The 49,924-nt window shown below is 62.1% G+C and carries 42 protein-coding genes and 2 riboswitches; of the genes, 14 read left to right on the top strand and 28 right to left on the bottom strand.

Going from position 1 to position 49,924, the window contains the following annotated elements:
- The coding region (locus V2B23_RS28040; RefSeq protein ID WP_430953254.1) for a DUF6537 domain-containing protein at positions 1-1,986 on the top strand (1,986 nt) is incomplete at its 5' end.
- A 72-nt stretch (positions 1,987-2,058) separates the two neighbouring features.
- Here V2B23_RS28040 and V2B23_RS28035 read toward each other — a convergent pair.
- On the bottom strand, positions 2,059-2,700 hold the full coding sequence (locus tag V2B23_RS28035) for an LppP/LprE family lipoprotein (protein WP_430953253.1): 642 nt from the start codon (positions 2,698-2,700) through the stop codon (positions 2,059-2,061).
- Positions 2,701-2,849: 149 nt separating this feature from the next.
- Here V2B23_RS28035 and V2B23_RS28030 point away from each other — a divergent pair, with 149 nt between their 5' ends.
- Together V2B23_RS28030 and V2B23_RS28025 are read left to right on the top strand one after the other, a co-directional pair.
- Positions 2,850-3,656 (top strand): MerR family transcriptional regulator, encoded by an 807-nt coding sequence (locus V2B23_RS28030; protein ID WP_430953252.1) that lies wholly within the window; start codon positions 2,850-2,852, stop codon positions 3,654-3,656.
- On the top strand, positions 3,653-4,225 hold the full coding sequence (locus V2B23_RS28025; protein WP_430953251.1) for a hypothetical protein: 573 nt from the start codon (positions 3,653-3,655) through the stop codon (positions 4,223-4,225). Before V2B23_RS28030 ends, V2B23_RS28025 begins: the two co-directional genes overlap by 4 nt.
- Before the next feature lie 11 nt (positions 4,226-4,236).
- On the opposite strand, the gene V2B23_RS28020 is transcribed toward V2B23_RS28025, so the two are convergent.
- Positions 4,237-5,877 (bottom strand): amidohydrolase, encoded by a 1,641-nt coding sequence (locus tag V2B23_RS28020; protein ID WP_430953250.1) that lies wholly within the window; start codon positions 5,875-5,877, stop codon positions 4,237-4,239.
- A 259-nt stretch (positions 5,878-6,136) separates the two neighbouring features.
- On the opposite strand from V2B23_RS28020, the gene V2B23_RS28015 reads away from it, so the two are divergent.
- Both V2B23_RS28015 and V2B23_RS28010 read left to right on the top strand, forming a co-directional pair.
- A complete protein-coding gene (locus V2B23_RS28015; protein WP_430953249.1) occupies positions 6,137-6,766 on the top strand; it encodes a TMEM175 family protein in 630 nt (209 codons plus the stop codon).
- 212 nt (positions 6,767-6,978) lie between these two features.
- Positions 6,979-9,405 carry an ATP-dependent Clp protease ATP-binding subunit gene (locus tag V2B23_RS28010; RefSeq protein WP_430953248.1) on the top strand — a complete coding sequence of 809 codons (2,427 nt, stop codon included), beginning with the start codon at positions 6,979-6,981 and terminating at the stop codon, positions 9,403-9,405.
- Here V2B23_RS28010 and V2B23_RS28005 read toward each other — a convergent pair.
- Both V2B23_RS28005 and V2B23_RS28000 read right to left on the bottom strand, forming a co-directional pair.
- Positions 9,398-11,347 carry an FAD/NAD(P)-binding protein gene (locus V2B23_RS28005; RefSeq protein ID WP_430953247.1) on the bottom strand — a complete coding sequence of 650 codons (1,950 nt, stop codon included), beginning with the start codon at positions 11,345-11,347 and terminating at the stop codon, positions 9,398-9,400. The two genes, V2B23_RS28010 and V2B23_RS28005, sit on opposite strands and share 8 nt — an antisense overlap.
- A 179-nt stretch (positions 11,348-11,526) precedes the next feature.
- Positions 11,527-12,948 (bottom strand): short-chain fatty acyl-CoA regulator family protein, encoded by a 1,422-nt coding sequence (locus V2B23_RS28000; protein WP_430953246.1) that lies wholly within the window; start codon positions 12,946-12,948, stop codon positions 11,527-11,529.
- 167 nt (positions 12,949-13,115) lie between these two features.
- Between V2B23_RS28000 and prpD the strand changes: the two genes are divergently transcribed.
- Genes prpD through V2B23_RS27985 form a run of 3 tightly spaced genes read left to right on the top strand, consistent with a single transcriptional unit; the run spans position 13,116 to position 16,653 of the window.
- Positions 13,116-14,618 carry a 2-methylcitrate dehydratase PrpD gene (prpD, locus tag V2B23_RS27995; RefSeq protein WP_430953245.1) on the top strand — a complete coding sequence of 501 codons (1,503 nt, stop codon included), beginning with the start codon at positions 13,116-13,118 and terminating at the stop codon, positions 14,616-14,618.
- On the top strand, positions 14,618-15,535 hold the full coding sequence (gene prpB, locus V2B23_RS27990) for a methylisocitrate lyase (RefSeq protein WP_430953244.1): 918 nt from the start codon (positions 14,618-14,620) through the stop codon (positions 15,533-15,535). The genes prpD and prpB overlap by 1 nt, the downstream gene beginning before the upstream one ends.
- Positions 15,532-16,653, top strand: coding sequence for a bifunctional 2-methylcitrate synthase/citrate synthase (locus V2B23_RS27985; RefSeq protein ID WP_430953243.1), 1,122 nt, complete (start codon positions 15,532-15,534; stop codon positions 16,651-16,653). Before prpB ends, V2B23_RS27985 begins: the two co-directional genes overlap by 4 nt.
- A gap of 86 nt (positions 16,654-16,739) precedes the next feature.
- Here V2B23_RS27985 and V2B23_RS27980 read toward each other — a convergent pair whose 3' ends face one another.
- The 13 genes from V2B23_RS27980 to V2B23_RS27920 all read right to left on the bottom strand — a co-directional run bounded on the left by V2B23_RS27980 (position 16,740) and on the right by V2B23_RS27920 (position 30,634).
- The gene (locus tag V2B23_RS27980; protein ID WP_430953242.1) at positions 16,740-17,774 is read right to left on the bottom strand and encodes a polysaccharide deacetylase family protein; all 1,035 of its coding nucleotides are present in this window, start codon (positions 17,772-17,774) and stop codon (positions 16,740-16,742) included.
- On the bottom strand, positions 17,761-18,564 hold the full coding sequence (locus V2B23_RS27975) for a class I SAM-dependent methyltransferase (protein ID WP_430953241.1): 804 nt from the start codon (positions 18,562-18,564) through the stop codon (positions 17,761-17,763). The genes V2B23_RS27980 and V2B23_RS27975 overlap by 14 nt, the downstream gene beginning before the upstream one ends.
- Before the next feature lie 219 nt (positions 18,565-18,783).
- The gene (fahA, locus tag V2B23_RS27970) at positions 18,784-19,968 is read right to left on the bottom strand and encodes a fumarylacetoacetase (RefSeq protein WP_430953255.1); all 1,185 of its coding nucleotides are present in this window, start codon (positions 19,966-19,968) and stop codon (positions 18,784-18,786) included.
- A 2-nt stretch (positions 19,969-19,970) separates the two neighbouring features.
- Positions 19,971-20,831, bottom strand: coding sequence for a hypothetical protein (locus V2B23_RS27965; protein ID WP_430953240.1), 861 nt, complete (start codon positions 20,829-20,831; stop codon positions 19,971-19,973).
- Positions 20,828-22,027, bottom strand: a complete 1,200-nt coding sequence (locus V2B23_RS27960) for a homogentisate 1,2-dioxygenase (RefSeq protein ID WP_430953239.1) — start codon at positions 22,025-22,027, stop codon at positions 20,828-20,830. Before V2B23_RS27960 ends, V2B23_RS27965 begins: the two co-directional genes overlap by 4 nt.
- Before the next feature lie 111 nt (positions 22,028-22,138).
- Positions 22,139-22,690: a MarR family winged helix-turn-helix transcriptional regulator gene (locus tag V2B23_RS27955; RefSeq protein WP_430953238.1), complete on the bottom strand. Its 552-nt coding sequence runs from the start codon at positions 22,688-22,690 to the stop codon at positions 22,139-22,141.
- A gap of 125 nt (positions 22,691-22,815) precedes the next feature.
- Entirely contained in the window at positions 22,816-25,080 is a 2,265-nt protein-coding gene (gene metE, locus V2B23_RS27950) for a 5-methyltetrahydropteroyltriglutamate--homocysteine S-methyltransferase (protein WP_430953237.1), read from the bottom strand.
- A 136-nt stretch (positions 25,081-25,216) separates the two neighbouring features.
- Positions 25,217-25,424: riboswitch (cobalamin riboswitch) on the bottom strand.
- Between the two features lie 109 nt (positions 25,425-25,533).
- Positions 25,534-25,968, bottom strand: a complete 435-nt coding sequence (locus V2B23_RS27945) for a helix-turn-helix domain-containing protein (RefSeq protein WP_033234026.1) — start codon at positions 25,966-25,968, stop codon at positions 25,534-25,536.
- Between the two features lie 216 nt (positions 25,969-26,184).
- Positions 26,185-26,793 (bottom strand): response regulator, encoded by a 609-nt coding sequence (locus V2B23_RS27940; RefSeq protein WP_430953236.1) that lies wholly within the window; start codon positions 26,791-26,793, stop codon positions 26,185-26,187.
- The gene (locus V2B23_RS27935) at positions 26,790-27,914 is read right to left on the bottom strand and encodes a sensor histidine kinase (protein WP_430953235.1); all 1,125 of its coding nucleotides are present in this window, start codon (positions 27,912-27,914) and stop codon (positions 26,790-26,792) included. Before V2B23_RS27935 ends, V2B23_RS27940 begins: the two co-directional genes overlap by 4 nt.
- Positions 27,915-28,688: an ABC transporter permease gene (locus V2B23_RS27930; protein WP_430953234.1), complete on the bottom strand. Its 774-nt coding sequence runs from the start codon at positions 28,686-28,688 to the stop codon at positions 27,915-27,917.
- Complete coding sequence (locus tag V2B23_RS27925; protein WP_430953233.1) at positions 28,688-29,626, bottom strand: ABC transporter ATP-binding protein; 939 nt, start codon at positions 29,624-29,626, stop codon at positions 28,688-28,690. The genes V2B23_RS27930 and V2B23_RS27925 overlap by 1 nt, the downstream gene beginning before the upstream one ends.
- A gap of 72 nt (positions 29,627-29,698) precedes the next feature.
- Positions 29,699-30,634 (bottom strand): EamA family transporter, encoded by a 936-nt coding sequence (locus tag V2B23_RS27920; protein WP_430953232.1) that lies wholly within the window; start codon positions 30,632-30,634, stop codon positions 29,699-29,701.
- Between the two features lie 68 nt (positions 30,635-30,702).
- On the opposite strand from V2B23_RS27920, the gene V2B23_RS27915 reads away from it, so the two are divergent.
- The 3 genes from V2B23_RS27915 to V2B23_RS27905 are packed head-to-tail and all read left to right on the top strand — an operon-like array spanning position 30,703 to position 33,528.
- On the top strand, positions 30,703-31,248 hold the full coding sequence (locus V2B23_RS27915) for a CGNR zinc finger domain-containing protein (RefSeq protein ID WP_430953231.1): 546 nt from the start codon (positions 30,703-30,705) through the stop codon (positions 31,246-31,248).
- A 42-nt stretch (positions 31,249-31,290) separates the two neighbouring features.
- Positions 31,291-32,376, top strand: coding sequence for an FAD-dependent monooxygenase (locus tag V2B23_RS27910; RefSeq protein ID WP_430953230.1), 1,086 nt, complete (start codon positions 31,291-31,293; stop codon positions 32,374-32,376).
- 36 nt (positions 32,377-32,412) lie between these two features.
- Positions 32,413-33,528, top strand: a complete 1,116-nt coding sequence (locus tag V2B23_RS27905) for a DNA alkylation repair protein (RefSeq protein ID WP_430953229.1) — start codon at positions 32,413-32,415, stop codon at positions 33,526-33,528.
- On the opposite strand, the gene V2B23_RS27900 is transcribed toward V2B23_RS27905, so the two are convergent.
- The 3 genes from V2B23_RS27900 to V2B23_RS27890 are packed head-to-tail and all read right to left on the bottom strand — an operon-like array spanning position 33,476 to position 36,353.
- On the bottom strand, positions 33,476-34,273 hold the full coding sequence (locus V2B23_RS27900) for an ABC transporter ATP-binding protein (protein ID WP_430953228.1): 798 nt from the start codon (positions 34,271-34,273) through the stop codon (positions 33,476-33,478). The two genes, V2B23_RS27905 and V2B23_RS27900, sit on opposite strands and share 53 nt — an antisense overlap.
- Positions 34,270-35,310, bottom strand: coding sequence for a FecCD family ABC transporter permease (locus tag V2B23_RS27895; RefSeq protein ID WP_430953227.1), 1,041 nt, complete (start codon positions 35,308-35,310; stop codon positions 34,270-34,272). Before V2B23_RS27895 ends, V2B23_RS27900 begins: the two co-directional genes overlap by 4 nt.
- Positions 35,307-36,353: an ABC transporter substrate-binding protein gene (locus V2B23_RS27890; protein ID WP_430953226.1), complete on the bottom strand. Its 1,047-nt coding sequence runs from the start codon at positions 36,351-36,353 to the stop codon at positions 35,307-35,309. Before V2B23_RS27890 ends, V2B23_RS27895 begins: the two co-directional genes overlap by 4 nt.
- 42 nt (positions 36,354-36,395) lie before the next feature.
- Positions 36,396-36,528, bottom strand: a riboswitch (cobalamin riboswitch).
- A 234-nt stretch (positions 36,529-36,762) separates the two neighbouring features.
- On the opposite strand from V2B23_RS27890, the gene V2B23_RS27885 reads away from it, so the two are divergent.
- Entirely contained in the window at positions 36,763-37,851 is a 1,089-nt protein-coding gene (locus V2B23_RS27885) for a 3-deoxy-7-phosphoheptulonate synthase (protein ID WP_430953225.1), read from the top strand.
- A gap of 53 nt (positions 37,852-37,904) precedes the next feature.
- Here V2B23_RS27885 and V2B23_RS27880 read toward each other — a convergent pair whose 3' ends face one another.
- The 8 genes from V2B23_RS27880 to V2B23_RS27845 all read right to left on the bottom strand — a co-directional run bounded on the left by V2B23_RS27880 (position 37,905) and on the right by V2B23_RS27845 (position 47,723).
- Entirely contained in the window at positions 37,905-38,708 is an 804-nt protein-coding gene (locus V2B23_RS27880; RefSeq protein WP_430953224.1) for a sugar phosphate isomerase/epimerase family protein, read from the bottom strand.
- Entirely contained in the window at positions 38,705-40,432 is a 1,728-nt protein-coding gene (locus V2B23_RS27875; RefSeq protein ID WP_430953223.1) for an FAD-dependent oxidoreductase, read from the bottom strand. The genes V2B23_RS27880 and V2B23_RS27875 overlap by 4 nt, the downstream gene beginning before the upstream one ends.
- Positions 40,429-41,523, bottom strand: a complete 1,095-nt coding sequence (locus V2B23_RS27870) for a Gfo/Idh/MocA family protein (protein WP_430953222.1) — start codon at positions 41,521-41,523, stop codon at positions 40,429-40,431. The genes V2B23_RS27875 and V2B23_RS27870 overlap by 4 nt, the downstream gene beginning before the upstream one ends.
- Positions 41,523-42,347 (bottom strand): aldo/keto reductase, encoded by an 825-nt coding sequence (locus V2B23_RS27865; protein ID WP_430953221.1) that lies wholly within the window; start codon positions 42,345-42,347, stop codon positions 41,523-41,525. The genes V2B23_RS27870 and V2B23_RS27865 overlap by 1 nt, the downstream gene beginning before the upstream one ends.
- Positions 42,344-44,296, bottom strand: coding sequence for an FAD-dependent oxidoreductase (locus V2B23_RS27860; RefSeq protein WP_430953220.1), 1,953 nt, complete (start codon positions 44,294-44,296; stop codon positions 42,344-42,346). The genes V2B23_RS27865 and V2B23_RS27860 overlap by 4 nt, the downstream gene beginning before the upstream one ends.
- Positions 44,297-44,340: 44 nt before the next feature.
- The gene (locus tag V2B23_RS27855; RefSeq protein WP_430953219.1) at positions 44,341-45,222 is read right to left on the bottom strand and encodes a shikimate dehydrogenase; all 882 of its coding nucleotides are present in this window, start codon (positions 45,220-45,222) and stop codon (positions 44,341-44,343) included.
- A gap of 67 nt (positions 45,223-45,289) precedes the next feature.
- A complete protein-coding gene (locus tag V2B23_RS27850) occupies positions 45,290-46,666 on the bottom strand; it encodes an MFS transporter (protein WP_430953218.1) in 1,377 nt (458 codons plus the stop codon).
- Positions 46,667-46,820: 154 nt separating this feature from the next.
- A complete protein-coding gene (locus V2B23_RS27845) occupies positions 46,821-47,723 on the bottom strand; it encodes a LysR family transcriptional regulator (RefSeq protein ID WP_430953217.1) in 903 nt (300 codons plus the stop codon).
- A gap of 149 nt (positions 47,724-47,872) precedes the next feature.
- Between V2B23_RS27845 and V2B23_RS27840 the strand changes: the two genes are divergently transcribed.
- Together V2B23_RS27840 and V2B23_RS27835 are read left to right on the top strand one after the other, a co-directional pair.
- Positions 47,873-48,565 (top strand): SDR family NAD(P)-dependent oxidoreductase, encoded by a 693-nt coding sequence (locus tag V2B23_RS27840; protein ID WP_430953216.1) that lies wholly within the window; start codon positions 47,873-47,875, stop codon positions 48,563-48,565.
- A 43-nt stretch (positions 48,566-48,608) separates the two neighbouring features.
- Positions 48,609-49,460, top strand: coding sequence for a hypothetical protein (locus V2B23_RS27835; RefSeq protein WP_430953215.1), 852 nt, complete (start codon positions 48,609-48,611; stop codon positions 49,458-49,460).
- Positions 49,461-49,924 lie beyond the last annotated feature (464 nt).

Genomic DNA, 49,924 nt, shown 5'->3' with positions numbered 1-49,924 from the left:
GACGTGCCTCACCTGTTCCAGAACATCGGCGACGGCACCTTCTTCCACTCCGGTCAATTGGCTGTCCAGGCGTGCATCGCTGCAGGCGTGAACATCACCTACAAGTTGCTCTACAACGAGGTAGTGGCGATGACCGGTGCGCAGGACGCGGAAGGTGCCCTCTCCGTTGCTCAACTCAGCCACAAGCTGACCACCGAGGGTGTCAAGCAGATCATCATCTGTGCGGACGATCCGGGCCGGCACAGCAAGCGTGCCCTGGCCAAGGGCACCAAACTCTGGCACCGCGATCGTCTCGACGAGGCTCAGAAGGAGCTTCGCGAGATCAAGGGCGTCACGGTCCTGATCTACGACCAGCACTGTGCGGCCGACGCGAGACGTCAGCGCAAGCGCGGCACCCTGCCCACCCGCAACACGCGCGTCGTCATCAACGAGGCGGTGTGCGAAGGCTGCGGTGACTGCGGTGTGAAGTCGAACTGCCTGTCGGTTCAGCCGGTGGACACCGAGTACGGTCGCAAGACGAAGATCGACCAGACGTCCTGCAACACCGACTACACCTGTATGGACGGCGATTGCCCGTCGTTCGTGACCGTCGAACTGGTACCGGGTAAGAAGGCTCCCAAGGCTGCTCGTCCCGTCCCGCCGGTGGTCGCAGATCCTGATCTCGGACCGCTCACCACAACCCAGAACGTCTTCCTCGCGGGCATCGGCGGCACCGGCATCGTCACCGTCAACCAGGTGCTGGCAACAGCGGCACTGCGCGCCGGCCTCGAGGTGGAGAGTCTGGACCAGATCGGCCTCAGCCAGAAGGCCGGACCCGTTGTCTCACATCTGCGTTTCAGTTCCGGCGCGCTCGAGCCGTCCAACCGCCTCACCCCGGGCAGTGCGGATTGCATCGTTGCCTTCGACCTGCTGACCGCGACCGACAACAAGAACCTCGACTACGGCAACCACGAGTCGACCATCTCCATCGCATCGACGTCGCAGACGCCGACCGGAGACATGGTCTACGACAAGGAAGTTCGCTACCCCGAGGAGTCCTCCCTCCTGGCTCGCCTGGACAAGGTCTCGCGGACGCTGCGTTCGTTCGACGCACTTGCCGCGGCGCAGGAGCTGTTCGGTAACACGGCAGCAGCCAACTTCCTGCTGATCGGTGCGGCATACCAAAGCGGGGGACTTCGTCTGCCGGCTGAGGCCATCGAAGAGGCGATCGGCATCAACGGTGTTGCCGTGGAAGCAAATATCGCCGCATTCCGCTGGGGCCGCGCGGCAATTGCCGACACGATTGCGTTCGAGGAAGTCACGACGCCTGCCAAGTCCGTCCGCACACCGGTCGTCGCACCGGCACACATGTTCGCCGGGACAACCTTGGCTGGTGAGACCCTGCGACTGGTGGAACTGCGTGCTGCGCAGTTGATCGAGTTCCAGTCCGTCAAGGTCGCTGCGCGCTACATCGATCAGGTTCAGGCGGTCTGGACCGCCGAGCGGGCCGCAACCGAGCGCACCGACTTCAGTGAAGCGGTCGCCCGTGGCCTGTTCAAGTTCACCGCGTACAAGGACGAGTACGAAGTTGCTCGCATGCTGGTCGATCCCGCCTTCATCGACGAGGTCAAGTCCCAGGTGCCTGCGGGTGAGAACCTGACGTACAAGCTGCACCCGCCGATTCTCAAGGTGATGGGTCGTAAGAAGAAGATCGGGTTCGGGCCGAAGGCGCATGTGGCGCTGAAGGTTTTGGCCAAGGGCAAGAAGCTTCGCGGCACCAAGCTCGATCCGTTCGGTTACATGCACGTCCGCAAGGTCGAGCGTGAACTGCTCGAACAGTACGAGACCATCGTCGCGGATCTGTCCCGCGCCTTGGGCACCGACGGTTACGACCGCGCCGTCGACATCGCGGCACTCCCGGACATGGTTCGTGGTTACGAGGACGTCAAGCTCGGCAACGTCGAACTGTACAAGGCACGCCTGCGTGAGTTGGGTGTCAACGGCTAACTCGGTACGAGGGATGACTGTGCCCCAGCGACCACGTGTCGCTGGGGCACAGTTGTATTGAAGGTCGATAGTTCAGGAGGGTGGGAACTGTCCGTCGGCAACCACAGCGCTTCCGTTCCAGGTGAAGTTCACGACGCTCGGTCCGCCCTGTGGACAGCAGAACGCATCGTCGTCCAAGAGCCAACGGTATTGGACGGACACCGAATCCTCGTTGCTGTCGATGACATGTGTGTACGAGTACGGCTTACCGGTAGCCGTGCCCAGGTAGCTCCCGTCGCGGAAAAACAAGACGTGCGACTGGTACGTCGCATCCCCGATACCGTCGCCGTCGACCGAAACCCAGAGCAGGTCAGGGCAATTACCGATCTGCTCTTCGCTCGCGGATCTCGGTATCCAACTGCCCCCGTTGACGTCGGTACCCAGCGTGCCGATCGCATCGGCGACGAGTGCGGAGCCGACATCCAAACAGGGGCCCGAGGCGGGTACTGCTGTCGTTGTCGTTGTCGTTGTCGCCGGCGTGGATGTGGTTGTGCTGGTGTCTGATTGTGACGGGAGGGAACTCGTCACGGTCGCCGCGACATCATTTGTCGTCGTGGGAGCTGCCGAGGGTGTACTCGATACCGCTCCAGGCGTGCTTTCGGTCGACCCGCAGGCAGCGACCGTCACCAGTGCGGTAGCCGCGATGACGGCTGAAATCGGAGTTCTCCTGCGCATGCGTCCTCCCGAGAGTGTGGATTCAGGTGTTCGAGCCCCTCCCTCGTTCTGTCGCCGCGCTACGCGCTTGCGTTATCGAACTGCCGGTAACGATCAGCTCTCGAGTTTCCCCTTGACCTTCACGCTACGTCATGGTTGACACTGGGTTCATGCGTATAGGACAGCTAGCGGAGGCTGCTCAGACCACACCGAGGACTGTGCGGCACTACCATCGGCTCGGGTTGCTCGCGGAACCCGTCCGGCGGGCAAACGGATATCGCGAGTACACGATGGATGACGTCGTACGGTTGGTCCGTATTCGCTGGTTAGCCGAGCGGGGTGTCCCGTTGGGTTCGATAGCGGCGTTGTTCTCCGCAGACACCTCGGAAGAAGGTGTGAGCGATTCCGTTGCCGATCTCCGAGCGTTGATCGGAGCAGTGGAGGTCGAACAGGCAAAACTGGCGCGTCGGCACGTCGGATTGACGTCGATGCTCGCGGACGCCGAGAGTGGACGCACCGTTTCTGCCTTGCCTGTGGAAGTTGCGTCGGCCTTGACCGAGGCCGTCGATTCCGCGTCGTCGCCGGGAGTGCAGCGAGCGCTCGAGCGTGAACGAGATCTCCTCGAGGTGCTGGCAATGACGGGAAGCGCTCCCGAACAGTTTTTACGCTCGTACGCGTCGGTGATCGCGGATGGCAAGAAGCGTTCCCACTACCTCGCGTCGCTCTCGGAATGGTCGAGTATCGAAGGGAAGGAGCCGGTTTCGATCGAGCGCGCAATCGAGCAGCTCGCATGCAGCATCCTGGCTCAATTCGACGAACAGGCAATTGCGGACCTGAGATCCCAGTCCGCCGGTGTCGGACTGGGCATGCCCGTCTCTCTCGACGATGTTGTTCCGGACCCGGCGCAACGTGAGGTAGTACTGCGGGTTCAGCGCGCGCTCGTGGCGCGAATGGCTGGCGAGGGTGAGGGGCGATGACAGTCACGGGCACAAACCTGTGGGCACTGTGGCTCTGGATTCGAGGCCGTGACGCAGTCGTGGAGAAGGGTGCCGTCGTCGTTCGATCCAGCGGTGGATCGTTGGTTCTTCCTGTCGCTTTCGGCATTGCCACCGTCATCGAAATGGCTGTGCTGCACCTCCTTGTGCCCTGGACGTGGCTCCGTGTGGTTCTCGCAGTGGCGTCCGTGTGGTCGTTGGTGGCGCTGTTCGGCTACCTGGCTCTGCATCGGGTTAACCCACACTTCGCGACGGACACACGGTTTGTGGTGCGGCAATCCGGAACAGTCATCGCTTCGATCCAGCGAGGGTTCGTCGCGTCGGCGGCGTGCGTGCGCCGATTCGATACAACAACACCGGAGATAGAAGGCGGCCGGTTGACCTTGCCGAATCTCGACGGAACCAACGTCGATGTGGTTCTGCGACAACCGATCCACGTCGAACTGCCCGCGCTGATCCCACGATACCGGCAGAGCGGATTCGTCGACAGGATCAGCCTGTACGTCGACGAACCCGCTGATCTGGTGGGACTGTTGTCGAAGGTGCCGTGAATGTCGTTGGACTACTGCGGGTTTTGTGCGGAGTTGACGTAGCGAACTGACCCGGCGACAACAGTCATCGCGATCTCGGTGGTGAGAAGTGAGTGGACACCTTCTGTGAACGGATCGTGTTTCAGTACGACAAAATCGGCAGCTTTTCCCCGAACCAGTTGTCCGGTCAGGTTTTCCCACCGACACGAGTAGGCCGCGTCCCGAGTGGCGTGTGCCAGAGCTTCTGCGAGAGGAAGTGCGTACTGCGGGAGATTGGGTGGCAGCGACGGATCGATGGCCGACATACGGGTAGTGGCGATGAACATGTTCGGCAGCGGTGGGTGAGGCGCAGTCGGCGCGTCCGATCCCAGCGCGAGAACCGCACCGGCCTCGGTGAATTCGGGCCACGGATAGGCGCGATTCACGCGATAGTCGCCGAGCATCGCCCGCCAGTTTTCTTGAATAGCGGGATCCGCGTGAACTGGTTGCATCGAGGCGATTATTCCCAGGCGGGTGAGCCTTTCGACGTTGTCTCGGGTGATCGACTCCAGATGTTCCATTCGGTGCCGGCGGGGAATGTCTCCATTGGTTGCGATCGCGTATTCGAGTGCCGTCAACCCGATCTCGGACGCCTCGTCGCCGATGGCATGCATGGCTATCTGCAAGCCTGCGGCGTCGGCGGCGGTGACGACGGGGATCAATGACTCCAGATCCCAGATGGGTTCGGCGTTGGTCCCGTCCGAATACGGCTCTTTCATTGCAGCAGTACAGCTGTCGATCACTCCGTCGATGATGATCTTGATGCCCGCGACGGCGAGCCACGGACCTTGGACGCGATTGTGCAACTCGATGACCTCGTGGACCTGCCTGACGTTGTCGGCGTCGTTGTCCTCACGCGTCATCAGCCAATGTGCAGCGACCCGCAATGGCAGTGTTCCGTTCCCCGCATCCAATGCTCTTTCCAGTGAAGCTAATTCGTCCGGGCCGAGCGCCATGTCCACTGCGCCGGTCACGCCGTCTTCGAGATAGCGTCGGAACGCGAGCGCCAGGGCGGTGTCCCTGTCCTCGTCGGTTGCGAGTTCAGCCAGCTTCGGCCACACATAGAGCATCACGGCGGTCTCGTACAGCATTCCGGTTGCTTCTCCGGTGCTCGGGTCTCGATCGATGCGACCACCGATCGGGTCGGGCGTGCCGGCATCGATGCCAAGTTCTCGTAGCGCCGCGCTGTTCACCCAGACCGAATGCAGATCGTTGGCGTCGAGGTACACGGGACGATCAGGCACAACGGCGTCGATCATCTCACGCGTCGGGTGCTGCCCACCGAGTGCCGAGAACAGCCAACTGCGTCCAAGCAGACGTGGGGCGTCGGGGTTCGCTTCCGAGAATGTGCGGATGCTGGTCTGAATGTCGGCAACACTGGTGGCGTCGAGTAAATCGAGCTTCTGCAGTGAGAAACCCATCATGATCAAGTGGGTATGCGCGTCGACAAACCCTGGAAGTACCACGGCGCCTTGGAGATCGACCACGTCGGCGTCGGGGGCAAGGATTTCCGCGAACTCGGACTCTCCCGAGAAAATGAGCTGCTGATCCTTGACGACCAGCGATTCGGCCCACCCGACTTCGGCTGCAGTGAAAATCTTCCCGTTGCGGTAGTGAGTGATCCGCTCATTCATGACTTTTCGTGATCCTTACGCGATGACGGTGGTTGTGATAGCGGCGCTGTGGTGACGATACGCACCCTCGGTGCGCGCGGACAGTCGAGATACCAAGGCGAGGGGGGACCAGCAGAAGGGAGTTGATGGAGGCGATTCGTCGAGTATGGGGAGTGGCGCGTCGACCACTAGGTCTAGCGAATTTGATTCGTTAAATGTCCGTTTCACGCGAAGCTGGCGTCGCCGATCTGTTTCTTGTTGTGAGGCATATGCTTCCGCAATGGCTGAGATTGCCGAACGAACCCGCTACTTCGAGCGCTACGTCACTTTCATCGACGCGATCGTCGCCATCGCGATCACGTTGCTCGTTCTGCCGTTGGTCGAACTGACCAGCGACCACCACGGCACAACCTCTGAGTTGCTGCACGAGAACGCTGCGCAGTTCTACTCCTTCGCGCTGAGCTTTCTGGTGATCTTCCGGTTGTGGTGGTCGCAGCATCGGTTGCTTCGTTTTGTGATCGACGCAGACAAGGTGGTTGTGCGCGGGTTGGCACTGTGGGTGCTGACCATCGTGTTCTTGCCCTTCCCGACGGCGTTGGTTGCCGCGCCGTCGCAGGATCTGGGAACCAGGGCTCTCTATATCGGGACGATGGCCGCCAGTGCTGCGTGCCTGGCAGTGGTCGCGTGGGGTCTGGTCCGCAAGCCGTCGTTGAGTGAAGAGGGTGCAAAACCCGATCTCGCGGCCGAGGTCGTCACTTTCCTGATACTCGTGGTGGCACTACTCGTCAGTGTGCTCGTGCCGGCGACTTCGTACTTCCCGCTGTTTCTTCTCTTGCTCTCGTCGCCGATCGAGAAACTGTGGAAACGAGAAACTCCGCTTAGGCTTCGGCGTCATGGAAGCAGAGCTTGACCATCTCGTTTGAGGCGTGCCGCGCGCCGAATCTGCGCACGCGCGGACGATCGAGCGCGCGTCCGCACAATCGCCCTGCGGCGTCGCCTGTCCAGCGGGAATCTCGAATCCACTTCCGATGTTGAAACAAATCCACGCCTTCGGGAATTGATTCGCCTCCGAGCACGTTACTTGAGTCAAGAACGCTCAACTTACTATTAGGAGGCTTCGGAATGCCAGCATTCTTCGGGCCCGAGGGTCCCGGTCGCATCGACCTTTCCCGGCTCATGAGCAGGGCCACCCAGCAACTTATGGCTGAGGCTGCTCGCGCAGCGTCTGCTCGCGGTGATTCGGATCTCGATGCACTGCACGTTCTCCGCGTCATGGCGGAGCAGGACCCGGTCCGCACGCTCATGCAGCGCGCCGGGGCCGACCCGAAAGCCGTGGTCGAGGCAATCGACCAGCGGCTGCCACAAGGCCGTGAGCAGGGCGGCTTCACTGCGCCCGTGCTCAGCAGCGCCGTAAAAACTGCACTACTCGAGGCGCATCAGTTGGCTCGGGCATTGGGATCGACGTACATCGACCCCGAACACCTCTTCATCGCGTTGGCCGGCGACATGGATCACGTTCCCGGTCGTCTGCTCGCTTCCGCCGGTGTGACGCCGGAGAAGTTGCAGAACGCCGTTCGGAATCCGAATGCACCTGCCGAGGAGAGTGACTCCGACACTCCGATGCTCGACAAGTTCGGGGTGGACCTCACCGATCGCGCCCGAAACGGCGGCGTCGATCCGGTGATCGGCCGCGCCGACGAGATCGAACAGACCATCGAGATTCTCTCCCGTCGCACCAAGAACAACCCTGTTCTGGTGGGTGAAGCCGGTGTCGGCAAGACCGCCATCGTGGAGGGTCTGGCTCAGCGCATCGTCGACGGTGAAGTGCCGGACTCGTTGGTGGGCAAGAGAATTGTCCAGCTCGAACTGTCCAGCATGGTCTCGGGTACTCGGTACCGCGGTGACTTCGAGGAACGCCTCACCAAGGTCATCGACGAGATCACGGCCAACAAGGACGAGCTGATCGTGTTCATCGACGAGATGCACACCATCGCAGGTGCCGGCGGCGGCGCCGAGGGTGCGATGGATGCCGGAAACATCCTCAAGCCCAAGCTCGCTCGCGGTGAACTGCACATCGTCGGTGCCACCACACTCGACGAATACCGCAAGCACATCGAGAAAGATCCCGCTCTCGAGCGTCGCTTCCAGCCTGTTCAGGTGGGGGAGCCGTCGATCGAGGATGCTATCGCGATCTTGAGTGGCTTGCGCAGTCGCTACGAGGATCACCACAAGGTGCACTACACCGACGAGGCGATCACCGCTGCGGTGGAACTGTCGGCTCGCTACATCGGCGATAGGTTCCTGCCGGACAAGGCAATCGACTTGATCGACCAGGCCGGCGCCCGGCTCCGTCTGAAGACGACCACCGTGGACACCGCTGCCTTGACGCAACGTCTCGAACAGCTCGAGAGCGACAAGGAGAAAGCAGTCGCCGACGAGTTGTACGAGAAGGCGTCGCAGCTGCGTGACGAGATCAACAATGTCACACAGCGTCTCGAAAAGGCGGGGACCCAGGCTCCCGTTGCGGAGGAAACACCGGACGTGACTGCGGAGCAGATTGCCGAAGTTGTCGCTCGCGCAACGGGTATCCCGGCCAGCCAGATGACTCAGGCAGAGAAGGATCGCCTGCGTCGGCTGGAAGAGGAACTGCACAGCCGGGTGGTCGGTCAGGACGATGCTGTGCGCGCAATCGCACGCGCAGTGCGTCGCAGCCGTACCGGTATGAGCGACCCGAATCGACCCGTCGGGAGCTTCCTGTTCCTCGGACCCACCGGTGTCGGTAAGACAGAGCTGGCAAAAGCTTTGGCTGCCACACTCTTCGGTGACGAGAACAAGATGCTGCGCTTCGACATGAGTGAATTCGGCGAGAGGCACACGGTCAGCAGGTTGGTCGGTGCACCTCCCGGATACGTCGGCTACGGCGAGGCCGGACAGCTCACGGAACAGGTGCGTCGTAACCCGTACTCGGTGATCCTGCTCGACGAGATCGAGAAGGCACACCCGGACGTGTTCAACACCTTGCTCCAAGTGCTCGACGACGGACGACTGACCGACGGCCAGGGTCGCACGGTGGACTTCAAGAACACCGTCGTGATCATGACCAGCAACCTCGGCTCGGACATCATCTCGAGCAAGTCCGGTGGACTCGGCTTCATCACCGGTGACGCAGAGTCGGCGGAGAAGCCGCTGCGTGATCGTGTGATGGCTCGGCTGCGCGAGTCGATGCGGCCTGAGTTCCTCAACCGTATCGACGAGATCGTGATCTTCCGCAAGCTCGACACCGAGCAATTGCACCGGATCACGGACCTGCTGCTCGAGGACAGCCGTAAGCGGTTGCAGTCCAAGGGCATCGAGATCGAGTTCACAGCTGACGCGGTGGACTGGATTGCCGAGCACGGTCACCAACCCGAGTTCGGAGCCCGGCCGCTCCGCCGCTCCATCCAGCGGGTTGTCGACGACAAGATCGCCGACATGCTGCTCGACGATCTCCTCGAAGAGGGTGGCAGCATCACCGTCGCGGTTGACGAGGGTGAGTTGGTGTTCAGCTAGGGGTTTCGCCCCTGTGCGCCTTTCCGGTAGTGGACGCTACCGGAAAGGCGCACAGTCGTGTAGCCCCAAGAATCTCCGCCGCCAGCGCGTCGTTGTGCCGGAAGAACCCCGCATTGGTGCGCGGTCGGGGGAAGGCCGCAGACCAGTTGTGGCCGGCAACCCAAGGTCCGACTGCAAAACGACGGGGATGAACTGTGTTGTCGGCGTGGCAGATTCGCGACGTCCCGTCCACGGCCAGCTTTGCTGCGCTGTCAACGGTGGCCCGTAGTTCAACCGCCTCGCCGCGCCGGTGCAGGGAACGCAGCAGTGCGTCGCCGCTTGCACTGATGGAGGCAACGGGCAAGCGCGCTTCGATGAGGGTGCGCGTAGCGACGATGTCGGTATGGGATGCGCTGCGCGCGACAAACAATCCGTCTCCGGTCGACGGATCTATCTCGGTGGAGAAAACGGTATCGGGGCCCAGGAACTGCACTATGCCTGCTTCATTGAGTGCCAGCAGTTGCTCGAGTCGCTCCGGCGGCGGACCACTGGCAATGAAGCTGAAGAAGGAATGCAACCAGCCCTCTACATCTTTGGCGACCGATTCCGCCGGAATTCGGCCACGGCGCAACAACTCTCCGACGGTCATGTACGACGACAGCAGTGCCGAGAAGACAGCGGCATCGGCGCTGAAATACGGATCCGATCTGCGCGAAATATCGGCCCTGACGTACTCACTGATCCGTTTCTGAACTGCGTCCAATCCGTCGTAACGTTCGCCGCCGAGTGGACGGTTGAGCCGCTCCAGATCGATTCGGTCTTCCGCTTTCGGCACGGCGTTCTCGATCAATTCGTCCAGACGCGGCGATCCCCAACTCAGCGAGGCAAATTCGTTGTCGAATTCTTCCCACGTGCCCACAGTCCGTTCCGGATGTGCAGCAAACAGTTCGTAATAGTGCGCGCCCGCCAGTTCCTTCGAGGCCAGCGGCCAGATATCTTCGTGGAAGTTCAGCGGGCCGTCGCCAGGCACCAGATCCGCGGTGAAGAACCTCGGTAGCGGCGGTCGAGCGTCTTCAATCGAGTACGAAATCTTGGAGTGGTAGGGAACTCCTCGACGCGATCCCGCGTACAGAAGTGGTTCTCGACCTGACGGCGAGTACACAAGGTTGCCGTTGTCGGCCCGTTCGAACACACCACCGCGACTCTCTGCGAGTAGCACCATCCAGTCGATGAACGCCAGTCCCAGGCCCGCGATCAATACCGGCTCACCTTCGGCAATGATGCCGGCGTCGAGGTCTGCAGTGTATCCGGGGCCGACGTAGGTCAATCCGTGTTCGGCGGAGAAGTCGCTCAGGTGAATCTCACGCGGGGCGGCCAACGCGTCCGGGTGTCCCTGGGCCAGCAGGACACTCGTTGCCTCGATCACGCGACCGTTGTCGAGTCGGACGATTTGCGTACCGTCCGCGTCATCGATCTCGATCACTGACCGACGATGTATCCGAACGTCGACGTGTAGCGGTGCAGAATCGACAGCCGATTGGAATACCCAATGCAGATAACGGCTTTGCAAGGATCTCGACGCAAACGACGCCGGTGTGACGGTCGGAATCTCGTCTGCGATTTCGGGGAAGGCGCAGAGCTCATCCGCATTCTGGGCGACCCATTCGGCCAGAGTTGGCCCCGGCACGATCGGACCGTCGACGATTGTGGTGCTGTCGGTGAACATCGTAACGTCAGCGGTAGTGGAGTTCATCCACAGAAGAGGGGCCTGGCTGCCACGCCAGATGCGTCCGGCGCCAGCTGGATACGGGTCGACCACATGAATTTCTAGTGGCGTCGGGTCTGAGTTCACCGCTTCCTGCGCGAGGATGCGTTCGAGTACGCCGGTGCCACGAGGACCGCCGCCCACGATCACGATGACTGCAGCATCCCCCACTGACGTATGGGGTCGGTCGGCGTCCACAAATCCTCCATCGGACCTGGCAGAAAGCACCCACACCTCAGGCAGAGGGGGTTGCTGCGACGTCAGGGAGCCAGGACTCTCGATCGCTCGAAGATGGTGAGCCTTAGTCTTATCCGTCGAGGGTTGTGTGGCAAGGAATTCCGGATATCGGATCAGCGTGAATCAAACTGTTGTGACGATCATTCCTGCGGATAAGGTAGATGGCTACTGCTGTTCTGACTCACCGATACGGGCCGACCCAGCTGAGGGAACGCGCGTTGAGCGCACGACGGTCGGTCACACACCTTGCATCCTGCTCCGATCGGGACGATCGTGGCCGGATCGTCTGTCTGTATGCCGCGCGAATAGACCATGCGCTCCGCGTAGGTGATGTCGCAGCCGAGTCCGATGGCAAAATTTCGTTCGGGGGCAAGGTACCCCAACCCGCCGCTGTGTGTCGTGCGCGCAATCCACAGATACGTTCGCCCGTCCGGCATCTTTGCGACCTGAGTCAGGATGCGGCCAGGGCTGGCGAATGCTTCGTGCACTACCCACAGGGGGCAACTACCGCCTACCCGTGAGAAGTGAAATGCGGTGGCTGACTGACGCTTCGATATGTTTCCGGCGCGGTCGGTGCGTACGAAGAAGAACGGGATGCCGCGCTGCCCGTGTCGCTGCAGGGTGGACAGGCGGTGGCAGATGGTCTCGAAACCGACCTCGAACTTCAGGCTCAGAAGCTCGATATCGTAGCGCAGGGTCTCCGCGGAACTCAGGAATACGCTGTAGGGGAGCAGTAGTGCACCGGCAAAGTAGTGGGCCAATCCGATGCGCGCGAGAGCGGCGGACTCCGCGGTCAACGACTCATCCTCTGCTGCAATGGAATCAATGAGTTCTGCCTGGGTGAAGAAGGCCAACTGCATTGCGATCTGGAATGCGCGTTGCCCCGCGGAGAGTCGGCGGGCCAGGGTGAGAAGTGATTTTTCGCCGTCGTAGAACCGTTTGGGCTCCAACTTGTCCGGCTCGTCAGTGCGGATGCGGACTGTGACGCCATGTTGATCGCGCAATAGTCGAGCCAACTGAAGATCGAGTGCTCCGACGGTCAATTTGTTGTCGACAAAGAGCTTTTCCGCGGCGTCGTCGAGGGCTGCGATGTGATTGCGGCGATCGTAGAAGAAGTCGCGAACCTCTTCATACGGCATGGGCATCAGAGCGGTTTCGGGAACTGCATCACCGGATAATTGCGTCGAGAATTGATCGAGTTGCTCGGTAGCGGCATGTAATCGCCTGTGCAGCATCACCAATGTGCGTCCGACGGCCGGCATCCGGGCTACCAACTCGTCCACTTCGGCCAGGGATACCTCACCGGATTCCGATGTCTCGGCGAGAGCTTCGTGGACATCGGCAACCAGACGCGCATCGGAGTCCGACGCGAAGAACTGGACATCGAGGTCGAATTCGGAATTGAGTTTCAACAGAACCGGGACGGTCAGCGGGCGTTGATCGTTCTCGAGTTGATTGACGTAACTCGGGGAGAGTTCGAGCACCTTGGCGAGTGCGGACTGTGACAGGTTGCGTTCGTCGCGGAGGCGTCGTAGACGGGCACCCGCATACATCTTTTTCATCGAATCTCCTCGGTACTAATGAAAGATCACACTACCGAGGCGAAGTTCGCAACGTTCGCAACTTTGCAAGGTCGCTGTTGCACAAATAGGCATATGTAAGCACTTTTGCGGGGTCCTCCGCGCTGCGTAGCGTGCAAATAGATACCGAAACACGTGGAAAGAGGATCATGAAGACGCATCTCGTACGCACTCGCCGCTCGGCCGAAGAGTTCCCCAAGGACGAGCATCTGGCGTGGAAGATCGCGGAAGTTGCGACAGATTCCGTCGAGGTTGCCGATGCGAGCGCCGACATGATCGTCAACAGGATCATCGACAACGCGGCGGTTGCCGCCGCCTCCCTGGTGCGCCGTCCCGTAGTGAACGCGCGTGCCCAAGCGCAGTCGCATCCATACAGCCCCGGTGCGACTGTGTTCGGTGTTGCTGGCACCTTCTCGCCGGAATGGGCGGCGTGGGCCAACGGCGTCGCGGTTCGTGAACTCGACTTCCACGACACCTTCCTCGCAGCCGAGTACTCGCACCCCGGTGACAATATTCCGCCGATCCTCGCAGTCGCCCAGCACACCGGACGGGACGGCAAGGACCTGATCCGCGGACTCGCAACGGGATACGAAATCCAGATCGACCTGGTTAAGGCGATCTGCCTGCACGAGCACAAGATCGACCACGTTGCTCACCTCGGTCCCTCGGCCGCCGCCGGAATCGGAACCCTGCTCGGACTCGACACCGAGACGGTCTACCAAGCGATCGGCCAGGCACTGCACCTCACGACGGCCACCCGTCAGTCCCGCAAAGGTGAGATCTCCAGCTGGAAGGCATACGCTCCAGCGCTGGCCGGAAAGGTTGCCGTCGAAGCCGTTGACCGTGCGATGCGCGGGGAAGGCGCACCTTCTCCGATCTGGGAAGGCGAAGACGGCGTCATAGCGTGGATGCTCGGCGGACCCGAGAAGGAATACCATGTTCCGCTGCCGGGTACCGGTGAGTCGAAGCGCGCGATCCTCGATTCCTACACCAAGGAGCATTCCGCGGAGTACCAGAGCCAAGCTCCGATCGACCTCGCGCGTCGGATGCGTTCGCGTGTAGGTGATTTGGATCAGATCGCGTCGGTCGTACTGCATACCAGTCATCACACGCACGTCGTGATCGGCACGGGCTCCGGTGATCCGCAGAAGTTCGATCCCACTGCTTCGCGCGAGACCCTCGACCACTCCGTGATGTACATCTTCGCTGTGGCCTTGCAGGACGGTACGTGGCATCACGAGCATTCCTATGCTCCCGAGCGCGCGCAGCGCCCGGACACGATCGAGTTGTGGAACAAGATCTCCACGCGTGAAGATCCCGAATGGACCCGTCGTTACCACTCGATCGATCCGGACGAGAAGGCATTTGGTGCCCGCGCCGAGATCACTCTCGAGAGCGGTGAGGTCATCATCGACGAACTCGCCGTGGCCGACGCACATCCGTTGGGCGCGCGTCCCTTCGCTCGCGATCAGTACATCGCGAAGTTCCGCACCCTCGCCGAGGGCGTCATAGAGCCGGGTGAGCAGGACCGCTTCCTCGACGCTGCGCAGCGCACTGCAGAGCTGAAGGCGGGTGAGCTGAATCAGCTCACCTTCACGGTCTCCGACGACGTACTCGCTCGGGCACCCAAGGTCACCAAGGGGATCTTCTGATGACGGGCCTTGTCGCAGCCTCGACGTCCGCCGCGGATAAGCGCATCGCTTTCCGGGCAGGCTTGACGTCAGGCAAGATACAGCGACTACCTGGTGCCATCAATCCGTTGACGGCCAAGCTCATTCAGGAAATCGGGTTCGAAGGTGTCTACGTTTCCGGCGGAGCATATTCTGCCGGGTTGGCGCTTCCCGATATCGGACTGACCACGCTCACCGAGGTGGCCGGCCACAGCAGGCAGATTGCCCGCGTTACCGACCTTCCGACGCTTGTCGACGCGGACACCGGATTCGGTGAACCCATGAGTGCTGCCCGCACGGTCACGATCTTCGAGGACGACGGCATTGCCGGTCTGCATCTCGAAGATCAGATCAACCCCAAGAGGTGCGGCCATCTCGACGGCAAGGCAATCGTGCCCACCGAAGACATGGTGCGCCGTGTTCGCGCCGCAGTCTCGGCGCGGCGCGATTCCAACTTCGTGATCTGCGCACGCACCGACGCCGCGGGGATCGACGGCATCGATGCCGCGATCGAGCGAGCCAAGGCGTATGCCGATGCGGGTGCCGATCTGATCTTCACGGAGGCCCTCGCTACCGAGACCGACTTCGAGAAATTTCGTGCGGCAGTAGATGTTCCGTTGCTCGCCAACATGACCGAGTTCGGAAAGTCGAATCTCATCTCGGCAAAGACGTTGGAAGCGATCGGTTTCAATGCCGTCATCTACCCGGTGACCACCCTCCGTCTGGCGATGTTCGCCATCGAGAAGGGGCTACGCGAGATTCACGCGAAAGGCACACAAGAGGGACTGCTCGGTGAGATGCAGCACCGCAGCCGTCTCTACGAAATTCTCGAGTACGAACGTTACAACGAATTCGACAGTGGCATTTTCAATTTCAGCGTGGAGGGGAGTAGGACGTGACCGAACAGATTCCGACGATCTACAAGGGTTTGGCTGGAGTTGTTGTTGATACGACGGCTATCTCCAAGGTAGTGCCCGAGACGAATTCGTTGACGTATCGCGGCTATGCGGTGCAGGATCTTGCCGCCAACTGCAGCTTCGAAGAAGTTGCGTACCTACTCTGGTACGGCGAACTGCCGACTCCCGAGCAGCTCGAATTGCTGTGTCTGCGTGAGCGTGCAGCCCGCCGCGCCGATCGGTCGCTGCTGTCACTGCTGACGAAAATGCCGGACAACTGTCATCCGATGGACGTGGTTCGCACTGCCATCAGCTATTTGGGCGCCGAAGACCCGGCCGAGGACGACAACTCGGCACCGGAGAATCTGGCCAAGGCGCTGCGCATGACAGCGGTTCTGCCGACCATCGTGGCTGCTGACTTCCGCCGGCGTCGTGGCCAGGATCCCATAGCGCCGCAGTCAGAATTGGGTTTTGCCGGGAACTTCCTCAACATGTGCTTCGGCGCGGTACCGGACGAGGCAATCGTCAAGGCTTTCGAAGTATCCCTGATTCTGTACGCAGAGCACAGCTTTAACGCGTCGACGTTTGCGGCTCGCGTCGTGACCTCGACGCTGTCCGACATCTACAGCGCTGTCACGGCCGCCATCGGTGCTCTCAAGGGCTCGTTGCACGGCGGTGCAAACGAAGCCGTCATGCACGACATGCTCGAGATCGACGATCCCGATCGTGCGGAGGCATGGATGTCGGCCAAGTTAGCCGCCAAGGACAAGGTGATGGGCTTCGGACACCGTGTCTACAAGAACGGTGACTCGCGGGTTCCGACCATGAAGGACGCCCTCATCGAGGTCGCTGCGGTCACCGATGGCGAAAAGTGGGTGCAGATGTACGACATCCTCGAGAAGACGATGGTCAGCGCCACCGGAATCAAGCCGAATCTCGACTTCCCCACGGGTCCCGCTTATTACCTCATGGGCTTCGACGTCGAGATGTTCACTCCCATCTTCGTGATGAGTCGAATCACCGGGTGGACGGCACACATCATCGAACAAGGCCAGTCCAATGCGCTGATCAGGCCGCTGAGCCAGTACTCCGGCGTGCCGCAGCGAACGGTCGTGGCCTGACACCTTCAAGACTGCGTCGGCGAGGTTCGGTTCTGGCATCACCGTCTCCTGGCCTCGTCGACGCTTTTTCACGCTCGATCGTGTAATCAGAGACGCTGCCCCCGGAGAAGTCCGTAGTCTTCGCGGAGCCAACGGGTGAACCGGTCGCCATCCATCTCGGTGGCCTGTACCCGCGGTAGGACGCGGGGGTCGTCGCTGTCGATGGCCGGCATCGGCACGCTCGTGCAGGCGACGTCGACTCCGAGTTCGCGCACCGCATCCCGGGCAGTGTCGTCGAAACGCCCGTACGGGTAAGAGAATCGAGTGACCGGACGGCCGGACAGCTCCTCGATCTTGCGGTGCCCCGCGCTGATTTGCGTGTGCTGCCGCTCGGCGGGAAGGTCCGTCAGCGAGACGTGGTCGAGTGTGTGACTGCCGAGGGTGATCAGCGGGTGATCGGCAAGTTGCGCGAACTGTTCCGCGTCGAGCGCCACTCGCGCCGTGGGCGTCGTCGCCGCCCGGCCTCCCCAGGCCAGCAAGTAATCAATCGCGTCGTCCTGCTCGGCCGGCTCCAGCACGACGATCACGTCCCAGAGCGCACGAAACAACGCCTGGCGCGAGGTTGTGATCTCGCCGCTGTCGGCGCGCCATCGTGCATTCGTCTCGCTGTCGCCGGGTCGCTCGTTCAGAGTGAAGTCCCGCCGGCCTTGTCCGAACGGAAAATCCAGCCGATCCGGTAGTGGTTCACTGCTCGGCACTGCGCGTTGCAAACCGTCCCACCAGAATTCGCGGGTACGACCGACGGCGTTTCCGATGACGAAGATGGTTGCCGGAATCTCGTAGCGTTCCAGTACCGGCAGTGCGGCGACAAGGTTGTCGACGTAGCCGTCGTCGAACGTCACGGCCAACTGTGAACCGGTGCGCGTGTAGGCATCGCGGCCGGCGAAGTCCACGAGGTCGACGGCGGCACGCGCCTGGGCGAGTACCGCCATCTGGTCGTCGAATGCGTTCGGGGAGACACAGATTGCCCAGGGATCGTAGGTCTCCTCGCTGATGCAGTGGTACATCAGGATGCCGCCGCGACGCCGTTGTTTCCGGGCGCGTAGCCGGAGCATCCGGGCGAGGGCGTCACGCCTCGACATCGTCGCCCTTGCGTGCTGCGACCGTCACGATGACGGGGTACTCGGGGTCGAAGACGTTCAGTTCCTGCCTCTTCAGCTCGCGGTCGGCCATGCCGTGCAAGAACGCGGTAGCCGACAGCACATTGCCGAACGCGCGCACGTCGACGCTCTCGCGCGGGAAGGGGCCGTCGAACAGTCGATTCACGGCCAATTCGGTGAATGACCAGTACCAGGTCGAGTTCCACACCGGGTCGGCAATCTGACTGATGCCTGGCACGGTGCACAGCACCACGCCGCCGGGCTTGAGGATGCGGTGGAGCGTCGCCACCGCGGCTTTCGTATCGAAGATCATCTGCAGCGTCTGCGTCAGGATGATGCAGTCGTAGGTGTTGCTCGGCACGTTCGGCGCGTCGGTGAGATCGGCAACGTAGGTCGCGTCTTCCACGTCTGCGACGTGCAGCATGTCCGAGCGGGTGACACCCTGGCCGAATCCCTGGGTGTAGGTTCGCTCGCCGATCTCCAGTACGGATCCGGTGATCAGGCGGCTGTGCGAGTCGAGGAAGTTCTCGATGTAGTAGCGGTCGATCGGGCGCCCACGCTCGAAACCGTATTCACGGCAGATCGGCTCGATCCGTCGGAGGTCGCCGAAACGCACCTTGCCGACACGCGGCTTCTGCCGCCGATCATTGATCACTCGGAGCACACGGCGGTAGTTGTCCTCGCCCAGAACCGTGCGGGCAAGTGAAGTCCTACTGCGCTGCAGAAGCGTCATCGTCAATCCGTTCTCGGTGTCGGCCAACGGAGTCGGCACAGCCGGCGCAGTCGTCCGCGACCTGGGAACCAGCTGTGTACTCCCTGTGAGTTAGGCGAACCTTACCTAAGGTGGATGTGTCCGCTTTCAGGGGGTCCACCGGAATCTCCAACGGACGAAGGAACACCTCGGCGCGACCGGAACGACGACGCCGCACAGGAGTCCCACTGAAGTAGCGGGACCACCTGTGCGGCGTCGAGACGAGCTATGTGGTTGTGCTTATCGATCTGCCTGCGTGGCCGGGAGGATGCGCGCGCTGACCTCGCCGAATCCGATGCGCGAACCGCCGGTTCCTGGTGCGGTGGCCGAGATGGAGATGACGTCGCCGTCTTCGAGGAAGGTACGAGTCTCGTTGCCGACAGCGACGGGTTCTTTTCCACCCCAGGTCAGTTCGATGAAGGCGCCGCGCTGGTTCTTCTCGGGGCCGGAGATGGTTCCGGACGCAAAGAGATCGCCGGTGCTCGCGACTGCACCGTTGATGGTGGTGTGGGCCAGCATCTGTGCGGGCGACCAGTACATCTGCGCGTACGGCGGACGGGAGACGACATGTCCGTTCCACTCGACAGCGAGATCGATGTCGAGTCCCCACTTTTCCTCGCCGCGCAGGTAGGAGAGGGGCTCGGGATCCTGGACAGGAGTGTCGATGCGGGCAGCTTCGAGAGCGAGAAGCGGGACGACCCACGGGGAGATGGACGTGGCAAAGCTCTTGCCCAGGTTGGGGCCAAGCGGAACGTACTCCCACGCCTGAATGTCACGGGCAGACCAGTCGTTCACGACAACAGCGCCGAAGACGTGGTTGGCAAACTCGTCCGGCGTGATGGAATCGCCCATCGTCGACGGCGTTCCGACGATGAAGCCCATCTCGGCCTCGATGTCGAGGCGACGCGACGGTCCGAAGTCCGGGTTCGCCTGGTCAGGGCTCTTGCGCTGGCCGCAGGGACGAATGATGTCGGTACCGGATACGACGACGGTGCTCGAACGCCCGTGGTAGCCGACAGGAAGGTGCTTCCAGTTGGGCATCAGGGGAGCGGAATCGGGGCGGAAGAGACGACCGAGGTTGGTGGCGTGATTCTCCGACGCGTAGAAGTCGACGTAGTCGGCCACAGTGATCGGCAGGTGCATCTCGACGGAGTCGATGGAAAAGACTGCGTCGGAGGGGATTTCCCCGGCAACAAGTTCGGTGATCTGGTTGCGCACGGAAACCCAGCGATCGCGGCCCTGCGCCATGAATGCGTTCAACGTCGGTTCCGCGAAGACGGAATCGCCGAGTGCCACTGCAAGATCGATGACGGAGTCGCCCACTCGCACGCCGACGCGCGGAGCGCCGCCTGCGGGGGAGAACACGCCGTACGGCAGGTTGTCGAGACCGAAGAGCGAGTCGGTGGGAATGTTGATGGTCGTCATGGTCATGCGAGTGTTCCTTCTGTTTTCTCGGACCGGTCGATCAGTCCCAGGTCTTCGAGTTCGGTCAAGGGGTCCGAGATGCTGCAGGTGCCGAACGAGAGGAAGCGTCGACGCACATCCTGGCCATCCAGTTCGGAAACGCTGTGTGCGATAGCGGCTCCATCCCGTTCTGCCAGTGCGGCAACAACATCGGACCGATCTCCGCCGGCAGACGCGGCGCCCACTGCCGACACGATGTTGAGAAAGCCATGCTGCTCGAAGCCCGTGTCTGGGTCGGTATTGCGAACAGCGTGATGTAGCCCGGCAGTCGCTTTGAACGGAATTTCCTCGCGGACAACCGAAATGATGGCGTCGGCGAGCTCGTTCTCGTCCGGATATGCCTCAGCCTGAACTCCGCCGGTGCGGAACTTGGCGCTGTAGCCGGCCTTTGCGAGTGCGGCAATGTAGCTGTCGCGTCGGTCGTCGCGGGGAACCTCGACAAAAATGTCGAGGTAGGGATACGCGGCGTGAATGCGTGCCAGTTCGTCGAAAGCATGATCGGCCGCTACGCCGGCCGGTGTTCCGACCTCCACCGCTACGACGTCGACGCCGGGGATGGCCAAGGCCTTTGCCACTGCGGCCGCGACGGCGTCCGGGCCGGCAGGAACCGTGAGACTCAGTGCCAGAGGATGATCGGTAGAAACGTGAGCGGAGAGTTCGTCCAATCGCGGCGCGGGGAAGACGAACGGGCCGACCAATGCTGAGTAGCCGGCTTCGAGGTACGACTGGTGCGATGGAACTGCTTCGGCGAGAGGAGCATTGCCGGGTGGGAACAGGGCGGCGTCGTCGCACAGACCGCGCAGCAGTGGGGAGATGACCGTCATTGCGCAGGACCCCGTCCTGCCCAACTCCAGGCGTAGTTGTCATCTTCGCAGGCCAACGCGCCTTCGCCGAGTTCGAGCGGCCGGAACGTGTCGACCATGACGGCGAGTTCGTCGAAGAACTCTGCACCGATGCTGCGTTCGTACGCTCCCGGCTGCGGGCCGTGTGCGTGTCCGCCGGGGTGAACCGAGATGGAACCCTGGCCGATGCCGGAGCCCTTGCGTGCTTCGTAGTCGCCGCCGCAGTAGAACATGATCTCGTCGGAGTCGACGTTGGAGTGGTAGTACGGCACGGGGATCGACAGCGGGTGGTAGTCGACCTTGCGTGGCACGAAGTTACAGATCACGAAGTTGTTGCCCTCGAACGCCTGATGCGCCGGCGGCGGCTGGTGAACGCGACCGGTAATGGGCTCGTAGTCGGAGATGTTGAAAGTGTAGGGGTACAGGCAACCGTCCCAGCCGACCACGTCGAAGGGATGCGTCGGGTAGACCATGCGGGTTCCGGCGATGCCGGCCGACGTCCGGTGCTTGACCAAGACCTCCACGTCGGTGCCTTCGGCGATCAGGGGCGCGCTGGGGCCGTGCAGGTCGCGCTCGCAGAACGGTGCGTTCTCGAGCAACTGGCCGAAGCGTGAGAGGTAACGCTTGGGCGGAACGATGTGACTGTTCGCTTCGATCGCGTATGCACGGAGCGGCTTGTCTCCCTTGGGGATCCAGCGATGCGTCGTGGACATTGGGATGAGGACGTAGTCGCCTTCGCGTGCTTCGAGTGCGCCGAAGACCGTTTCCACGGTGGCTTCACCGGACTCGATGTACACCATCTCGTCGCCGATTGCGTTGCGGTACAGGGGAGATGCCGCGCCGGCAATGACGTAGGACAGGCGGACGTCGGCATTGCCGAGGATCAGGCGTCGTCCGGTCACCACGTCGGTTTCGGCCCAGATGTTTTCCGGGAACAAGTCGTGCAACTTCAAATGGCGCGGTTTGAGAGGGTGATTGGGTGTGGTGCTCTGGTCGCGCAGTTCCCAGACCGTGGCGTCGACGATCGCCGACGGAATTTCGCGGTGGTAGAGGAGCGACGAGTCGGAGGAGAAGCCTTCTTCGCCCATCAACTCCTCGTAGTAGAGGTTGCCTGCTTCGTCACGGTGCTGAGTGTGACGCTTCGGGGGGACATTGCCGAGTTGTCGGTAAAACGCCATGTCCGGCCTCCTTCTGTGCTGTTTCCGTCTGACTCACCTTGACCAGATAGTAAACACATTAACTAAAATGAAGTGACAGGTGCAACCCTTCGAGAGGAACGGGTTGTGTTGCTAGTTCCGTCCGCGCACGTCGAACTGGCTACGATTGGTGATCAGTTTGTCCAGGAGCATCACAAGAATCCGCTGTTCAGCTTCGCTGAGGACGCTGACCCACGCGTGTTCGCGTTCGTTCTGTTCGCGAAACGCCTCGACCATTGCGTCTCTGCCCGTATCGGTGAGGTAGAGCTGCACCGAACGGCCGTCGTTCTCGGTAGGGCGGCGATCGATCAGGCCGTCTGCAAGCAGCGATTTGGACAGGTTCGATACGGCCGCCCGACTCATTCCAGTGAGCTCGGCAGCGGCTTTCGGCTCGATCGGCCCAGCCAGCCAGGTGACGAACATCAGGCGGAAGGATGACCACGACCAGCCGCGTGGCCGGTGTATCGACGACTCGAGGTCGTACGTGACCACGTTGGATGCGCGGTTGAGTGTCAGGAGAACCTCGGTGGCGAGGTGGTGGCGAAAGCCGTGCTCGTCGGACAGTCTTTTGTTCGCCAACTCGATGAACGACCAAAAGTTGAGCTCTCCGGCCGTTCCCTGAGTTTCTTCTGCTGCGGCTTCCATGGCGTCACTCTAGCGTGATTAAAGGCCACCTTTGTATATGAATGTACTAAAAAAGGGGCCTACGGCCCTTGTGCGCCTTTCCGGCAGTGCGAACTACCAGAAAGGCGCACAGGGGGCGGAGCCCCCTAAAGTTCCGCCCGTACCACCTTTGCCGCCTCGACGAGGTTGCGCAGCGACGCTTCAACCTCGACCAGACCTCGTGTCTTCAAGCCGCAGTCAGGGTTGACCCACAGCCGTTCCACCGGGACGGCCTCGAGTGCTTCGCGCAGCGAACCGGCAATCTCGTCGACGCTCGGGACCCGCGGAGAGTGAATGTCGTACACACCGGGGCCGACACCCAGATCGAAGCCCACGGCGCTGAGGTCACCCAGAACCTCCATGTGCGAACGGGCCGCTTCGATCGAGGTGACATCGGCATCGAGTCCCGCGATCGCGCCGATCACGGCCCCGAACTCCGAGTAGCAGAGATGCGTATGGATCGCCGTGGAATCCGCGACCCCCGACGTTGCCAGCCGGAACGACCCGACCGACCAGTCCAGGTAGGCCGGCTGATCAGCGGCACGCAGCGGGAGCAATTCACGAAGTGCGGGCTCGTCCACCTGGATGATGCCGATGCCCGCAGCCTGCAGGTCGACGGTCTCGTCCCGAATCGCCAACGCAACCTGATTGGCGGAGTCGGCGAGAGGTTGATCGTCACGCACGAACGACCACGCCAGAATCGTGACCGGTCCCGTGAGCATCCCCTTGACCGGCTTGTCGGTCAAGGACTGCGCGTAGGTGATCCAGTCGACGGTCATCGGTTTCGGACGGGAGACGTCGCCGTAGAGGATCGGCGGACGGACACAGCGCGTGCCGTACGACTGAACCCAACCGTTCGCGGTCGCGAAGAAGCCGTCGAGTTGTTCGGCGAAGTACTGCACCATGTCATTGCGCTCGGGTTCGCCGTGCACGAGCACGTCCAGGTCCAATTTCTCCTGGAGTGCAACCACATCCGCGATCTCGCCGCGCATGCGCGAGATGTATTCAGGCTCGTCGATCTCGCCGTTGCGCAATGCCGCACGCGCCACCCGGATCTTGGATGTCTGCGGGTACGAACCGATAGTGGTGGTCGGAAGTGGAGGAAGCGGCAGCAATTCGGCTTGAGCCTTGCGACGCTCCGCCGCCGGGGCGCGGTTGGTCGCCGAATTCAGCACGGCTTCAAGACGTCCACGCACGCCGGCGTCGTTGAGTCGCTTGTCGTCCTTGCGAGTCGACGCGGCGGCGCGGGCGAGGCCGAATTCGTCCTCGACGGATTCGCGCCCCAGAGTAAGCGCGGTGGCAAGCGTGGTCACTTCCCGCACCTTTTCGGCGCCGAATGCAAGCCAGGAGCGCAGGGCTTTGTCCAGATCCGGTTCCTGGGAGAGTGAGTACGGAACGTGCAGGAGCGAGCATGACGTGGAGACGGCAAGGGTATCGACGCTGCCGAGCAGAGCGCCCAGCGTGGACAGCGCCGAATCCAGGTCCGTTCGCCAGATATTTCGGCCGTCGACAACTCCGGCGACAACGAGCTTGCGGGCGAGGTCTGGGACGGACCCAATCGAATCACGTCCTGCGACAAGGTCGATCGCAAAACCTTCGACTGCGGTGGACGCGAGGGCGGGAAGCGCATCGCCCAACGAGCCGAAGTACGACGCCAGCAGGATTGCCGGTCGATTCGACAGCGACGAAAGCTGTTCGTAGAGCGACCGGGCGGCTTCGATCTCTTCGTCGGTGCGGTCGCCGACGAGCGCCGGTTCGTCAATCTGCACCCACGCGGCCCCGGCGTCGGCGAGCTTGCCGAGAAGGTCCGCGTACAGCGGAACCAGTTCATCGATCCGGGTCAGAAGCGGTTCTTCGGTTCCGACAGCCTTCGAGAGGAGAAGGAACGTGACGGGGCCGATGACAACCGGGCGAGCGGGTATGCCGTCTGCGAGCGCTTCCGCCAGTTCGCCGAGCACTTTCGAGGCGTCGAGCGAGAACGTCGTGGACGGTGAAATCTCGGGGACGAGATAGTGGTAATTGGTATCGAACCACTTGGTCATCTCGAGTGGGGCGATGGTGTCGGTGCCGCGTGCGGCCGCAAAATAGCGGTCCAACGGATCGGCGACGGATGCGACCCTCTCGGGCAGCGCGCCGAGAAGCACTGCCGTGTCGAGCATCTGGTCATAGAAGGAAAAGGTGTTGACCGGGATGGAGTCGATTCCCTGGTCACGGAGGTCGGCCAAGCCCTGCCGACGCAGGTCACGGGCTACTCGCGCCAAGGCGTCGGCGTCGATGCGCCCCGCCCAGTAGCTTTCGATTGCCCGTTTGAGTTCGCGATGAGGACCGATACGCGGAGAGCCCAGCACGGTCGCGGTGAATGTTGTTGTCACGGAGTTTCTCCAGATTGCCAATGCACTGATGGCCACTGCCGGCAGACGGGTACACCTCATGAGGCCGCAATCAAACATGCGACCACGTCTCGAGATCTACGCGCCCATTCCACGAGGCGGTGGACCGTCGGGCACGGCGTGCCCGACACAGTCGGCAGGTCTTCGGACTCGCGGGCGCTCGATCGTGGTGATCGAACCTACTGGCCATCGCTTCCCAGGCAAAAGCCCAGTGCATGTAGACGGCGGTCGTTCCTGCTTACCGCTGCGGGACAGTCCCGGATTTTCACCGGGTTCCCTCTCACTCCGTCTGCCTGAGCTGACGGAGCTTCGACGCCAGGAACGGTCTTCGGGGCTCCTCATGACCGCGCCGGGCGAACCAGCTGCGTTGCCCAGCATAGGGCTATGTGCGTGGGAGCAGGAAAAGCAGTGCCCGTATGACTTGTGTCGACGGGTCTAGGCGCGCCACGAGTACGAGTTGGAGTCGGGAGGTACCCGGGGAAGATTCTCGGACGATCGGAGATTTTCGGCCATTTCGACAAGAAGGGCCTGTGAGGCTGGGGACAGGTCGACTACCCGAGACGTGAGATTGCGTAGGCGATCGTTGTGAAGCTGTGCGAGCAGAATGTGGTCGGAATCGCCGCTTGCGAGAAAGGGCACTTCTTGGTCGGGGTTGAAAAAATAGTCCGGAGTCACTTCGAAGAATCGGGCGAGGGCGGAGACAACTTCGGGTGAAGGGTTGGTGCGGACGCCCGTGCGGAGTTGCGACAAGTAGGGAGTAGAGATGCGACAACCGTCTTCGGTCATGCTGCGCACAACCATGGCGTTGGTGACGTGATTAGGGGCGGACTCGAACAGCGCATTCAATCGTTGGCTGAATCTTTGCGCCATGAGCCTTCCCCCTGTGTTGTCCGCTCAACCATCTGATAACTGGTAGGTAACCAAAGGTGGGTCGGTACTCCGCTATTCGGTTCCGCAACGCATTGTCGCGGAACCAGGTAACAGGATACGTGAATATTTGGGTTAGAACTGCAGGCGGGAGAGTGATTAACAATAATTGCGACGGAATTGCCGGATACGGGACTCTATGTGGGGACCCTGCTCTTCTTATAACCAACCGTTGGCTTCGGCGATTCGAGCAGATTCTCCACGCGTCGCACCTCCGGTCTTCCCCATCGCGGACGACAGGTGATTGCGAACGGTGCCAGCTGACAGGAATAGCTCGGCGGCGATAGCTGCAACGGGCGCGCCGGCCTTCGCGGCGCGCAGTACTTCCGTTTCACGATCGGTCAGTGGAGATTCGCCGCTGACGAGGCTGTCTGCCGCCAGCGTCGGATCTACGACGCGCAACCCCGCATGGACGCGTCGTACCGCGTCGGCGAGTTGCCGCGCCGGGGTGTCCTTGACGACAAAACCGGTGGCTCCCGCGTGCATCGCCTTGCGAAGAAATCCCGGCCGCCCGAAGGTCGTCACGATCAGCACCCGTGTTTGTGGGAGCGCTTCCAGCAACGCCGACGTGGCTGCAATCCCGTCCAGTCCCGGCATCTCCACGTCCAGCAGTGCAACATCGGGGCGGTGTTCCATCGCTGCCGCAACAACCTCGTCGCCTCGGCCGACTTCTGCGACCACGGTCAGATCGGTTTCGAGATCGAGGAGTGCGGCCAGGGCGCCGCGAACCAATGCCTGGTCGTCGGCAAGTAGTAGCCGGATGCTCACGTGTTCTCCTGTTCGTGGACCTTTAGTGAAAAGCCCTGGTGCGCGGCGGCGTTGATGATCACGCGGGCTCCCACCGCTGCGGCGCGTTCACGCAGTCCGGTCAACCCGTTGCCGATCGTCGTATTCTCGCCGGAGATCCCGTCGTCGAAAATTTCGACGCTCTTCTCGTCGATGGTGATGGTGCATTGTGTTGCGGCGCTGTGGCGTACGACGTTGGTGACGCCTTCACGAACGGTCCAGGCAAACAATTCCCGCAAGTGTCGCGGCACCATTTCGGTACTGTTCGGGGAATGATCTTCGATGCCTGCAGCACGCAGAGCCTCTCGGGCGCGGGCGATCTCGACGGGGAGTGAGATGGTTCGAAACCCGTTCACTGCGGAGCGCACATCCGCCAAAGCATCGCGGGACAGTCGTTCGAGATCGTCGAGTTCACTGCGAGCGCGCTCGATGTCGACGTCCAACAATCGGTTGGCCAGTTCGGCTTTGACGGTGATGACGGTGAGCGAGTGCCCGAGGATGTCATGGAGATCGCGTGCCATTCGTGCGCGTTCCTCCATGACAGCACGCTGTTCCTGTTCTTCTCGTTCGTGGACCATCGAAATATTGCGTCTGATGAGGGACATGACGCCCCACGTGGCAAACGCGGCGGCGCACACTCCGAGCGACAGGCCCGAATAGTTTCCCCATCCGGCGCTGACACTGACGATTTCCACCGAAGCGGCAATGGCCAAGGTGAGAATGCCGCCGGCCACGGTCGGCAGCATTGTCACAGCCGTGACGGCGAGGTACGGCGCAGTTGCGAGACCGGTCGGCCCGACGCTGATGATGATCACAGCGGCGAGTGCAGTCAGGCCGGCCAACGTGACTACCGCGCGGCGAACTGTCGGTTCTCCGCTGAGAGTGAGACGGCGCTGCTGTACCCGGGCAAAGGTGTAGAGGTAGAGAGCGCCGAAGGTGAGCGTCGCAAGAATCCCTACCCAGCCCCGTAGTTCGCCGCGAAGGTTCCATCCTTCGATGAGTGGACCACCGAGAAAAACCATCCACACGGCGGCAAACAGGATGCCGAAACGATTCCGTCGCGGCGCCGCGACGGAATCGATTGGTCGAGTGGTCTTCGGCAACTACACACGCTCCGTATCTTGTTGGAACCGCCAGATCGCTCCGGCGGCGAAGATGGCGAACCACACCAGAATATTGACGATCCACGTCCAGTGGACGCTATTGCCGGTCAGCGGCGCGTGAGCCAGTGCGTTGATGCCGAACATCGGAGTGAGTTGAGCAATGGTCGCCCACACCGAACCATTCTGGAGCGGAACGAAGAGGCCGCCGCCGAATGCAAGCAGTGCGAGCCCGGGACCGAGCAGTTGCATGACGTTCTCGCTCGGCAGCAGGTATCCCATGAACAAGCCGAAGGCCGCGAAGATCGACGATCCGAGCCAAGCGATCAATGCCGTTGTGAACCACAATGATCCGTCCATCTGAGCGGACGTGAACGAGCCGACAACATAGACAACGAGGATCGATGCCAGACCGAGCAGCATGGCCATGATCAGTTTGACGGCAATGTACGCGACCGGAGTCAACGGCGTCAGTCGAAGTTGCCTGCTCCACCCGGATGCTCGCTCGATCGACACCATCGCGCCGCCACTGGTGGTAGCGAGCATCGCGCCGTACAACGCCATGCTGATCATGATGTACGCCGCGACATTGCCGTGCCCGATGTCGTGAGCGTCGTCGCTTTGCCCCAACCCGAAGACCAGGTAGAAGACCACCGGCATGACAAGTGTGAAGAGCATCGTGCGCCGATTACGGGTCAGGCGGCGCAGTTCCAAACGCAGCAAGGTCGTGTTGAACCCGCCCAGTGGTACGACGGTTCGTTCTGTTGCAGTGGTCATCACTTCTGTCCTTCGGAGTTGTTCGACGTGAGTGCGATGAAGGCGTCTTCGAGTCCGCGCGAGACGATTTCGAGATCGCGGGCCGCTGTGTTGTTCAGGAGGAACTGCGCGACGGCATCGGTGTTGCTGGAGTGCACCGTCAGTGCCTCGCCACGCAGTTCGACGGCATCCGAGTGCGGTATCGCGCGTAGAAGTTCGTCGGTCAGGCCAGGAACCCTTGCGTGCAGGGTTCGTCCGGACGCCATGGCTTTGACCTCGGTAGTGGTTCCGTCGGCGACGATAGTGCCTTGCCGGACCAGAATGATGCGGTCGGCGTAGACATCGGCTTCTTCGAGGTAGTGCGTGGCAAACAGAACGGTGCGCCCTCGATCCGCGTCGGCTCGGATGGCCGACCAGAAGTCGCGGCGCCCTTCGACATCCATGCCGGTGGTCGGTTCGTCGAGGATGAGAAGCCGTGGGTCCGAGAGGAGAGCCATCGCAAATCTCAGTCGCTGCTGCTGCCCGCCGGAGCACTTGCTGACGAGTCGACCGGCAATGTCGAGGATTCCGGCGCGGCGCAGGACTTCGTCGACGGGGCGAGGGTGCGCGTACAGACTTGCCGTCAGTTGCACCGTCTCGGCAACTGTCAGTTCCCTGAGTAGTCCGCCGGTCTGCATGACCGCCGAGACAAGTCCGCGGGCTATCGCGGCGCGCGGCGCCATCCCGAAGACGCTCACGTCACCCGACGTCGGCTTCGACAGGCCGAGAATCATGTCGATCGTTGTTGTCTTGCCGGCGCCGTTCGGGCCGAGAAACGCCACGATTTCACCGGGCCGGATGCTCAGGTCGATGCCGTTGACTGCTCCCACGTCGCCGAAGCGCTTGTGAAGTCCGGTCAATCGAATGGCGTCGCGTGCTCGGCCGTCAACGGGTGGATGCAGTGCCTGTGCTGAGGTCATACCTGGAATCTGCCGGTATTCGGCAGGGGAACCCTCGTCGATCCGTCATTCTTCGGCCATGACATTTGTCATCTATTCGACAGTCACAGATTCGACCGCCACCGGTTTTGGTGTCGTTTGACCGAGGCGCGCAAGTACCAGACCGGCGATGATCGTAGCGCCGCCAATGCCTTGAATGACGGTGATGGATTCGCCGACAAGGATCCAGGCTGCGATCACCGCGCACAGCACCTCGGTGAGGGCCACGAGAGACCCGATTGTGGGTCCCAGCAACGTGATCGCGGCGATGCCGGTGAGATAGGCGATGACGGTACTGACGACGACCAGAATCACTATCGGCAGCCACACTCCCACAGAATGATCTGCCACGACGGCGTTCGACGACGAGAATGCAAGGGGGAGTGCATCGATCAGTCCGAGTAGTCCGATAAGCACCGCGCTGACAGTCAGCCCGGAGGCTGCGAGCACAACAGGATGCAGATCGCCGTCGGCGCGTTCGGAAATAACAAAATACACTGCGAGGCAGGCAGCTGCGGCCAGTCCCCAGGCGATGCCGACGGCACTGATCTCTGCCGAACCGAAGACGTCGATGACCACGGCCGCGCCCACCAGGGCGATCGCTGCTCCCAGAAGTGTCTGCACGCTCGGCCGCGCGCCCTTGGTGATCCACACCCATCCGATGACGATGATGGGGGCCAGGTACTCGAGAAGAAGCGCCACGCCCACCGAAAGATGTTGCACTGCATTGAAGAAGCACAACTGAACCCCGGAGATCGCGAATACTCCGTACAGCAGTACGGTCCGCGTGTGAGCCGTCACTTGCCGCATGCGACGCCACTGGGTTCCCAGTGCAATCACCATCATCACGAGTGCGCCGCCGGCAACGCGTGCGAACACTGCGCCTCCCGGGGACCAGCCGGATTCGATGAGAGATTTGGCGAAGGGGCCGGAGACGCCGAAGGTCGCAGCGGACAGTAAGGCCAGGATCAAGCCGTTGCGAGAGTTCACGTCGTCACCCGTCAGGAGTAAAAGCGATTACGATGATGACACTAAGTTGACAATGCTCAGGAGTCAAAGTGAATTTTGCTGATGACACGGAATCGGCGCTCGTCTTCGCTGCGTCGTTGGTGAACACTGCGCGGGGAGGTGGTGAACTTCTGCCTGATCAGGAAGAACTGACTCGATTTCTCGATGCGGACAAGTGGACCGGGCGACGCGACGGCACGCAGGCCGAACTCGATGCGGTGCGGACGCTACGTCCACGCCTGCGACAGTTCTGGGAAGTGACCGAAGTAGACGACGCCGTCGTGGTGGTGAACACGCTACTGGCTGAATCGGGAGCGCAGCCGAGACTCACCAGGCACGACGATCTCGGGTGGCATCTACACGTCACGGCAGACGACGCGCCCCTCGTCAACCGGATGGCGGCGGAAGCGGCGATGGGTGTGCTCGATTTGATCCGAACAGGGGAGTTCTCGCGTTTGCAGTGGTGTATCGCTCCCGATTGTGACGCGGTGTTCGTGGATCTGTCGCGTAACCGCTCGAAGCGGTACTGCGACACCGGAAACTGTGGAAACCGGGCTAATGTCGCGGCGTATCGCGCGCGAAAATCCGTCGGCTGATACGTCGGACAACTGTGGCAATCGAATCGAAGGGGATCGACGATGCGAACAGCGGGAATCATCGGCGGCGGTATCGGGGGCCTGGCAACGGCGGTAGCGCTTGCCAATGCGGGCTGGTCGGTCACGGTGTTCGAGCAAGCGCCGGTTCTCACCGAGGTAGGTGCCGGAATCACTTTGTGGCCGAACGCACTTGCCGCACTCGATGACCTCGGAGTAGGCGATGAGATCCGGAACAGAGCCGCCCCAGGATGGGTGGGCGGGATACGCAATCGCGAGGGTAGATGGTTGATGCGGACCAATGAGGAGAGATTCCGCGCGTTGCACGGAAATTTTGTTGCCATGCACCGCGCCGATCTGGTCGATGTCCTACGCGCAGCACTTCCGGATTCGGTGACGGTGCGACTCGGCTCCACAGTCACCGGGATCGATGAGGATGGCGCGATTCAATGTGGTGATCGCACCGAAGATTTCGATCTGGTCGTCGGCGCCGACGGAATCGACAGCCTCACGCGACGAACGATGTTTCCGGATTATCCAGTGCCGCAGTCTCTGGGGATTCGCGCGTGGAGGTGGATCGTCGACGACATGGGAACTGTCGATGTAGGTGGGATCCTCGGCGCAGGAGGAGAATTCGGCATCGTTCCGCTGGGGAACGGTCGGTTGTACGTTTTTGCTGCCGCCCGGCTGTCCACGGGCACACCGGATCCGTCGTTGGACGATTTTCTGAACTGGCCGTCTCCCATCCCCGAACTCATCGCTGCAGTTGCGCCGGAGCAGATTCTTCGCCATGACATCAGGGATCTTCCAGCGTTACCGTCTTTTGTTCGAGAACGCGTTGTGCTCGTGGGTGATGCCGCGCACGCGATGGGGCCGCATCTCGGTCAAGGCGCATGTCAGGCTCTCGAGGATGCTGTCGCGCTCGGCGCTCATGCTCATGACGTGGCGACTTACGACTACCTGCGCACCAAGAGAACGCATCGCCTTCAACAGCGCTCGCGCCGATCCGCTCGAATAATTCTCACTCGCGGCGCCAGCGCTACGTTCGTTCGAGATCTCGTACTACGAGTGCTTCCTGCCGAGTTGTTTCTTCGCGGTCTGGGATCGAACTTCAGCACTCGACACATGTAGAACATCACTGTCGGACCCCGGTTGTACCCTTCGCGCATGCCCACAGCTGATGAACTGCTCGGAGCCTCCGTAGTCGCTGATCTCGCCCTGTGCCTCGAACAAGCGTCCGGATGCACACGCTTGGTCGCTGTTCGCGACAGCGCATCCGGGTTCGACGGACTCAGTCTCGGTGAGCGCACACGTGTGGTGCGAGACGCGATGATGTCAGACCTGCCCGAGGAATTTCCTCGCTTTGCCGAGATAATCCGTCTGGCGCTGCGCGACGAGACTTTCGCGGGCTGGATGATCTGGCCGGTCACCGAAGCTGTTGCGGTGACCGCCACACGCAGTGGTCGAAATACTGATTTCGACGATGGTATGGCGCTACTCGCCGAACTGACTTCGCGCCTGACGAGCGAATTTGCGATCCGGACATTTCTCGACGCGAATCCCGGGCGAGCGCTGGAGATCGCTCTCGAATGGACCGATCACCAGGACGAGCATGTTCGACGCCTCGCCAGTGAGGGCACCCGAATGCGTCTGCCTTGGGGTAGACGGGTGAAAGCGTTGACGGAGCACCCGGAGTCGACGGTCTCGATTCTCGACGCGCTGTACCGCGACGAGTCGGAATACGTGCGGAGATCGGTCTCCAATCATCTCAACGACCTCAGTCGCGCGGACGCTGCATTGGCGGTGTCGATCGCCAAGCGTTGGCTCGGTGATCCCGATGCGGCTACGCCCAAAGTGGTTCGCCATGCTCTGCGCAGCCTGGTGAAAGCCGGCGACGTCGATGCGTTGGCCCTACTGGGCTTTGCGGCACCCACGGATATCGTGATCTCGGACTTTGTGATCGATCGCGAGGCTGTCGATCTGGGTGGGGACATCGCATTCGGTTTTGCGGTGAGCAACAACGGCGGTGAGTCCGTGACTGTGGCAATCGACTACATAGTCCATCACGTCAAGGCCAACGGACTCACCAGTCCGAAGGTGTTCAAGCTGACCACGCGCTCTCTCGAGCCCGGGGCCAGCGCGAAGGTAGCCAAGCGGCATTCCTTCAAACCGATCAGTACGCGGCGGTATTACGCGGGCACACATTCCGTCGAGCTACAGATCAACGGGGTTACACAGGGTCTGAAATCTTTTCAGCTCCAAGTCGCTGCGGACGATAGCTGACCGAGGGATAGCCGTCTTCGGGGTCGATAGTGACTTTCGCCCGGACCCGGTAGACCTGTTCGACCAGGTCCTCGGTCAGCACTTCGGTCGGTGTACCCGACGCAACCACCCGTCCGCGTTCGAGCACGACAAGGCGGTTGCAGAACATGGCCGCCACGTTGAGGTCGTGCAGGGCAATGTAACTGGTCACCGGCAGCGTCGACACCAGCGACAAGATGTCGAGTTGGTGTGAGATGTCGAGGTGGTTGGTCGGCTCGTCGAGCAGCAGCACGTCCGGTTGCTGAGCCAGCGCGCGGGCGATCTGCGCGCGTTGACGTTCACCACCGGACAGCGTGTGCCACAAGCGTCGTCGCATCGACGTCATGCCGGTATCGGCGAGTGCCTGATCTATTGCATCGTCGTCAGCCTCTTCCCCGGAACCGAACAGCGTGCGGTGCGGAATGCGGCCGAGTCGGACAACGTCGAGCACACTGATATCGACCTCGGTGTGGGCGTGCTGATCGACTACTGCGATCTTCCGGGCGACGGTGCGTCGGCGAACGCTGCTGATACTGGTGCCACCCAGCGTGACATCGCCCGAATCAGGAGATGTGACTCCAGCCAGGATGCTGATGAGTGAGGACTTCCCGGACCCGTTGGGGCCGAGGATCCCGATGGTGTCACCCGGTTGTGCAGCGACGCTTACCCGGTCGAGGATCAGGTTCTTTCCGCGATGCCACACTATGTCGTGCGCTGCGAGGCTCATGCGCTTCTCCTCATTCGGAACAGGATGACCGCAAACGCGGGAACGCCGATGAGGGCCGTCACAACGCCGACCGGAATTTCCTGGGGAGCAAACGCCGTACGTGCGATGGCATCCACCCACACCATGAAAATCGCACCGATCAATGCCGTGGCGGGGAGTAACCGGCTGTGTCTCGAACCGACTAGAAACCGTGCGGCATGCGGAAGTACCAGTCCCACAAAACCTATCGCCCCGGCAGCGCTGACCAGTGCGGCCGTAATCAGTGCGGTGATGGTGAGAAGGAGCAGTCGAACGCGCTGGACAGGGATCCCGAGCGTCGCGGCGGCGTTGTTGCCGAAGGTGAAGGCGTCCAACGCCGGAGCCTGGGCGAGACACACAAGGATTCCGACGGCTACCACTGCGCCACACAGAACTACGTCCGTCCAGCCGGCACCGGCCAACGAACCGAGAAGCCAGAACAGGACACCACGAGTCTGCTCGGCGTCGGCGGACGAAATGACGATGAACGACGTGAGCGCCGAGAACAGTTGTGTACCGGCAACACCTGCCAGGACCACCCGGGACGTGCCACCGCCGGCTCCCGCCGCAAGCAGCATCACCAGGCCGAACGAGACGACTGCACCGGCAAATGCACCGGCGGACAGCGAGATAACGCCGCCGCCGATGCCGAGCACCGCGATCATCACCGCGCCGGTCGATGCCCCGGACGAAATTCCGAGAACAAAAGGATCGGCCAGTGGATTACGGAGCAGTGACTGCATGATGACGCCGCACAGCGCGAGCCCGGCACCGCAGACCGCAGCCAACAGTGTTCGGGGAAGCCGTAATTCCCAGACTATGCCGTCCTTGATCCGGCTGACACCGGACGACCCGACACCCCAATGTTCGAACACCACGGCGTATACGTCGCGAACCGACAGATTGGCCGGGCCGATCGTGATCGCCAGCGCAATCGAGAACCCGAGAACCACCAGACCGATCAGGAACAGCACTCCCAGAGTCGATCGCGATTCGAGACGCGCAGTGCGCGTGCTCAATTGGCCAAGCCCCAGTCACGCAGGGCGGTGGCGGTCTTCTCGACGCCGTCGATCGTGCGGATGGAAGGGTTGAGATCGGCGCCGTTAACGACGATGTACTTCTTGTCCTGCACAGCTTGCAGACGTGAGGTGACCGGGTTGGATTCGAGGAAGGCGATCTTGCTGGCCAGTGCGCCGCCGTCGATGCTGCGTCGGCTCAGGTCCGCGAGCACCAAGGCCGTTGGGTTGTGATCGAGAATGGTTTCCCAGCTGACCTGTGGCCATTCGTCCGTCGTGTCGGCAAAGATGTTCTCCGCTCCAACAGATTCCGTGATAATTCCGGACGAGCCGCAGCAGCCCGCCATGTACGGCGTCATGGTGTCGGCAAACCAGAATGCGAGGGAGACTCCGGACGCGTCGACGGAATCGGACGCTGCCGCGAATCGATCCTGTAGTTCGGCGACAAACTGCTCGCCTCGATCCCGCACGTCGAAAATTGCTGCCAGTTCCCGGATTTCCTGGTAGACGGTCTCGATCTTCAACGGTTCGGTGCGAGCGCCGTCCGCATTCGATGCCGAGGAGACTTTGCCGTCGCAGCCGTTGTCGGTGGGAGAGAGGTACGTCGGCACGCCGAGCGCGGCGAACTGATCTCGGCTCGCGACGCCGCCCTCGGCGATCGTGGAGGCAAACGACGCCGACACAAAATCGGGTTCCGTGTCGAGGACAACCTCGAAGGACGGTTTGTTGTCGGCAAGGCGCGGGACTCGATTGTTGTCGGCTGCGAGGTTCTCGCGGACGGGATCGGTCCACGTAGCGGTCCCGACCATGCGGTCTGCGAGTCCGAGGGACAGCAGGATCTCCGTGGAGCCTTGGTTGAGGGAGACCGCACGCGTCGGCGGTGCGTCGATAGTGACCTGTTGGCCACAGTTGTCGATGGTCAGGGGGTAGTTGGACGAGGTGGCGTCACTCGCGGTGACGGAGTCGCCGGAGGCGGCGCAGCCGGCCAGACCCAAAGCGAGAGCCGACGTGGCAACAACTGCTGATGTGAAGCGCATGAAACGCATGAAGAGGGAACTCCTTGCTCAGGGCTCGATCGCGGAGCCGAGAATTCGCCGTGCTCGATCAGCGAGTATCCGGACTTCGATCCCTCGAGAAGGTTCGTCACCGTTGCGCGTCAGCCCTGGACTTGCACCAGGTTCCCTCGCCGATCGTGGCCGCACGAACGGCCACGTCAACCATAACGAGCCGCTGGTTTCTCCCCGCAAACACAGGGGTGGAATTGACCTCGTCGGCACTCGAGGTATCGTGGCCGTCATGCAGCGCGTCTATTTCTGGTTTAGCAGGCCGGCCCCGGGTGGGCCTGCCGGCGTAACCACGCGCTGACAACCTCCACCCAAGAGCCGGACTACAGACCGGCTCGCTGGAGTTCATTTCACCTCTGGGGTCGGCCTGAGAACAGGAAACCGAAACCCCATGACTGTCACCATCGACACCACAGCCACACCGGACAGCCTTGACGATCAGCGCACTGTAAGTATCAGTCCGCTCGTATCGCCTGCGACTGTCCGTGCTCAGCACGCACCAGACGAGGTCGCGGCCGCAACCGTGCGCACCGGTCGGGCCGACACCATCAACATCCTCAATGGCGAGGACGATCGTTTGATCGTCGTTGTCGGTCCGTGCTCCGTGCACGATCCGGAAGCCGCGATGGACTACGCTCGCCGGTTGGCCGCCAAGGCCGAAGAACTACGGGACGACCTGCACATCGTCATGCGTGTCTACTTCGAAAAGCCGCGCACCACGCTCGGGTGGAAGGGACTGCTCAACGATCCGCACCTCGACGGCACCTACGACGTGAACACCGGTCTTGGTATCGGCCGCAAGCTACTGCTCGACGTGTCCAGCCTCGGTCTGCCCGTCGGTTGTGAATTCCTCGACCCGATCATGCCGCAGTACATTGCGGACCTGGTCAGCTACGGCGCGATCGGTGCCCGCACCGCCGCGAGCCAGGTGCACCGCCAGCTGTGCAGCGCACTGTCCATGCCCGTCGGAATCAAGAACTCCACCGAAGGCGACGTACAGGTAGCCGTCGACGGTACCCGCGCTGCCGCTGCGAGCCACGTGTTCCCCGGAACCGACCTCGACGGTCAGGCTGCCTTGATCCGTACCGCCGGCAACCCCGACTGCCACGTCATCCTTCGCGGTGGCAGCGACGGACCGAACTACGACGCCGAGACCGTCGCGGATACCCTTGCCCGCCTGCGTAAGTCGAACTTGCCCGAGCGCGTGGTCATCGACGCGAGCCACGGCAACAGCAGCAAGGATCACGAGCGTCAGGTGATCGTCCTCGACGACATCGCAGCTCGTCTCGCCGCCGGTGAGCAGGGAATTGCCGGCGTCATGCTGGAAAGCTTCATCGAGGCCGGTCGTCAGGACCTGACCTTGGGCAAGGCGGACGAACTCACCTACGGCCAGTCCATCACCGACGCGTGCATCGACTGGTCCACCACGGCAGCGCAGTTGGACCGTCTGGCGCAGGCCGTTGCCAGCCGCAGGGGCTGACACCCCCGTGCGCCTTTCTGGTAGTGGGCGCTACCAGAAAGGCGCACAGGCGTTTACGCCAGAACTTCCCGTGTGGCCGTGACCAGACGTTCCAGCCAAGCGTCCGTGCCGATGGTCTGACGCAGCGGTTCGTTGGGCAATTCGATGCTGACCGGCAGACCGGCAGGCAGGGTCGACCAGATTTCGGCCAGCGCGATACCTCCGGTACCGGGCACTAGACGCTCTTCGCGGGCGTGTCGGATCAGTTCTGCGTCATCGATGGGAGCGGGAGTCGAACCGTCGCACATCTGGGCGTAGTGCAGCCACTCGCGCGGGATGGACGCTAGATCCTCCAGCGTTGTTGCCGAGCGGTCGGTGTGGAGTGCGTCGACGAGAACGCTCCGAGCCGGACCGTCTGCTGCCGAGACGATCTCGATGGCAGCACGTGCATCTGGCACTGCGGTCCACGGCATGAACTCGAGGGAAGCGACGATGCCGTAGTTCGCGCACAGTTCCGCGAGGCGGGCATAGGAATCCGTGAGACGAGCGCGGTCGCGGTCGTCGCCGCCCACCAGAACGGCCTTGGCTCCGAGCTGTGCGCCTGCTTCGAGAAGCGGAACGTAGTCGGCGGGGTCGAAGTCGGCTGCAAGGCGGATGATTTCGAGGTCGAATACATCGACCGGCGAATCACCCAGTCGACGCACCAGCTCGTCCAACCCCTGCTTGTCCTCGTGCAGAGGATAGGCCGTCGTACCTGGTGCCGCGGGCATCAGACGGATACCGATGGTGTCGAAGCCGTGCTTTTCGGCCAAGTCGACGTGCTGCATCGGGGCGGTGTCCAGCACCGTGAGGGCTGCAAGTCCGAGTGAGAGTGTCATGCGTGCGCTCCAACTGTCTTGGCGTCGGCCAGTTCCCGGCCGGCCAGGTAACCGAAAGTCATGGCCGGGCCGAGATTGATGCCGCCGGACGGGTAATGCCCACCCATGACGCTGGCCTGATCGACGCCCACCGCGAGCAATCCCTCGATGGGTCGGTCATTGTCGTCGAGAACATGGGACGCGGAGTCGGTGACAAGTCCGGCAAAGGTACCGAAACTGCCCGGAACAACCTTCACCGCGTAGTACGGACCCTTCTGCAGGGGCGCGAGCGACGGGTTCGGCCAGGGATTGGCGGTATCGCCGGAACCTCGGTTGAACGGTGTTGTACCGCGACCGAATTCGGGGTCGTCACCGGCCACAGCCCCGATATTGAAAGCTGCGACGGTTTTCTCCAACTGCACCGGATCGACGCCGATCTTCTCTGCCAGTTCGCGAACGGTGCGACCACGGGTGAGGTATCCCGAGCGCAGGTACGGCTGGATCGGGATCGGCAGGGGCTTGGCCATGCCCAGCGGGAGGTAGCGCACATACTGCTGATCGGCGATCAACCACGAACACACTTCTTCGCCCTCAGGAACCTGGTCGACCATCGCGAGTGTGTAGTCGTGGTAGCCGAGTGCCTCGTTGACAAAACGCTTGCCGTTCGCGAGAACTCCGATGACACCGGGCTTTCCGCGGTCGAGGATGTGCGGGAACACCGCTTCCTTGCCGTTGCGGTAGCGAACGATGGAGACGGGGCAGTACGCGACGGGGGAGGCGAGTGTGCGGTCGAGGCGGCCACCCACGGATTCGCCGAGGGTGATGCCGTCGCCGGTGGTTGTCTTGGGGGTGAGCGACCAGTGCTCGTTTCCGGTGGGTGTCCGCGGGAACAGTTCCCTGCGGCGGTCGATGTCCTGGGCGAAGCCGCCGGTGGCCAGTACGACGCCGCGCCTGGCAGTTACCGAGTACGCGCCATCGGGGCCTTCGAGGCGGACACCGACGACGCGGCCGTCATCATCGGTCTGTAGCGATGTTGCCGACGTCTTCACCCGAATCTCGACGCCCAGATCGAGCGCTGAGCGCAGCATCATGCCGACCAGTGCAGTGCCGTTGACGAGCTGCTGACCACGACGCTTGGTGGCGAGATCGAACATGTGCTTTGTCACGCGAACACCACAGTGCACAAAAGCTTTCGGTGATCGGGTCGAATGCAGGAATGCCTGCAGGTCGGGTCCGGCCATGATGCCCATGCCGAGGAATGACGTCTCGTACAACTGTCGACGCAGTAGCGCCGCGACGTCGGGGCCGAGCTTTCGCAAGCTCACCGGTTTCGGTCCGACGGAGCGGTGACCGGTGCCGGCTCCCGGTGTGTCGCCGTGGATGTCGGCGATCTTGGCCCCGGGAACAAACTTCAGCGCGGTCTTTCGTTCGAAGAACTCGACCATCTCCGGCGCACCGTCCAGGAGTGCATCCACCTTGGCGGCGTCGAAGTTGTCGCCGAGGCGGTTCTCCAGATATGTCCGCGGCGCCGAGCGATCTTCGACAACACCGTCGGCGATGGCAAACATGTTGCGCGGGGTCCACATCCACCCTCCCGACCATGCCGTTGCGCCGCCGCAGGTGTCGGCCTTCTCGACCACGAGTACGGACGCGCCGCCATCTGCTGCGGCAATTGCTGTGGAAAGCCCGCCTGCGCCGGAGCCTACGACGATCACGTCGTAGGTGAGGGAGGTACTGCTACTCATTGCTGCTCCTTGGCAGTTGTTGCGAGGGTAGGTGTCGACGTCAGTTCGACAACCTTGCCCGTTCGTGACGATTCGTAGATTGCGGCGATGATGGCAAGCGACGCGCGGGCGTCGCGTCCGGTGACGGCGGGTTCGCGCCCGGTCAGGACGGCGTCGGCGAAATCTTGCACCTGCAAGGTATGGAAGTCGGTGAGTGCCGCATTGACCGCTCCCACATCGAGATTGGCGTCGATGTCGGCGGAGTACGGCGACTGGAACTCCACTTCGCCCGGCACGGTCCAGATTTCGTTGACACCCTCGTGTCCTTCGGGAAATTCGAGGACGCTGGCGATGGCACCGGTGCGTCCGATCACCGTAACGCGGTTGCCCAGGTTGTGATTGGCGCCCGTCGTCGCAGTGACGGTGGCGGTGCCGCCAGAGGCAAAGGAAATTACGGCCGACGCGCTGTCCTCGGTCTCGATGTGCTCACCGTGTGTGTGGGTGCGGATGAAGCCGCTGACCGAGACGGCCTCGCCCATGAACCAGGCCAGCATGTCGATCTGGTGCACGGCCTGCGTCATGAGCACGCCGCCGCCGTCGGTGTCCCAGCGTCCGCGCCACGCGTCGGCCGAGTAGTAACTCGACGGGCGGTGCAGGATCACCGACGCCTCGCCGAGCGTGGGCAGTCCGATCCGGCCGTCGTCGATGGCGTCCCGGATCCGACGCGCGGCCGGCCAGAATCGGCGTTGGAAGAGCACCCCGAACGTGATACCGGCGCGGTCGGCGGCTTCGATCATGCGGTCGGCGGCAGCAACATCGACCGCGATGGGCTTCTCGCACAAAACATGTACACCCGCTTCGGCAGCGGCCACGACTACCTCTTCATGTACCGGGTGCGGCGTGCAAACGGTGCAGGCGTCGAGTCCGAGGGCAAGAAGTTGCTCCACTGAACTCACGGCTGCGGGAATGCCGTGCGCGGCCGCGAACTCCTGGGCGCGTCCGAGATCGGGGTCGCAGCAGCCGATTACCTCGACGCCCGGCACTTGTTGCAGGGCGCGGGCATGGTTGCCGGCGATCTTGCCGCAGCCGACGATTCCGACTTTCAACGTCATCAGAAATGTTCCTCTGCTTCGACGTCCCGTGCCGCAGACTCGCCGCGGTCGAGACTGTTCAGTGCTTCGATGTCCTCGGCTGTGAGAGTCACATCAAGTGCGGCCAGGTTCTCGGCCTGGCGCGTCGGATTCGCGGACCGCGCGACCGGAACCACGCCCTGCGCGGCATGCCACGCGAGGACCACCTGAGCTGGGGTGCAACCGGTTCGACCGGCGATCTCCCCGACTACGGCGTTGTCGAGTACATCGCCCCGGCCGAGGGGGCTCCACGACTGGGTGAAGATGCCAAGCTCGTCGTTGGCACGGCGAACCGGGATTCGAGCGAGCGACGGGTCCATCTGAATCTGGTTTACTGCCGGTGCCTCACCGGTCTCGGCGACGAGTCGGCGCAGGTGGTGCTCCAGGAAGTTCGACACACCCACGTAGCGAACCAGTCCGGCGTCGCGGCAGGCCAACATCGCCTCGAACGATGCGACGTAACGATCGATCCGCGGTAGCGGCCAGTGGATCAGGAAAAGATCGACTTGATCGAGTCCCAGCCTTTCCAGGCTCTGCTCGAGGGCTCCACGGACGTCTCCGGAAACCTGGTCGTTTCCACGAAGTTTGGTGGTGACAAACAGTTCTTCTCGCTGGAGACCAGACTCCGCCAGTGCAACGCCGACGGCGTCTTCATTGCCGTAGATCGCGGCGGTGTCGATGAGTCGGTACCCGGCCTCGATGCCGGAGAGAACCGACTTCGTGGCGTCGGCACCGACGAGTGGCCAGGTTCCGAGTCCGATGGGCGGCAATGCGGTTGCCACCGGTGCGGCTGTCTGTGCGCTCATGCGTGAACCTCCTGACGGGCCGCAGCGGCGGCAGTGATGGTGACGGCGACGTCGGCTGCGGTCACGAGTGCGGCATGGATGGACCCGCCGTCTCCGCTCGCGTCGCCGACGGTATGGACCCCGAGTCGTGGTGCCAGTGAACGTAGTTCGGACAGAAGCTCCGAGCGCGGCTCGACGCCCTGAGAGATCAGTAGTTCGCCGGGGGCGTCGACCTCGGTCAGTACACCGCCTGTAGAGATCGTGACCCGATCAGCGTCGACCTTGGTGACAATCGAGCTCAGGTAAGATTTGAGGTTCTCACTTGCGGCCAGGCGCGGCAGCAGCACGATCTTGCCGCGTCGGCCGACGTCATGCGCGATGGTTTCCTGCGGGCCGATCATCACGACCTGTGTGCCCTTCTGGAGCAGATCGTCGGCGACGGCCGCAGCCTCGCGGTCGGCGCCGAAAATGGTGATTGCTTCGGGGGCAGGATCTCCGGAGACGAGGAACTCGCGGACATCACGGACGGTTCGGGTTTGCGCGCCGGGGAGGTCAGTCACGGGACCGTGCCCACCGGCAGCAAGGACGATCGCGTCGAAGTCACCGTCTGCGAGCAAAGCTGCGTCAGCTCTGGTCGAGGTGTGGCACTGCACCCCGAGTTCGGCCAGTTCCGCGAGGTACCAGTCGACGATCCGCCCGTATTCGGGATACTCGTGCAGCTTCGATGCCAGAGCGAAGTCGCCACCGAGGCTGGGGCGTTCGTCGTACAGGTCGACGCGATGACCGGCAAGTGCGAGGTCGCGGGCAGCGGCCATTCCGGAGGGACCGGCACCGATGACGGCGACCCGCACGGTGGCATCAGCCGGCTTTGTGGGCTGATCCAGTTCACGTCCGACCCACGGGTTGACGGAGCACGGAATGGGGCCCGCCGCCAGGCTGTCGATGCAATAGTTGCAGGCGATACACGGGCGGTAGCGACCACCGTCGATAGCGCGATTCGGAAAGTCCGGATCAGCGTGCAATGTGCGCGCCATGCTGACGAAGTTCGCCTGACCGGATTCGATGATCTGCGCGGCGATCTCCGGCGACGTGATGCGTCCGGCTACACCCACCGGGATGTCGAAGTCGCGCTGGTACTGCTCGGAGTACGGCGCGAGGAGTCCACGGGACCATTCACCGGGCTGGATGATCCATTGTCCCGCTTCGTAGTTGCCGGCCGAGACGTCGAGGAAATCGAGTCGGTCGGTATCGATGGCGTCGATGCGAGCGCGGGTTGTCTCGGCGTCGAGTCCACCGTCGATACCCTCGAAAGCTGAGAATCGAAGTCCCAGAGTGATTCCCGGAGCATGCTCGTGTACCGCAGCGATGACCCTGTTGAGAAAGAGGGTCGGCTCCGCCCACTCGTCGTCGCGGTGATTGTAAGCAGGGGAGAGGAACTGGTGGATCAAGTACCCGTGGCCGCCGTGCAGGGAGATGACGTCGACGCCGGCCTTTTGGCAGCGCGCCGCGGCTTCACCGAAGCATTCGATGATGTGCTCGATGTCGTCGCCGTCGAGTTGTTCTGGCATCTCGCCGCCGACAACCAAACACGGAATCGGTGTCGGGGCAACGGGAACAAATCCGCTGACCGACCCCTGCGCCGTGCGTCCACCGTGGTTGAGTTCGACTCCGACGAGGGCGCCGTGCGCGTGGATTGCGTCGACCATCTTCTTGATACCGGGAATCCGTTCGTCGACGTCGACGCCCATCTGCCGGATGCGACCCTTGCCGTCGGCGCGCACGTAGCTGGCCTCGGTGAAGATCAGCGCCGCACCACCTTCGGCGCGGCGGGCGAGGTACGCGATGTATTCGTCTGTCATCGTGCCGTCGACTTCGCAGTAGTTGCGTTCCATCGGAGCGGATACAAACCGGTTCCGCAGGCGGACGCTGCCCATGTCGAGTGGTTCGGCGAACGGTTGGGTTGCGTTCATCAGTGCTCCTGGAGCATTTTGCGAGAGTGTGGATTCGATTGTGCTCATGCGCCGGCCATCTCGGAGAGCATGTCGCTCAGATGGCTCCGCATCCGATCCGTGTCGGCGTCGACACCGGTCAGGAGCGTGAAGGTATCGGAGGCTTGAGCCACCAGCATCTGGCCACCGTCGAGCACTTGGCATCCGAGAGCGAGTGCAGCGTCGAGTAATTCGGTGCGCATCGGCCGGTAGACGATGTCGGCAACCCACAAGCCGGAGTGGAGTGCAGCGGGATCGAACGGAGTTCCGGGATGGCCGACCATACCGATCGGCGACGCATTGACGACACCGTCGCTTGTCGCCAGGTTGTCGGCGATCTCACCAATTGCCAAAGCCGTTGTGCGTGTGGTGGGGAAAGCCGAGGCAACGCGTGAACACACGTCGGCGGCGCGTTCGGGATCGACGTCCGCGATGCGGAGGTCCGTCGTACCTGCTGCTGCGAGTGCGTAGGCCACTGCCGAACCCGCTCCGCCGGCGCCCGCGAGGACAACTCGATCGAGTGTGGCGTCAGGTAGTCCGCGTTGAAGTGCGGTGAGGAAGCCACTGTGATCGGTGTTGTGGCCGATCAGACGGCCGTTGTCGACCACAACTGTGTTGACGGCGCCGAGCAGTCGGGCGTTGTCGGACAGCTCGTCGAGGGCGTCCACGACAATTTGCTTGCACGGGTGCGTGATGTTCAGCCCGGTGAAACCACCGGTGACGGCGGCGCGCACCAGTTCGCCGGTCTTCTCGACCGAGACATTCCTTGCCTCGAGGTCGATCAGTTCGTAGCTGTAGGCGGCGAGACCGAGTGCTGCGGCTTCGTGAGAGTGCAGCGCCGGCGAGAGTGAAGTGGTGATTCCCGCACCGACAAGGCCGATCCGGTGACGGGTGGATTCGGTAGGCATGACATTTCTCCTGCATAAGTGGGGACGGCCCCTCGCAGCGCGAAGTCAGCGCGAGGGGCCGGTCCGGTCAAGCGTTGTTGCTGGTGAGCTCTGGGTCTTGTTTCGTGAGCGTCGTCGATTTCGGTTCGCCGAGTTCGGCAGTGGGCGTCCGGTAAGTTTCCGGGCCGCACAGTGCCGCGATAGCCGAGACGACGGCAAAGCCGAGGCACATCCACGCGACCGGCATCCAGTTGCTCTTGTCGCCTGCGGAAATCGCCTGAGCGATGGCCGGTGTGAAGCCGGCAACGAGAAGTCCGAGCATGAGGCTCACGGCCATACCGGTGTAGCGAACCTTGGCGGGGAACTGCTCCGGGAAGTACGCCGGGTAGGTGCCGTTCGGCATGGCGTAGAAGATGCCGATCATGACGATTCCCGAAGCGAAAACCATGGGAACGCTTTGAGTTCCGATCGAGTGGAAGAATACGAAGACCATCAGGCCGGCGCCGATCGCACCGAAGACGAAGATGGGCTTGCGGCCGTAGCGATCGGACAGAATGCCGAACAGCGGCTGGGTAAGTACCGCAACGAAGTTGGCGGTGGCAATTGCCCAGAGCATCGTCGAGCGTTCGAAGCCGGACTCGACGGCGTAGGCCAGAGCGAAGACGTTGACGATGGTGTTGATCATCGCGAACGTCGAACTCATGCTGATGCGAATAACGGTGCGCCAGTGCGAACGGAACATTTCGACGACGGGAATTCCGGCCGTGTTGTCCTGCTCCTTGAGCTCTTCGAATACCTCGGGCTCGTCGAGTGCGCGTCGCAACCACAGTGCAACGACGGTCACGATGATGCTGAGCCAGAAGGGAACCCGCCAGCCCCACGAGTAGAGGTCTTCGTCGGGCAGGCTTGCGACCGGGATGAAGACCAGGCTCGAGATGACGATGCCGAACATGATGCCGCTCATCGTGAACGACGTGAAGAACGAACGGCGATGATCCGGTGAGTGTTCGAGCGTCAGCGCCGACGAGCCGGGCGATTCCCCACCGGCAGACAGGCCTTGGAGTAGGCGAAGCAAGACGAGGATGATCGGCGCTGCGATGCCGATCTGCTCGTACGTAGGCAGGCAGCCGACGATGACGGTCGCAACACCCATGAGGAGCAGGCACGCGAGAAGCGCGTTCTTGCGTCCATACCGGTCACCGAGGTGTCCCCACAGCACTGCGCCGAGCGGGCGGGCGACGTAGGCGACACCCAGAGTGCTGATGGAGAGCAGCGTCGCGGTGGAGCCGCCGCCCGGGAAGAAGATCGTGGGAAACACCAGCGCGGCTGCGGAGCCGTAGATGAAGAAGTCGTAGTACTCGAGTGTGCTGCCGAGGAAGCCCGACACTGCGGCTCGCCGAGCGTTGGTGTTCGGCTTTTCGTCGGTCCCGGTGGTGGAAGCTGCGGGGGTAGGCGGAGGCGCCATGGGTAGTCCTTTCGTCCCGGTTGGCCGACGGCGGTGGCACGTGTCGTGATGCGTCACGCTGCGGTGACGTCCCTCACCTTTCGGCGGCTGAGACGACCTTGCCATGAAGGACTATGGCGCGTCCAACACTAAATGAGTCTCAGATAATGACGAATTACGTCTCAATCTCGGGGGTGGGGAGTATTTCTTCCGAGGTCGCGAGTGCAACGGCGAGTGCGTCCGTCATATGGCGCGGTGACCAGGCGATTCCGTGGTTCATGTACGTCGGCTCGCCGGTGAGCGGGACGAAGACGCTGCCGGGAGGGGTAATGCCGGCCATACCCGACGGCATCAAGGCGACGCCGACTCCCGCAGCAACGAGCATCAGGATCATGTAGGGGTCGGTGATTTCCTGGACCACACGTGGACGGAAGTTGGCATTCATGCAGGCGCGCATCGCCGTCTCCTGCAAGGCGGAACCGGCCGACATGGGCGTGGTGACAAATCCGTCGTCGGCCAATTCGCGCAGGTCGATTTCGGTCTCGGCGGCCAACCGGTGATCGATCGGCAGCACGACGCCAAAGGCTTCGCGGCGGATCAGGCGGGTGGACAACGGTGCCGCCGCTACCGGCAACCCGACAAACGCCAGGTCCAACGCGCCGCTCTCGAGTTGTGTCACCGCATCGCGAGTCATGATGCGGCCCAGGAGTGTCAATTCGACCTCGGGATACCGCTGGCGCAACGCACGCGTCAAAGGTGGCAACGCCTGGTGATTGAGCACGCCGGTAAACCCGATCGCCACTCGGCCGTACACGCCGCCGGTGGACGCGCGAGTGGCCTGACGGGCGGTTTCCATGTTTTCGAGAACGCGATAGGCGTGTGGCAGGAATGCATGCCCGCCGGAGGTGAGTGCGACGGTGCGGGTGCTGCGCTCGAAGAGTTGCACGCCGATGTTCTTCTCGAGCTTGCGAATCATCTGACTCAAGGGTGACTGAGCCATTTGCAGTCGTGACGCGGCCCGGCCGAAATGTAGCTCTTCCGCGACCGCGACAAACGCGTGCAACCAGCGAATTTCCATCGATGTGTCCTTCGTTGATGTCGACTGTTGATTTTGACGCGTCTGCCCGACGCCATATATTCGAAAATCGTACACAGTGTGACGCACATTATATCTATTTGCAGCTTAAATTGAGTGCCCAGTGCACATGATCTCCGGGAGATGGACTGATGCAGAGCTATCCAGAGGGTGCCGTTGCACTGATTACCGGCGGTGCCAGCGGAATTGGTGCCGCGTGTTCGAAAATATTGTCCGACAACGGTGTTCGAACAATTACCGCTGACGTCGCGGAGGGCGCCGACGAGCGCCTCGACGTGAGCGATGCTGCTGCAGTTGACGAGTTGTGTGCGCGCATCGGCAAGGTCGACATTATGATCAACAGCGCCGGCATCGTGGGGCCGTCGGCGCCGCTGGCCGATGTCTCGCTCGCCGACTGGCAGCGCACATTCCGAATCAACGTGGAAGGAACATTCCTCATGTGCCGCGCCTTCGTGCCCGGCATGGTCGCATCAGGTTGGGGGCGCATTGTGAATCTGGCGAGCATTGCCGCAAAAGACGGTAACCCCAACCAGAGTGCCTACTCCGCGTCGAAAGCCGCCGTCATTGCCTTGACGAAGTCGCTGGGTAAGGAGATCGCGACAACCGGTGTGCTGGTCAACGCCGTGGCACCGGCCGCTGTGGAAAGTCCGATGAATGCAGGCACGGACCCCGCGATTCTCGCTCGCTCACAGAGTCTGACTCCGATGTCGCGGATGGGGAAGTCGGACGAAATCGCCGAGCTGATCGGCTGGTTGTCCTCGACTGCGGTGAGTTACTCGACCGGTGCGGTGTACGACGCCAGTGGAGGGCGCGCAACGTACTAGTGTCCAGGTGAGATAACCGGGGACCAAGACGAGGGGGACGTCGATGGCGGGTGAACGTCTGTGGCCTGTTGCAGATCGCGCGACGCGTGCGTTCTGGCGCGCAGTCGGCCGCAAAACTGATCTGTCCGAAGAGGCATGGTTACAAGCACCGACAGCGGTGCGCGGTCCGGTGGCAGACAGTTGGATTCCCGCCGAAGCGTTGCGTATCGGTGGCACGGTTGTTGCTGGGGCATCGGTGGAGGGCCTCGTGCCCCGGATGGATACATTGGCGGGGCCGAATTTTGATCCGTCGCGACTGACGCCATCCGTCCGTGATTTCTACGAGCGAACCTCGACGTGGCGGATGCAGGCGTGGACGCAATGGTCGCCGGGATTTGCGCCGTGGGGATCGCTTGTCGAGCGGTTGTACGGTCGGCGCGTGCAGCAACTTGCGCTGCCCGTCAATCCGATGTCGGTTGCATATGGCATCGACAGTTCGATTACACGCGTAGTGGATGCCGACGGCAGGCACGCGGGCTCGGCCTGGCTGCGGACATTGCGAAAGTCGGGTGACTACCTTTTCAGTGGCTACTACCGAATCACGTTGCTGCCAAACAGTGTTCAGCACTGTATCCATGTCTCGTTCCCGCTGGAGTCCGGGAATGTTCAGGTGTTCCTGCGTCCCGAAGTCTGCGACGACGGTTCCCTGCTGCTCACCTCAGGGAAGGGCGCATTCGGGGATGTCGGAGCGTACGTGACCGTAGTGGACAATGGCGAGGTCTACGCGGCAAGGATTCCGATCCATGAGCGGTTCCACGTGTTCGAGGACTCGGAAGGTGTTCTGCGCACCGATCACGAATTGCGTATGTGGCGAGCGCGGGCCATGGCATTGCATTATCGGATGGATCCTCGATAGTCGGTATGGGGAGCAGGGTGCCATGTCTCGGTTGATCAATGCTCCTGACTACAAGCAATATTCGGCTGAATGTGCCCGAATTATCCCTTGAATCGAATGGATGCGGGGCTCGCGGTGTTTCTGGGTGCGCCACGTCCGCGCCTTCGAGGGCGCGATCCTCTGGCTCGCCCAACCGGCCGGGATAGCACCCTCTGTGGCGACATTGACGCGATGCGCCTGGGTAGCGGCCACTGCGGTCAATGTCCTTGACTAAGAACATCATTCGATAGGGGCGCGACAGCGACGACCCGCTAAACTTCGGCCGAAATGTGCCCGGAATGTCCCTTGATTCGAATAGATGTTCGAGTATAATTGAGGTCACGGGTGGGGAGGCCTTGATGATTACGGTGAGCGATTTCGTTTCGGTGGGGGATGTTGTAGCCGGTTCGGCTGTGGGTGTGCGCGGCAGGTTGTGGCGTTTGCGT

Source organism: Rhodococcus sp. 24CO (assembly GCF_050586165.1).
In the GTDB taxonomy this organism is placed as follows: domain Bacteria; phylum Actinomycetota; class Actinomycetes; order Mycobacteriales; family Mycobacteriaceae; genus Rhodococcus_F.
This window is presented reverse-complemented; position numbering and strand designations above follow the sequence as displayed.

Excerpts from the sequence above, each read along its gene's own strand:
- V2B23_RS27910 (WP_430953230.1), top strand. The coding sequence starts at position 31,291 with ATGCGAACAGCGGGAATCATCGGCGGCGGTATCGGGGGCCTGGCAACG.
- V2B23_RS27965 (WP_430953240.1), bottom strand. The coding sequence starts at position 20,831 with ATGACGGTCATCTCCCCACTGCTGCGCGGTCTGTGCGACGACGCCGCC.
- V2B23_RS27930 (WP_430953234.1), bottom strand. The coding sequence starts at position 28,688 with ATGACCACTGCAACAGAACGAACCGTCGTACCACTGGGCGGGTTCAAC.
- V2B23_RS28010 (WP_430953248.1), top strand. The coding sequence starts at position 6,979 with ATGCCAGCATTCTTCGGGCCCGAGGGTCCCGGTCGCATCGACCTTTCC.
- prpD (WP_430953245.1), top strand. The coding sequence starts at position 13,116 with ATGAAGACGCATCTCGTACGCACTCGCCGCTCGGCCGAAGAGTTCCCC.
- V2B23_RS27905 (WP_430953229.1), top strand. The coding sequence starts at position 32,413 with ATGCCCACAGCTGATGAACTGCTCGGAGCCTCCGTAGTCGCTGATCTC.
- V2B23_RS27980 (WP_430953242.1), bottom strand. The coding sequence starts at position 17,774 with ATGTCGAGGCGTGACGCCCTCGCCCGGATGCTCCGGCTACGCGCCCGG.
- V2B23_RS27865 (WP_430953221.1), bottom strand. The coding sequence starts at position 42,347 with ATGAGCGCACAGACAGCCGCACCGGTGGCAACCGCATTGCCGCCCATC.
- prpB (WP_430953244.1), top strand. The coding sequence starts at position 14,618 with ATGACGGGCCTTGTCGCAGCCTCGACGTCCGCCGCGGATAAGCGCATC.
- V2B23_RS27890 (WP_430953226.1), bottom strand. The coding sequence starts at position 36,353 with ATGCGTTTCATGCGCTTCACATCAGCAGTTGTTGCCACGTCGGCTCTC.
- V2B23_RS28025 (WP_430953251.1), top strand. The coding sequence starts at position 3,653 with ATGACAGTCACGGGCACAAACCTGTGGGCACTGTGGCTCTGGATTCGA.
- V2B23_RS28020 (WP_430953250.1), bottom strand. The coding sequence starts at position 5,877 with ATGAATGAGCGGATCACTCACTACCGCAACGGGAAGATTTTCACTGCA.
- V2B23_RS27870 (WP_430953222.1), bottom strand. The coding sequence starts at position 41,523 with ATGACGTTGAAAGTCGGAATCGTCGGCTGCGGCAAGATCGCCGGCAAC.
- V2B23_RS27835 (WP_430953215.1), top strand. The coding sequence starts at position 48,609 with ATGGCGGGTGAACGTCTGTGGCCTGTTGCAGATCGCGCGACGCGTGCG.
- V2B23_RS28030 (WP_430953252.1), top strand. The coding sequence starts at position 2,850 with ATGCGTATAGGACAGCTAGCGGAGGCTGCTCAGACCACACCGAGGACT.
- V2B23_RS27850 (WP_430953218.1), bottom strand. The coding sequence starts at position 46,666 with ATGGCGCCTCCGCCTACCCCCGCAGCTTCCACCACCGGGACCGACGAA.
- V2B23_RS28035 (WP_430953253.1), bottom strand. The coding sequence starts at position 2,700 with ATGCGCAGGAGAACTCCGATTTCAGCCGTCATCGCGGCTACCGCACTG.
- V2B23_RS27880 (WP_430953224.1), bottom strand. The coding sequence starts at position 38,708 with ATGACACTCTCACTCGGACTTGCAGCCCTCACGGTGCTGGACACCGCC.
- V2B23_RS27875 (WP_430953223.1), bottom strand. The coding sequence starts at position 40,432 with ATGAGTAGCAGTACCTCCCTCACCTACGACGTGATCGTCGTAGGCTCC.
- V2B23_RS27945 (WP_033234026.1), bottom strand. The coding sequence starts at position 25,968 with ATGGCGCAAAGATTCAGCCAACGATTGAATGCGCTGTTCGAGTCCGCC.
- V2B23_RS27925 (WP_430953233.1), bottom strand. The coding sequence starts at position 29,626 with ATGACCTCAGCACAGGCACTGCATCCACCCGTTGACGGCCGAGCACGC.
- V2B23_RS27955 (WP_430953238.1), bottom strand. The coding sequence starts at position 22,690 with ATGGAAGCCGCAGCAGAAGAAACTCAGGGAACGGCCGGAGAGCTCAAC.
- fahA (WP_430953255.1), bottom strand. The coding sequence starts at position 19,968 with ATGACGACCATCAACATTCCCACCGACTCGCTCTTCGGTCTCGACAAC.
- V2B23_RS27840 (WP_430953216.1), top strand. The coding sequence starts at position 47,873 with ATGCAGAGCTATCCAGAGGGTGCCGTTGCACTGATTACCGGCGGTGCC.
- V2B23_RS27855 (WP_430953219.1), bottom strand. The coding sequence starts at position 45,222 with ATGCCTACCGAATCCACCCGTCACCGGATCGGCCTTGTCGGTGCGGGA.
- V2B23_RS28000 (WP_430953246.1), bottom strand. The coding sequence starts at position 12,948 with ATGAAAAAGATGTATGCGGGTGCCCGTCTACGACGCCTCCGCGACGAA.
- V2B23_RS27860 (WP_430953220.1), bottom strand. The coding sequence starts at position 44,296 with ATGAACGCAACCCAACCGTTCGCCGAACCACTCGACATGGGCAGCGTC.
- V2B23_RS27900 (WP_430953228.1), bottom strand. The coding sequence starts at position 34,273 with ATGAGCCTCGCAGCGCACGACATAGTGTGGCATCGCGGAAAGAACCTG.
- V2B23_RS28015 (WP_430953249.1), top strand. The coding sequence starts at position 6,137 with ATGGCTGAGATTGCCGAACGAACCCGCTACTTCGAGCGCTACGTCACT.
- V2B23_RS27960 (WP_430953239.1), bottom strand. The coding sequence starts at position 22,027 with ATGGCGTTTTACCGACAACTCGGCAATGTCCCCCCGAAGCGTCACACT.
- V2B23_RS27885 (WP_430953225.1), top strand. The coding sequence starts at position 36,763 with ATGACTGTCACCATCGACACCACAGCCACACCGGACAGCCTTGACGAT.
- V2B23_RS27845 (WP_430953217.1), bottom strand. The coding sequence starts at position 47,723 with ATGGAAATTCGCTGGTTGCACGCGTTTGTCGCGGTCGCGGAAGAGCTA.